Origin of the sequence: Amycolatopsis jejuensis (genome assembly GCF_000717335.1) — a bacterium.
Taxonomy (GTDB): Bacteria; Actinomycetota; Actinomycetes; order Mycobacteriales; family Pseudonocardiaceae; genus Amycolatopsis; species Amycolatopsis jejuensis.
The window spans coordinates 56,864-98,786 of the sequence record NZ_JNYZ01000033.1 but is presented as its reverse complement, the minus strand read 5'-3'; the positions used below and the strand labels follow the sequence as shown (position 1 = coordinate 98,786).

Annotated in this window: 39 protein-coding genes (1 of these 39 only partly in view); 21 read left to right on the top strand and 18 right to left on the bottom strand. The window is 68.6% G+C overall.

What is annotated here, in order from left to right; genetic code table 11:
* A partial coding sequence (locus tag OO71_RS36410) for a cytochrome P450 (RefSeq protein ID WP_156096743.1) occupies positions 1-1,057 on the top strand: 1,057 nt, incomplete at its 5' end.
* A gap of 40 nt (positions 1,058-1,097) precedes the next feature.
* Here OO71_RS36410 and OO71_RS36405 read toward each other — a convergent pair.
* Positions 1,098-1,871 (bottom strand): DUF2306 domain-containing protein, encoded by a 774-nt coding sequence (locus OO71_RS36405; protein ID WP_051792652.1) that lies wholly within the window; start codon positions 1,869-1,871, stop codon positions 1,098-1,100.
* A 164-nt stretch (positions 1,872-2,035) separates the two neighbouring features.
* Between OO71_RS36405 and OO71_RS36400 the strand changes: the two genes are divergently transcribed.
* Both OO71_RS36400 and OO71_RS47915 read left to right on the top strand, forming a co-directional pair.
* Entirely contained in the window at positions 2,036-2,722 is a 687-nt protein-coding gene (locus OO71_RS36400; RefSeq protein WP_051792651.1) for a TetR/AcrR family transcriptional regulator, read from the top strand.
* Positions 2,723-2,758: 36 nt separating this feature from the next.
* On the top strand, positions 2,759-3,460 hold the full coding sequence (locus tag OO71_RS47915; RefSeq protein ID WP_156096742.1) for a MarR family winged helix-turn-helix transcriptional regulator: 702 nt from the start codon (positions 2,759-2,761) through the stop codon (positions 3,458-3,460).
* A gap of 12 nt (positions 3,461-3,472) precedes the next feature.
* Here OO71_RS47915 and OO71_RS48320 read toward each other — a convergent pair whose 3' ends face one another.
* Both OO71_RS48320 and OO71_RS36385 read right to left on the bottom strand, forming a co-directional pair.
* The gene (locus tag OO71_RS48320; RefSeq protein ID WP_281178507.1) at positions 3,473-4,567 is read right to left on the bottom strand and encodes a flavin reductase; all 1,095 of its coding nucleotides are present in this window, start codon (positions 4,565-4,567) and stop codon (positions 3,473-3,475) included.
* Between the two features lie 85 nt (positions 4,568-4,652).
* The gene (locus OO71_RS36385) at positions 4,653-5,951 is read right to left on the bottom strand and encodes an acyl-CoA dehydrogenase family protein (RefSeq protein ID WP_245633896.1); all 1,299 of its coding nucleotides are present in this window, start codon (positions 5,949-5,951) and stop codon (positions 4,653-4,655) included.
* A 116-nt stretch (positions 5,952-6,067) separates the two neighbouring features.
* Between OO71_RS36385 and OO71_RS36380 the strand changes: the two genes are divergently transcribed.
* Positions 6,068-7,084, top strand: coding sequence for an amidohydrolase family protein (locus OO71_RS36380; protein WP_033294543.1), 1,017 nt, complete (start codon positions 6,068-6,070; stop codon positions 7,082-7,084).
* Positions 7,085-7,159: 75 nt separating this feature from the next.
* On the opposite strand, the gene OO71_RS36375 is transcribed toward OO71_RS36380, so the two are convergent.
* Positions 7,160-7,882: an alpha/beta hydrolase gene (locus tag OO71_RS36375; protein ID WP_033294542.1), complete on the bottom strand. Its 723-nt coding sequence runs from the start codon at positions 7,880-7,882 to the stop codon at positions 7,160-7,162.
* A 172-nt stretch (positions 7,883-8,054) separates the two neighbouring features.
* Between OO71_RS36375 and OO71_RS36370 the strand changes: the two genes are divergently transcribed.
* Genes OO71_RS36370 through OO71_RS36350 form a run of 5 tightly spaced genes read left to right on the top strand, consistent with a single transcriptional unit; the run spans position 8,055 to position 13,252 of the window.
* Positions 8,055-9,116, top strand: a complete 1,062-nt coding sequence (locus tag OO71_RS36370) for a cupin domain-containing protein (protein WP_033294541.1) — start codon at positions 8,055-8,057, stop codon at positions 9,114-9,116.
* Entirely contained in the window at positions 9,113-10,342 is a 1,230-nt protein-coding gene (locus OO71_RS36365) for an FAD-dependent monooxygenase (protein WP_033294540.1), read from the top strand. Before OO71_RS36370 ends, OO71_RS36365 begins: the two co-directional genes overlap by 4 nt.
* A 15-nt stretch (positions 10,343-10,357) precedes the next feature.
* Positions 10,358-11,263, top strand: a complete 906-nt coding sequence (locus tag OO71_RS36360; RefSeq protein WP_033294539.1) for a fumarylacetoacetate hydrolase family protein — start codon at positions 10,358-10,360, stop codon at positions 11,261-11,263.
* Positions 11,264-11,267: 4 nt separating this feature from the next.
* A complete protein-coding gene (locus OO71_RS36355; RefSeq protein WP_051792649.1) occupies positions 11,268-11,915 on the top strand; it encodes a nuclear transport factor 2 family protein in 648 nt (215 codons plus the stop codon).
* Entirely contained in the window at positions 11,912-13,252 is a 1,341-nt protein-coding gene (locus OO71_RS36350; protein ID WP_051792648.1) for a CapA family protein, read from the top strand. Before OO71_RS36355 ends, OO71_RS36350 begins: the two co-directional genes overlap by 4 nt.
* A 2-nt stretch (positions 13,253-13,254) precedes the next feature.
* Here OO71_RS36350 and OO71_RS47905 read toward each other — a convergent pair whose 3' ends face one another.
* The 3 genes from OO71_RS47905 to OO71_RS36335 form a co-directional block, all read right to left on the bottom strand.
* Positions 13,255-14,187 (bottom strand): MarR family winged helix-turn-helix transcriptional regulator, encoded by a 933-nt coding sequence (locus tag OO71_RS47905; RefSeq protein WP_162186159.1) that lies wholly within the window; start codon positions 14,185-14,187, stop codon positions 13,255-13,257.
* Positions 14,188-14,256: 69 nt separating this feature from the next.
* The gene (locus tag OO71_RS36340; RefSeq protein WP_051792646.1) at positions 14,257-14,712 is read right to left on the bottom strand and encodes a nitroreductase/quinone reductase family protein; all 456 of its coding nucleotides are present in this window, start codon (positions 14,710-14,712) and stop codon (positions 14,257-14,259) included.
* Positions 14,709-16,070 (bottom strand): MFS transporter, encoded by a 1,362-nt coding sequence (locus OO71_RS36335; protein WP_033294538.1) that lies wholly within the window; start codon positions 16,068-16,070, stop codon positions 14,709-14,711. The genes OO71_RS36340 and OO71_RS36335 overlap by 4 nt, the downstream gene beginning before the upstream one ends.
* 185 nt (positions 16,071-16,255) lie before the next feature.
* Between OO71_RS36335 and OO71_RS36330 the strand changes: the two genes are divergently transcribed.
* From OO71_RS36330 to mhpA, 3 genes are all read left to right on the top strand, one after another.
* On the top strand, positions 16,256-17,506 hold the full coding sequence (locus OO71_RS36330) for a M24 family metallopeptidase (protein WP_033294537.1): 1,251 nt from the start codon (positions 16,256-16,258) through the stop codon (positions 17,504-17,506).
* 12 nt (positions 17,507-17,518) lie between these two features.
* Positions 17,519-18,247, top strand: a complete 729-nt coding sequence (locus OO71_RS36325) for a dienelactone hydrolase family protein (RefSeq protein ID WP_033294536.1) — start codon at positions 17,519-17,521, stop codon at positions 18,245-18,247.
* Between the two features lie 263 nt (positions 18,248-18,510).
* Positions 18,511-20,082: a bifunctional 3-(3-hydroxy-phenyl)propionate/3-hydroxycinnamic acid hydroxylase MhpA gene (gene mhpA, locus OO71_RS36320; RefSeq protein ID WP_051792645.1), complete on the top strand. Its 1,572-nt coding sequence runs from the start codon at positions 18,511-18,513 to the stop codon at positions 20,080-20,082.
* 363 nt (positions 20,083-20,445) lie between these two features.
* Here the strand turns inward: mhpA and OO71_RS52620 are convergent, their stop codons facing one another.
* Positions 20,446-21,294: a TetR/AcrR family transcriptional regulator gene (locus OO71_RS52620; RefSeq protein WP_051792644.1), complete on the bottom strand. Its 849-nt coding sequence runs from the start codon at positions 21,292-21,294 to the stop codon at positions 20,446-20,448.
* 224 nt (positions 21,295-21,518) lie between these two features.
* A complete protein-coding gene (locus tag OO71_RS36310) occupies positions 21,519-22,580 on the bottom strand; it encodes a helix-turn-helix transcriptional regulator (RefSeq protein ID WP_245633895.1) in 1,062 nt (353 codons plus the stop codon).
* 110 nt (positions 22,581-22,690) lie between these two features.
* Here OO71_RS36310 and OO71_RS36305 point away from each other — a divergent pair, with 110 nt between their 5' ends.
* On the top strand, positions 22,691-22,984 hold the full coding sequence (locus tag OO71_RS36305) for a hypothetical protein (RefSeq protein WP_033294535.1): 294 nt from the start codon (positions 22,691-22,693) through the stop codon (positions 22,982-22,984).
* Positions 22,981-23,430 carry a hypothetical protein gene (locus tag OO71_RS36300; RefSeq protein ID WP_033294534.1) on the top strand — a complete coding sequence of 150 codons (450 nt, stop codon included), beginning with the start codon at positions 22,981-22,983 and terminating at the stop codon, positions 23,428-23,430. The genes OO71_RS36305 and OO71_RS36300 overlap by 4 nt, the downstream gene beginning before the upstream one ends.
* Positions 23,431-23,437: 7 nt before the next feature.
* On the opposite strand, the gene OO71_RS36295 is transcribed toward OO71_RS36300, so the two are convergent.
* Positions 23,438-24,829, bottom strand: coding sequence for an ATP-binding protein (locus OO71_RS36295; protein ID WP_033294533.1), 1,392 nt, complete (start codon positions 24,827-24,829; stop codon positions 23,438-23,440).
* A gap of 107 nt (positions 24,830-24,936) precedes the next feature.
* Here OO71_RS36295 and OO71_RS36290 point away from each other — a divergent pair, with 107 nt between their 5' ends.
* From OO71_RS36290 to OO71_RS36275, 4 genes are all read left to right on the top strand, one after another.
* Entirely contained in the window at positions 24,937-25,377 is a 441-nt protein-coding gene (locus OO71_RS36290; protein WP_033294532.1) for a hypothetical protein, read from the top strand.
* A gap of 37 nt (positions 25,378-25,414) precedes the next feature.
* Positions 25,415-27,604, top strand: a complete 2,190-nt coding sequence (locus OO71_RS36285) for a hypothetical protein (protein WP_156096740.1) — start codon at positions 25,415-25,417, stop codon at positions 27,602-27,604.
* A 1,074-nt stretch (positions 27,605-28,678) separates the two neighbouring features.
* Positions 28,679-29,014, top strand: a complete 336-nt coding sequence (locus OO71_RS36280) for a hypothetical protein (protein ID WP_156096739.1) — start codon at positions 28,679-28,681, stop codon at positions 29,012-29,014.
* Between the two features lie 25 nt (positions 29,015-29,039).
* Complete coding sequence (locus OO71_RS36275; protein ID WP_211260784.1) at positions 29,040-30,260, top strand: SNIPE associated domain-containing protein; 1,221 nt, start codon at positions 29,040-29,042, stop codon at positions 30,258-30,260.
* A 111-nt stretch (positions 30,261-30,371) separates the two neighbouring features.
* Here the strand turns inward: OO71_RS36275 and OO71_RS36270 are convergent, their stop codons facing one another.
* Genes OO71_RS36270 through OO71_RS36255 form a run of 4 tightly spaced genes read right to left on the bottom strand, consistent with a single transcriptional unit; the run spans position 30,372 to position 35,275 of the window.
* Entirely contained in the window at positions 30,372-31,727 is a 1,356-nt protein-coding gene (locus tag OO71_RS36270; RefSeq protein WP_051792642.1) for an MFS transporter, read from the bottom strand.
* On the bottom strand, positions 31,724-32,485 hold the full coding sequence (locus OO71_RS36265; RefSeq protein WP_033294529.1) for an HpcH/HpaI aldolase family protein: 762 nt from the start codon (positions 32,483-32,485) through the stop codon (positions 31,724-31,726). Before OO71_RS36265 ends, OO71_RS36270 begins: the two co-directional genes overlap by 4 nt.
* Positions 32,486-32,518: 33 nt before the next feature.
* Positions 32,519-33,997 carry an aldehyde dehydrogenase gene (locus OO71_RS36260; protein WP_033294528.1) on the bottom strand — a complete coding sequence of 493 codons (1,479 nt, stop codon included), beginning with the start codon at positions 33,995-33,997 and terminating at the stop codon, positions 32,519-32,521.
* Positions 33,998-35,275 carry an NAD(P)/FAD-dependent oxidoreductase gene (locus tag OO71_RS36255; RefSeq protein ID WP_051792641.1) on the bottom strand — a complete coding sequence of 426 codons (1,278 nt, stop codon included), beginning with the start codon at positions 35,273-35,275 and terminating at the stop codon, positions 33,998-34,000.
* 153 nt (positions 35,276-35,428) lie between these two features.
* Between OO71_RS36255 and OO71_RS36250 the strand changes: the two genes are divergently transcribed.
* On the top strand, positions 35,429-36,937 hold the full coding sequence (locus OO71_RS36250) for an amidohydrolase family protein (protein ID WP_245633894.1): 1,509 nt from the start codon (positions 35,429-35,431) through the stop codon (positions 36,935-36,937).
* 47 nt (positions 36,938-36,984) lie between these two features.
* On the opposite strand, the gene OO71_RS36245 is transcribed toward OO71_RS36250, so the two are convergent.
* Genes OO71_RS36245 through OO71_RS36235 form a run of 3 tightly spaced genes read right to left on the bottom strand, consistent with a single transcriptional unit; the run spans position 36,985 to position 39,599 of the window.
* The gene (locus OO71_RS36245) at positions 36,985-37,752 is read right to left on the bottom strand and encodes an amino acid ABC transporter ATP-binding protein (protein ID WP_033294526.1); all 768 of its coding nucleotides are present in this window, start codon (positions 37,750-37,752) and stop codon (positions 36,985-36,987) included.
* Positions 37,749-38,669 (bottom strand): amino acid ABC transporter permease, encoded by a 921-nt coding sequence (locus OO71_RS36240; protein ID WP_051792640.1) that lies wholly within the window; start codon positions 38,667-38,669, stop codon positions 37,749-37,751. The genes OO71_RS36245 and OO71_RS36240 overlap by 4 nt, the downstream gene beginning before the upstream one ends.
* A gap of 48 nt (positions 38,670-38,717) precedes the next feature.
* Entirely contained in the window at positions 38,718-39,599 is an 882-nt protein-coding gene (locus OO71_RS36235; protein ID WP_033294525.1) for an ABC transporter substrate-binding protein, read from the bottom strand.
* A gap of 265 nt (positions 39,600-39,864) precedes the next feature.
* Here OO71_RS36235 and OO71_RS36230 point away from each other — a divergent pair, with 265 nt between their 5' ends.
* Together OO71_RS36230 and OO71_RS36225 are read left to right on the top strand one after the other, a co-directional pair.
* A complete protein-coding gene (locus OO71_RS36230; protein WP_033294559.1) occupies positions 39,865-41,022 on the top strand; it encodes a pyridoxal phosphate-dependent aminotransferase in 1,158 nt (385 codons plus the stop codon).
* A complete protein-coding gene (locus OO71_RS36225; protein WP_033294524.1) occupies positions 41,023-41,673 on the top strand; it encodes a DJ-1/PfpI family protein in 651 nt (216 codons plus the stop codon).
* A 48-nt stretch (positions 41,674-41,721) separates the two neighbouring features.
* Here the strand turns inward: OO71_RS36225 and OO71_RS36220 are convergent, their stop codons facing one another.
* Positions 41,722-41,923 carry the final stretch of a cysteine desulfurase-like protein gene (locus OO71_RS36220; RefSeq protein WP_033294558.1) on the bottom strand. The gene runs 1,037 nt beyond the window's last position, so only the last 202 of its 1,239 coding nucleotides appear in the window; its start codon lies beyond the right edge, outside the window; the stop codon is at positions 41,722-41,724.

Genomic DNA, 41,923 nt, shown 5'->3' with positions numbered 1-41,923 from the left:
CGAGACCACCGGATGCCCGTATCCGCATCCGCCGGTGATGCCCCAAGACGGCACCCCGTTCCAGCCCTCGCCGGAGTTCGCGAAGTGGCGGACAGAGGCACCCGCCACCCGGATCACCGCCGAAAACGGCACCATCGGCTGGTTCATCACCGGATACGAGCTGGCGCGGCAAGTGTTGCAGGACATCCGTTTCGGCAATTCCGACCAGCGGACCCCGCTCGGCCCGCGACCGCTCGTGCTCGGGACACCGATCGGCGAGGAGACGATGCATGCCCTGATGGTGGGCAACGTGCTCGGGCTCGACCCGCCGCAGCACACGAAGATCCGCCGGGCCGCGGTCGGCCGGTTCTCGGTGCGTGCGGTCCGCGGGCAGCGGGCGGCGATCGCCGAGTACATCGGGCAGCGGCTCGACGAGATCCTCGCCGCCGGGTCCACTGCCGACCTGTTCGAAGACCTCGCCCTCCCGGTGTCGGTGTTCGCGCATTGCCGGGTGCTCGGCATCCCGGACAGCAAATCCGGGGAGTTCGCCGCCATTTTCGCCACCGAGGACCTGAAGGTCGGCGACATCGCGTACATGATCGGGACGATCATGGTGTCGCTGCTGTCCGACCCCGCCCAGCTGGACCTCCTGCGACGCGAACCCGAGCGGATTCCCGCCGCCGTCGAGGAATTCGTGCGCTTCCACGCCATGTTCGTCTCGACGCATCCCCGCACGGTGACCGAGGACGTGACCCTGGAAGGGATCGAGTTCCGCAAGGGCGACCCAGTCTGGGTGTCCACAGTGGCCGCCAACCGCGATGGCGCGCGCTTCCCCGACCCGGACAAGTTCGACGTCACCCGGGAAGCGGCCGGGCACCTCGCCTTCGGCAACGGGATCCACGCCTGCATCGGGCAGCAGCTCGCCCGCGTCGTCATCGGCGAAGCCATCACCCAGCTACTGCAGCGGATACCGACGATGCAACTGGTCGAAGCAGAACAACTGGAGCCGATGGCCTTTGCCGGGGACCTGCCGACCTACGCGCCCGGAACTGTCCGCGTCACGTGGGACGGCGAGTGAGATCTGCCCGCTCCCCGAGTCGGCCGGGCGGCTGGCTTGATCACGCGGTGGCTGGGTTCTTCTGCCGTGGTTGCTGCGTTCGCTCGCTGCGGGACTCCTGGAAAGTGGACCGGCGCACGCCGGGCAGTCCGCGGCGGGCGATCAGGTATTCGGCCACCACGATGTTGATGAGCCAGCCGAGCCAGGGTGCGATGGTGTGGATGGCTGCGTCGAACAGGTGGGGGAATGCGGTGTCCGTGCTGAACGGGAGTTGCACGAGGATGAGCACGGGCAGGGCGGCGCGCAGGGTGACGGCTGCGTAGGTGAGGGCGAAGTTGCGGATCATCCAGGCTTGGTGTTCGTGAAGCCGTCGTTCGCGGATTGCCCGGTAGGCCTGCCACGCAGTTGCCGCCCAGAGGACGTCGAGGGTGAAGTAGCCGATCGCGCCTTGGATGCCAAGGGAATTCCACAGTGACGTGGTCGCTCCGGACACGGCTCCGGCCAGCACGGAAATGAGGTAGACGCGCCCGAGTACCCGATGCGCCCGGATACTGCGCGCGCGAAGCCGGCGTGAGAACTGGAAGGGGCCGGTGGCCAGCGCCAGACCGGCCGCGACGATGTGGGCGATGAACAGGAACCGGATGGGCCATGGCAGAGCGTCGAAGTGCGAGGCTGCGGTCACGTTCTGCGGGGTGCGGGCGGCGACGCCGGCCAGCCCTTCGACGTATTGGCCGCTGAACCAGCCGGCGACCGCGAGCGACGTCAGGACGACGAAGGTCCACGACCGGCGGCGCCCTCGCCGGGACGAGCGGGCCGGGCTGACGGTGTCGACCATGAGAACTCCTCGGAGACCGGAGAAAGGGGTGCGTTCGACCGGGAGATGCGCGAGCGGCCGAAGTCGCGGGAGCAGTTGACTGAACACCTGTATGTCAACAACTGTAACTTAGTGGCGGGCAGTGTCAAGGGCCGGTCGGCGAGAGGCGGTAAGCTCGGTACACGATGACGAGCGCGCGACGAACCACCGGCCGGCGGCGCAATCCGCGTGGCCAAGGCCAGGCGTTGCGCCACCACTTGATCGAGGCGGCGACGGAACTGCTGGCGCAACTCGGCAATGTCGAGTCGCTGACGCTACGAGCGGTCGCCCGGCAGGTCGGGGTGACACCGGCCAGCATCTACAACCACTTCGTCGATCTCGACGAGCTGGTCGCGCACGTGATGGCGGACCAGTACGAGGCGCTGCTCGGCTACACCGAGGACGTGATCTCCGCTGCGCCCGATCCACTGGGCCGGCTCGTGGGGCGGGGGTGGGCCTACGCGTCCTGGGGGACCGCCAACCCCGGTCACTACCGGGTCCTGTTCGGAGTAGGGGTGACCGATCCGGACGCCCACACCCCACCCGAGGGCAGGGTCGCGGGTATCCGGCTGCTCGACGGGTTGATCGCGGATCTGCGGGACACGCGGGAAGACCCCGGGGGGCGGGACGAGGAGCACCGACGTCGCGGGCTGCTGCTCTGGGCCGGACTGCACGGCGTCATCAGCCTGCACAACGACCGGCCGGACATCGGATGGCCGAACCTGGACGGGCTGCTCACCAGCGTCATCGCATTGCACGCCGGAGTCACGAAGGCACAGGTGACGGACCGCAAGCCCGCTCTGCCGCCACCCGGTCCCACTGGCCCGGCCTGAGTCGCATCGGCAGGTCGGGAATGCCGAAGGCGGCAGGTGCCCGGTGACGTCGAGGTGGAGGCGACCGCCGCCCGGCCGTGCCGCGAAGCTCTGGTCACGCCGACCGGCGGGGCGCGTGAGCTCACGGCGCGGTCGGCTCGACGCTTACCATGGCGGTGCCGACATCTGCGCAAGCCCCGACCACCATGCCGACTCAGGAGTGCCGTGACGAAGCCGACCGGAAGCCGTGCCGAGCAACGCGGGCGGATCGGCGCTCGAACACCCGGGCCGTCGAGCGATTCTGCTTACGATCTCGATGACAACGTCGTCCGGCTCCTGCTGCTTGGCTTCCGCGTCTCCGAGCGCCACCTGTTGAGCCGGGCGGCCGAGCACGGCTTCGACGACATCCGCATGACGCACCTCCCGATCATGCGAAGCATCAGTGCCGGCGTCGCACGCATGACCGAGATCGCCGAGATGACGAACATCACCAAGCAGACCGCCGGCGCCCTCGTGCTGGAGCTCGAGGAGATGGGCTACCTCGGACGAGTTCCCGACCCCCGGGACCGGCGGGCGAAAATCCTGCGCTTCACCCAGCGCGGAAAAGCCTTCATGAAACAGTTCCCGCCGATCCTCCGGAAGACCGAACGGGACTTGGCCGGGATTGTCGGTGCCGACGATCTCGACCACCTGGCGAGGATCCTGCGCGCGATCGTGCGCAGCACCGGCGGAGACACCCCCAGCACGGCAGCACCGTAGGGGGAGGCGCGATCAGCCCGCGGGGGACGCTCCGCGGATCGCCGCGGTCAGTTCCGTGCCGGCGGTGACCAGCTCCGCCCGGCACCGCTCGAGCCTCTCGCGATCCATGGCCGGAAGACGTTGCGCGGTCAGGGAAAGCGCGACCCGGCCGGTGTCGTCGAAGACCGGCACCGACAGTCCCCGCGGACGGGCGCTGGAGCGCGCGGCATACTCCTGCGCAAAGGCGGCGATCCGGGTGTCGAGCTCCCGGATGGCCTCCGGGAACGGGCCGCCGGTGGCGAGCCGGGCGATGCTCGACTCGATTTCCCGGAGCTTCCCGTGATCGGGGATCGCGGTCCAGCCCTGATCCCGGGCCCGGCCCAGGTCCTCGGACAACACCTCCCGCACCGTCGCGTCATGCCGGCCGAACCACTTGTCCCGCACAGATTCCGTCTCCCACGCAGCGAACACCAGGCCGAACGGTGCCACGAACGGAAGCCGCAATCCGACCAGAGCTGCGTCCTCGGCACCGACCCAGGCAAGCTGGATGACCTGCTCGCCGGCCAGTGCGCTGGCGGCAGCCTGTACGCCGAAATTCGCCGACATCCGCTCGAGATTCGGGCGGGCCAGCTCGGCCAGCCGCAAGCAGGCGGCCAGGTCGGCCTCCGCGACTGTGGACAAGGCCGAGAACCGGCCGTAGCCGCCCTGGAAGAACACCAGCGGCGGAGCCACCCGCTCCACGTCGAGGCTCTCCACTGACCCCACCACCACCAGGTGGTCTCCGACCTCGATCACCTTGTCGAGCCGGCAGTCGATCCAGGCCAGCACATCGGTCAGGAGCGGCGAGCCCAGAACGGACGCGCGCCAGCTCACGCCTCGGAACTTGTCGCTCTCGCGCGAGGCGAACCGTTGGCAGACGGCAACTTGGTCATCGGCCAGCACATTGACCGCGAACCGTTCGGCCTTCGCGATCGCGGCGAAGGCGCGAGAGTTCTTCGCCGGGAGAAAGGCAACCAGGGGCGGGTCGAGAGAGACCGACGTGAACGAACCGACCGTCATCCCGACCGGACGCCCAGCGGGGCCCATGGCCGTGACGATGCATACACCGGTCGGATACCGGCCCAACACGTGGCGAAAATGGCCGCTGCCGTACCCCGCTGAGGTAGCGAATTCGGACACGATTCCCTTCCTTGCACTCACGGATTCCCGGCAATCAGAGGAGCTTGGTGATGTTCTCGTCGACGGAGAACCCCAGCAGTGCCTTGCCGTAGATCTCCCGCGTTGCCGGGGGGACCAGGGTTCCGTGCCGGAGCGCGATGTTCGAGTCCCGCCACATCCGCTGGATCGGGCTCGACTCGGCGAAGCTGCCCGCGCCGTGCGCGGTGATGAGCAGGTCGAGCGCATCCTTGACGCAGGTCGCTGCCCTGGCGGCGTCGGAGCGGATGCGCGCCCGCAACGGATAGCTCGGGTACTTGCCGAGCCTCGCCGCTTCGTCGATGTCGGCGGCGGCACGGTACACGTGCAGATGCGCGGTGTCGATCAGCGCCGCGGCGTCGGCGATCTGGAGCTGGAACCCGACCGAATCGCGCTGCCGCGTATAGATCGTGTTGGCGATCGTTCGCTTGCCGGCGAGGTCGACGACGTGTTTCAAGGCCGCCCGGCCCATGCCGAGCTGGGCTCCGGTGAGCACCAGTGTGAAGGCCGGGTGGAATGCGGACCGGTAAAGCGTCTCGTCCTTGAACTCGGTCGGGAACTGCCCGTTGATGGCTCCGCCGACCGGAAGGATCCGACGGTCGGGGATGAAGACGTCATCGGCGGCGATCGCGTTGCTGCCCGATCCCCGCATCCCCGTGACGAACCAGGTGTCCTTCACCTCGTAATCGGTGTGCGGGATCAGTCCCAGTCCGAAGCCGGCCGGGTCGCCGTTGTCGTCGACGAGGGGGAACCCGACCATGACCCAGTCCGCGTGCAACGATCCCGAGCCGTAGAACCACTGTCCGCTGACGCGGAATCCGCCGTCGGCACGCCGGGACTCGCCGCGCGGGGCGAACACACCGGCGACTCGCGCTTCGGGATCGGCACCGAATACCTCGTCCTGGGCTTGCTCCGGCAACATGCCCACTGCGATCGCCACTGTGTTGATGAGCGTGACGACCCAGGCTGTCGACCCGCAGCTTTCCGCCAAGGTCGCGGCGACGTCGATGACGGTCCGGACATCGGCTTGGTGCCCGCCGTAGCGCTGCGGAACCGTGATCTTGAACAATCCGGCGGCGGCCAGCGCGTCGATGACCGGCTCGGGCACGCGGCGCGTCCGGTCCGCCTCCGCCGCGTTCTGTGCGAGGAGTTCCCGGAAGGATGCAGCCGTTGCCACCAAACGGTTCCGCTGCTCTTCGCCCTCCCGCGCGGCCGCGTAGGCCGGGACGCCGAACGTGAACGGATCGAACTCCGCCGCCGGTTGACCATTCCCGCCCACCGTCATCGACTGGTACACGTCACTGATGGCAACGCCCATTTCTCTGCTCCCGTCGGCACTTCCGGTGTGGATTGATAGTCAGCCTACCTGACTATATGCTGGGTGGCCAGGCCCGCCCCGGGCGAATTCCTTACCAGAGACAGAAAAGGACAGTCATGACCGATGAGGTGACCGGAGCCCGACGGGTGATCGGCGTCGAGGAACACGTGTGGACCGCGGAGCTGCGGGACGCGCTCCTGCGGTTCGGGGGCGACGACACCGTGAACATGCTCAGCAGCCGCGAACGGACCGACCGCCGTCTGCGTGAGGTCGGCCAGGAGCGGCTCGCACGCATGGACGCGGCCGGGGTCGACCTGCAGGTGCTGTCGATCACCACGCCGGGTACGCAGCCGTTGCCCGCCGCCGAAGCGGTGCCCTTGGCCCGAGACGCGAACGACTTCCTGGCCGGCGCCGTCAGCGCGCATCCCGGCCGCTTCGCCGCACTGGCCACGCTGCCCACCCCGGATCCCCAGGCTGCCGCGCGGGAACTGGAACGCAGCGTCACCGAACTCGGGCTGGTGGGCGCGCAACTGGTGCCGTTGACCGGCGAGCGCTACCTCGATCATGACTCGTTCCGTCCGGTGTTCGAGGTAGCCGCCGCGCTCGGGGTGCCGCTGTACCTCCATCCCGGCCAGCCGCTCCGCGTGGTGCGCGAAGCGATCTACGGCGGCTTCGACGACTGGACGAACCTCAATCTGGCCACCGGCGGGTGGGGCTGGCATGCCGACGCCGGTCTGGCCACGCTGCGGCTCATCCTGGCCGGCACTTTCGACCGGCACCCGGAGCTCCAGCTCATCCTCGGCCGGTGGGGAGAGATGCTCGTTCCGTTCGCCGATCGGGCCGACCTGCTGAGCGAGGACAACGTGCGGCTCGAGCGGAGGGTGCTCGACTACCTGACCGGCAACCTCAACGTCACGGCCGGTGGAGTACTCAGCCATCGCATGCTCACGGCGGCGATGGACGTCCTCGGGCCGGACCGGGTGATGTACGGCGACGACGATCCGTACCGCGGGATGAAGGGGCAGTTCGGTGGTGACAATGGCGCGCGGGACTTCGTCGCCACCGCCCCGATCGCCGAAGCGGACAAGGACAAACTCGGCCACCGCAATGCCGAGCGCCTGCTCGGGCTCTGACCCGAGTGGTCCGGTGAAACGAGAACTCGCCCACCGCCGACGTGGAGTCGGCGATGGGCGAGTCGCCGTGCTCGGTCAGCCGAGCTTCAGCAGCAACTCGGCGAGCTCACGCGGCATCGTGACCATGCAGTCGTGCCCGGTCGGTAGTTCCCACACCTGCGCGGGAGAACCGTTGGGCTGCGTCGCGGGGACGGGCCGCCGATCGAAACCGTCCGGCTTGACCGTGCAGTGGATGTGCGTGCGCGGGATCTCGTTCATGGCGGGGTTGTCGAGCGTGACCCGATCCTGGAGGCAGCGCAGCGGCTGATCCGACAGCATCCCTCGCAGCCACGCGGCGTCGGCGGGGTCGGTCACCCCGAAGAGCCCGATCGGCGGCGGCATCTCCGGGAGTGGCGGAACCCGCCAGCCGCTTTCGGACTTCAGTGCCGTGTCGACGAGCATCTGCGAGACGGGCATGACGTCGACCGCGTTTTCGCCGTCTGCCGGGACCATGGCATCGAGGTAGACCAGATGCGCGATCCGGTCCGGAATCCGGTTGGCGACGGCGGAAATCACCAGCCCGGCGTAGCTGTGCCCGACGAGGATCACCTCGCTGAGGTCCGCCCCGGCGATCAGCCGGACGACGTCGTCGACGTGCGTGTCGATCCCCACCTCGGGACTGAGCAGATGCGCCTTGTCGCCGTAACCGGTCAGCGTCGGGGATTCCACTCGATGTCCGGCCGAGGCCAGCAACGGGACCACCCGTTCCCAGCACTGTCCGGTGTGCCAGGCACCGTGCACCAGCAGATAGGTCGACATACCGCAATCTCCGTCCGCGCCGGTCAGATTAGTTCGTATACGGATTTAGTTGACCGTAGAACTTGCCGAGCATGGCGTCAACCACGATTTGCTTGGAACTACTACGTGCGGTAACGTGACCGAAGTAAGTGCTCCGTATACCTACTAATCAACCCGCTTGACCGGAGTGAAGATGACGACGACACTCTTCCACGCGGAGGACCCGGAACTGGACGTCCTCTACCGGCAGCTCTCCGCCGGAGACCTGCAACCGCTTTGGGAGCTGAAGGGCCTGCTGACCCCCGAGCCTGCCGTGCGGGGTGTCCCGCATCGCTGGTCGGGCAAGGAACTTCGGGAGCTGGGTACCCGCGCCGGAGATCTCGTTCCGGTGGATCGTGGGGGAGACCGGCGCGTGCTGGCGTGCGCCAACCCCGGTCTCGGCGGAGCGCCCTACGCGGTCTCCACGCTCTGGGCCGCCATCCAGTTCCTGAACGGCCGCGAAGTCGCGCCCGCACACCGCCACACGCCGGCCGCGCTGCGCTTCGTCATCGAAGGAAGCGGAGTGTTCACCCTCGTCGACGGCGACCCCCTGCACATGGCAGCAGGCGACCTCATCCTCACCCCGAGCTGGACTTTCCACGAGCACCACAACCCGGCCGACGAGCCGATGATCTGGATGGACGTGCTGGACCTGCCGGTCGTCGCCGCTCTCGACGCGGTGTTCTTCGAAGAAGGACCGTCGGAAGCAGCCGACACCTCGGTGGCCGCTCGGTCGGCATCGGAGCGCTGGTACGGCGCGGGTCCCGGCCTCGCTCCCGTCGACGGCCCGGCCCTGCCGGCGCATCGCTCGCCGCTGCTGGCCTACCGCTGGGCGGACACCGACCGGGCGCTCACCGCGCAACTCGTGGCGACCGGCGGGGCGCACGCGCGCATCCGCTACACCGACCCGGTCCGCGGGGGCGACGTCATGCCGACGATGCGGTGCGAGATCGAGCGGGTCCGGGCCGGCTCGCGGACCGGAACGGCCCGGCAGACGGGCGGCCGCGTCGCCACGGTGCTCCACGGAACCGGCCGGATGCGCGTCGGCGGCGAGACCTATCCCGTCGAACCGGGTGACATCCTCGCGATCCCGTCCTGGACCCCGTGGTCGGTCGAGGCGGAACAGGAGGTCGACCTGTTCAGTACGAGCGACGCACCCGTACTGGAAGCGCTCGGGCTGTTCCGTACCTCCGAAGTCGATGGAGCGGACCGGTGAGCACGACGCAAGTACCCACCCTGATCGTCGGCGGCGGCATCGGCGGCCTGGCGACGGCGCTCTCGATCGCGCGGGCGGGGCGTGGGGTGCATCTCCTCGAACGCGCCGGGGACTTCACCGAGATCGGCGCGGGACTCCAGTTCGGCCCCAACGCGAGCCGGGCACTGGACGCGCTGGGGGTACTCGACGACATCCTGCCGCTGGCGGTGCAGCCGGCCAAGGCGGTGATGATGGACGCGCGCGCCGGAACGCCACTGACCACCCTGGAACTGGGCGAGAAGTTCCGTCGCCGGTTCGGTTACCCGTATCTCGTGCTCCACCGAAGCGACCTGCTCGAGGTCCTGCTGGCGCACTGCCGTGCCCATGACCTGATCACGCTGGAGAACCGGCGGACCGTCGTCGAGGCGCAGGTGCGGCCGAACGGCGCCGCCGTCGTCTGCGCGGACGGATCCCGCTATGAGACGCCTGCCCTGATCGCGGCCGACGGGCTGCATTCCACCCTGCGGCGGCACGTCGTCGACGACACGGCGAGGTGCAGCGGATACGCCGCATACCGCGGGACCATGCCGATGGAGCAGGTCTCGCACGCCATCGCGCCGGACGACGTCGTGCTGTGGGTCGGTCCCGGGGTGCATCTCATGCAGTACCCGGTGCGGCGCGGCGAACTGTACAACCAGGTCGCGGTCTTCCGCAGCGAAAAATTCCACTCCGGACACACCGGAGCGGGCGAGTGGGGCGGTCCCGAGGAGCTCGACGCCGCGTTCGCCGGCTCGTGCGGGCCGGTGCGGGACGCGGTCGCGCGGATCGGTCGGGATCGCTTCTGGGCGATGTTCGACCGGAGTCCGGCAGGCACCTGGATCACCGGGCGGCTGGTGCTGACCGGGGACGCGGCGCATCCCATGTTGCAGTATCTGGGCCAGGGCGCCTGCCAGGCCCTCGAGGACGCCGTCGAGATCGGGTACCGGCTCGAACGCCACGACACCGACATCGACGCCGCCTACCGGGAATTCGAGGCCGCCCGGCTGCCCCGTACCGCCCGGTGCCAGACGAGCGCGCGGCCGTGGGGAGAGCTGTGGCACACCGCCGATCCGTTACTGCTCGCCGTGCGCAACCGGCTGTTCGCCGTGCGGGCGGCGGACGACTACAGCGAGGTCGACTGGCTCTACGCACCAGCGGAACCCGGAACCGCTTCACCAGGACTCACCGCCGTCGCCGCCACCGTCTGACCACAGGAGATCGCCATGCGTTATCTGAGCTTCCGCGACGCGGCCGGTACGATCCGAGCCGGGGTGCTCGACCCGGACGCACCCGCCAAGGTCCATGACGTCACCGGCCTGCTGCCGCCCGGCGAGGGGTCGCCGATGCGCCGGCTCATCGCAGCCGGTCCGGACCTCGAAGAGGTCCTTGGCCGCGCGGAGGTCCTCGATTTCGGTGATCTCAGCGTGATCGCACCGGTACCGGATCCGACGAAGGTCGTCGCGGCGCCGGTCAACTATCGCCATCACCAGAGCGAGATGCAGCAGTCGAGCCACATCGACTCGCTCGGGGTGTTCCTCAAGGCACCGTCCTCGGTCGCCGGCCCCGGCGCGGTGGTCACCCTGCCGTATCACGACCGCCGGTTCGACCAGGAGGGCGAATTCGCCGCCGTGATCGGGAAAACCGCGCGCCGGGTCGCGGAGGCCGACGCGCTCGATCACGTCTTCGGCTACACCTGCCTGCTGGACATGACGATGCGCGGCGGCGAGGACCGTTCGGTCCGCAAGTCCTTCGACACGTTCACGCCGACCGGTCCCACGCTCGTCAGCCCGGCCGACCTCCCGCCGATCGGCGAACTGGAGCTGCACCTGTGGGTCAACGGAGTTCTGCGGCAGCGCGCGGATCTGAAGGACCTGATCTGGAGCCTGCCGAAACTGATCGCCTATGTGTCGTCCGTGATGACGCTCAATCCCGGTGACATCGTCACCACCGGAACCCCCGAAGGGGTCGGGGAGGTCCACGACGGGGACCGCATCGAGGTCGAGGTGACCGGGCTGGACCGGCTCTCCGTCACGGTGTCGGACGCGGGTGCGGTGGCCTGCCCGACGCTCGGTGCCGGCCGCGGGCCGAAGCCCCCGGCCGAGCTCACGCCGGTCTCCGAGCGCGGCTGAAACCATGTGCACGACAGCAGTTTTTGCCGACCCACGCCTCCCGGACCAGAACGGCCTGCAGGCGGAGGCAGCCGCGGTACGAACGGCTCTGCTCGCCGAACGAACCGCCAAAGACCTCGGGCAGTGGGACGTGATGGCGTCGGTGTTCGCCCCCCATGCGCGAGTCTCCGTGTCCTGGTTCCAAGGCAGCGGAACCGATTTCGCCGCCAGCGCCCGCGCCCGGAGCGCACGCGGCGGAAGCCCGTCGTTTCACGAGATCGGCGCGATCTCGGTCCTGGTCCGCGACGATCGCGCGCTGGCCGACGCGGGATGCGCGGTCCACGTCCGGGGCATGCTGGACGACGTGCCCGTGGACGTCGTCAGCCGCGGGCGGTTGTGCTGGCGGGCCGAACGGCTCGACGATCACTGGCTGATCGCGGGGATGGACATGATCTACTTCCGGGACAGCATCTCGACCGTCGAGCCGGGCGCCCCGCTGACCCTGCCGGTGCCCGGACAGCGCGCCAGCTACCGGCACCTGGCGCTCCTGTTGTCGGCCGCCGGTCATCCCATCGCGCCCGACCTGCCCGGCATCGACCGGCCCGACCTGATCGAAGCGCTGTTCTCCGAGCAGCGTGACTGGTTCTTCTCCGGAAACGAGGGCTCCGTATGACACCGTCCATCGCGACCAACGTCGATGACGATTTCACGCTGGCGGCCGCGGGCGACCTCCTCTCGCCGGGCGCGGTGTCGGTCCATGCGCGCAACCGGGACCTCGTCGGTGTGCTCCGGGCCGCCGACGTGACGATGGCCAATTTCGAAGGCCCGGCCATCGATCTGCGCGTGCCCGGACACGAACCGGTCGGCGGCGGCCCTGGCTGGCCGCTGGTCTCGGTACCGGTGGAACTGCCGCGGTTCCTGAAGGACTGGGGCTTCGACATGGTCGGGTTCGCGAACAACCACACGCTCGACTGGGGACCGAAGGGCGCCCGCGAAACGATCCGCCTGCTCGACGCTGCGGGGATCCGCTCCGCGGGTTTCGGGGAGACGCGGTCTGCCGCGCGGGCGCCGGCCTTCTTCGCGACGCCGAAGGGACGGGTCGCGCTCGTCGCGTTCACCGCGACCTTCCGCGAAAGCGATGCCGCGATGGACCCACTCGGCATCGCCCCGGCCGTGCCAGGGGTGAGCGCGCTGCACACCACGCCGATCGACATCGTCACCCGCGAGCAGTTCCAGGTCCTGCGGGAGATCGAAGCGCAGCACAGCGCGGGCGGGTACCGGTTCGGTGCGGCGCCGAGCGGTGACGAGCTGCGGTTCCGGGGGAACTGGTTCCGCGTCGGCGACGAACCCGGCACCGTCTTCACGATCAACCCCGATGACGAGATCGACATCGTGCGGAGCGTCCGCGAAGCCAAGCAGCGGGCCAACTTCGTGGTGGTTTCGGTGCACAACCACCAGGAGCCCAGTTCCCCGGATCCGATCCGCAGCGGCGAGGGGAGTGCGTGGCCGAGCCAGGAGCCGCCCGAGTTCCTGCGCACCATGGCCAAGCTTGCGATCGACAACGGCGCGGACGCCGTCGTCGGTCATGGTCCGCATGTGTTGCTGGGCATCGAAATCTACCGGGGCCGCCCGATCTTCTATTCGCTCGGCGACCTGTTCGGCGGTTTCGAGCAGGTGGACCTGCTGCCCGATGCCGCTCCCGAAGGCTTTGACCGCAAACGGCAAACCGCCGCCGAATACTGGGAACAGTGGTGGTCGTACTTCGCGAGTGACAGCACGGTCTGCCAGAGCGTGCTCACCGAATCCCGCTTCCGGGACAACCGCCTGGCCGAAGTCCGGCTCCATCCGGTGGATCTCGGGCAGCACCGCAGGCTGGCGGACCGCGGTTTCCCGGAAACGCCGTCGCCCGAAGAAGCGCTCGAGATCCTGCAGCGGCTGCAGCGGCTGTCGGCACCGTTCGGGACGGAGATTTCGATCGAGGGCGAGACCGGCGTGATCCGGCTCGCCTGACTTTACGTCGCCGCGGCCGGGGGTTTGCCCTGGAAGGCGATCCGCGCGAGGTCACGGACGAAACTCGCGCGGTCGTCCGGGCGCAGTACTTCGAGCAGGCGCTGCTGGACCAGGTCGGCTTTCGGATGGACGTCGTCGAGCCAGGTCGTCGCGTCACGGGTCAGGGTGAGGATGCGGCCGCGCCCGTCGTCCGGATCCTTCTCGCGGTTGAGCCACCCTTTTCCGGCGAGCCGGTTCACGATGTCCGTCGTGGTGGATCTGTCCAGCGCCGCGAGTTCCCCGAGCCGGCGCTGGTTGATCCCCGGCCACCGGCTGATCGCGTACAGGACCGCGTACTGCGGGCCGGTCAGCTGCCCGTCGAGGACCTCGGCCCAGTATGCGGTGTGCACCTGCTGTGCGCAGCGAATCAGGTGGCCGGGCACCGTCAATTCGAGAACCGGGTACGCCGTCTGCGGTCCGGACCGCAGCTCGCTTTCCGAGAAGCGGGCGACAGTGGCCAGCCGGTCCGCGAACGACGATCGCCGGGCCGGCGATACCGGGGCCAGCAGGGCCTCCTGCACCGCACTGACCTGCGGGGTGATCGACGACAAGGCGATCGCCGCGGCCGAGGTGAGCGACAGCAGGTAGCGGCGGCCGTCCTCGGGGTTGCGTTCGCGGTCGAGCCAGGCCTTGCGGACCAGCCGGGCCACGACGTCCGCCGCCGAGGATTTGTCCAGTGACGCCAGCTCGGCGACCTGCTGCTGATCGGAACGAGGGTACGCCGCGAGTACGGACAGCACGGCATACTGGGGCCCGGTCAGTTCCCCCGGCACCAGCTCGCCCCACAGCGTGTTGTGCACCGTCTGCGCACGCCGGATGAGATAGCCGGGAATCGCCGCAAGCGGCCTCGGAGTGAGCACCTCACGCTGTGGCCGGTCAAGACCTCGGGCCGTCACTGAAGCGCTCCTCTCCACCCTGCGTGCACTCCGAGTATATGCTCCGCATACCCACCACTGGCGACGACGTCAGCTCACCCTGCTGAGCCGCAGCAGCGGGATCGTCCGGCTGGTCTTCTTCTGGTAGCCGAGTACGGCGGGGATGATCGCCACGATGTCCGCCCACACGACGTCCCGCTGCTTCCCGGTGATTTCCTCCACCACAACGGAAAACCTCTCGGTACCCACCTCGACCTCGGTCCGCGGATTGGCCATCAGGTTGACGTACCAGGCGGGATTCGCGGCCGCTCCCCGGTTGGAGGCGACGACGACCATGCTCCCGTCCTCCTGCGGGAAGTACGACATCGGCGTCACGCGCGGGGCGCCGGTCTTCGCTCCCACGTGGTGCACGAGCATGATCCGGGAACCTTCGTAAGGCCCGCCGACCATTCCCTGGTTCGCTCTGAAGTCGGCGATGACCTGTTCGTTCAGGTCGGGCACGTGCACCAGGTCCCGGTGTTCTTTCACGTCGCGCAGGTTGGTCATGACACTCCTGACTTCTTCATGTTCTCTCGATCGGCCGGTGCAGCAGCGCGCCCGAGCCCCAGTGCGCGGGTCGGCACCCGGTAGGTCTCCGGACCGGCCAGCAGGGCGATACCGGCGGCGGCCAGCAGACCCGCGAACAGCAAGGCGACCGGGCCCCAGTTGCCGGGGTCGCCTTGGACGAAGGATTGGGCGATGGCGGGGAGGAGACCGGTGAGCACGATGCCCAGCATGAACCCGACCGCCGTCCCGGAGAACCGGAGGTGCGAGGGGAACATCTCCAGGAAGGTGGCAAGGATGATCGCGGTGGGCATGGCAAGGAAAATGTCCATGAGGGCGAACCCGGCGAGGAAGATCACCGTCCAGTTGCCCGCGTGGACCGCACCCAGCCACACCGGGATCAGTGCCATGCAGCCGATCAGCCCGATGAGGAACACCGGTTTGCGGCCGATCCGGTCGGACAGGATCGCGAAGAACGGGATCGTGATGCCCATGCCGAGCGCGGAACCCGCGACCAGGACCAGCATCGGCGACCTGCTCAGCCCGATCACGTTGGTGCCGTAGGACAAACCGAAGACGTAGACCAGGCCGGCCGGTGAGATGCACAACCCGCCCACCACCACGCGAAGCACCGCGCGCCAATGGTCCCGGAACACCTCGACGAGGGGGACCGTGGCGGTCGCGGCGTCCTGCCCCGGCCGCTTGCCGACCTCCGGCTCGGCGAGTTTGCGCCGCAGCACGAACGTCAAGGCGATGATCAGCGCGCTCAGCCAGAACGGGATCCGCCATCCCCAGGCGAGCATCGCTTCCTTCGGCAGCAGCACGGTGAGCGGCAGGAACACCACACTGGCCACGAAGTTCCCGAACTGCGACCCGCTCTGTGTCCAGCTGGTGTAGAAAGCACGCCGGCGATCCGGCGCGTGCTCGAAGGCGATCAGCGCCGACCCGGTCTGCTCGCCGCCCGCGGACAGCCCCTGGACGATGCGCAGCACCACGAGGAGCACCGGGGAGGCCGCGCCGATCGACGCATAGCCGGGAATGCAGCCCACCAGGAACGTGGCGACGCCCATCGTGAGCAGAATCGCGAGCAGGACCTTCTTGCGGCCGAACTTGTCCCCGAGATGGCCCCACATCACGGCACCGAACGGGCGGGCGACGTACGCGACGCCGAAGGTGCCCAGCGCCAGCAGGGTGCCCAGCGAAGGATCGGGGAAAAAGACCTTGCCGAAGAACAACGCGGCGGCGGTGCCGTAGATCAGAAAGTCGTAGTACTCGAGAGTGGTGCCGAAGAATCCCGAGGCGGCCGCTGTCCGCACGTTGCGTTTCTGCGCGACAGTCGTTGGCGCTGCAGTGCTGCCCATGACGAGCCCTTCCGGACTAACTAGTAGGTATACGGAGTAGCTGCTTTGCTTCACGGTACCCGACGTGAACATCGCAAACAATACTTGGTTGACCGGGTATGGAACGGAGGCTATGGTCGATCACGTCCGTATACGAACTAGTTTTTCGTCAAGGAAGCGTCGCGTTCGTCAAGGAGACCGACCGGATGCAAGGAATACGCGGAGTCCAGGGAATCCTCGGGATTCCGGCGCCGATCAACGAGCCGATGTTCTCGCGGGAAGAGCGCGATCGGCGGTGGGCACGGCTGCGGGAGCTGATGGACTCCGACGGCATCGAGCTGCTCATCGTCCTGCCTGAATCGATCACGTCCGACTCGCTCTACATCGCGGACACCGCCGGGGTGACGATCTTCCCGCGCGACGGCGAGCCGATCCTCGTTCTCGGGGGTGAGTCGAGCAATTTCGCCACCCGGCAGCCGCTCTGGATCGAAGACAGCATCAGCGCGACGGAACGCGGCTCCAGCGCCGTCGAGTACGGCCGGACGACCGCGGACGTGCTGCGCCGCCGCGGTCTGACCGGCCGGCGTACGGCGATCGCGGGACTGCGCGGCGACGGGCTGTCGTCCGTGCGGCAGCCCGACGGTTATGCCGTTTACACCACCGTCCGCACCATCGCCGAGGCGATCGGTCCCGAGCACGTCGTGGACGGAACCCGCTTGCTCGGCCGCGCCCGGTACGTCAAGGGAGACGAGGAGGTCGCCCGGCTGGCCGCCAGTGTCCGGCTGGGCGAGGCGTCGGTGGACGCGATGGCCGCCACCGCCGGGGTCGGCGTGCCACAGGCCGAGGTCTTCGGCCAGATGCTCTTGGCGCAGGTGCGGGCCGGTGCGGACGCGCTGCAGGTGGCGTGGGCACCGGGATCGTGGGGCGAGGCGCGGCACCGCTACGTCACGACTCCGCCGGGAGTATTGCAGCGTGGCACCTACGTCTCCACCGAACTGATGCCCGAGATCCGCGGTTACCAGGCGCAGGTCGCGCAACCCATGGTGATCGGCAAGCCCGGTGCGAGGGCGCAGGAGATCTTCGACCGCAACGCGGCCGCCTTCGACGCGGCACTGGCCGTGTTGCGGCCGGGCATTTCGTGGGGCGACGTCCTCGCCGCCGTGGAAACCGCCGCAGGGAAGGGCGATGGGACGATGTTCCCGCTCCTGCACGGACGCGGACTGGGCAACGACGGCCCGTTGTTCGTACCGGGACTGGACAAAGCGCACGTACCCGAGGAACCGATCGTCGCCAACACGACGTTCGTGCTGAAACCTTTCCTGCAAGTGCCCGAAGCACCGGTGGAGTTCGCGCGGCAATACGACGTCACCTGGGGCGACACCATCGTCGTCACCGAAACCGGCGCGCGGCGGCTCGGCACCCGCAAACGGGAACTGATCGTGATCGACGGGAACTGAAGGAAGACAACGATGACCGAAACCCAGACGAACCCCGCGGCCGAGTGGGGTCCGGTCGCGACGGCCGACGGTGCCATGAACGTCTACCGCGCGGGCGCCGGCGCGGACACGGCCGTGATCGTCCTGCAAGAGGCGTTCGGGGTGAACGACCACATCCAGGACGTCACCCGGCGCATCGCTGCCCGCGGTCATGTCGCGTGGGCGCCCGATCTCTTCCACCGCAACGGAATCGGTGTACTCGGCTACGAACAGCACGCCGAGGCGATGCCGCTGATCGGCGCCATCGGCGTCGACGCGATCGTCACCGACGTATCGGCCGTCGTGAAGGATCTCGCCGAGCGCGAGGGGATTCCCGCCGAGCGGGTAGCCGTGGTCGGTTTCTGTTTCGGCGGCCGGGCCGCGTTCACCGCCGCCACCGCGATCGACGGCCTGGCGGGCACGGTGGTCTTCTACGGTCCCGGCATCGCCGCCGGTCCACACGCCGTTCTCGACCGGTCCGGCCGGCTCGACGCGCCGGTCCTCCTGCACGTGGGAGCCGAGGACCCGACAATCCCGGCGGACCAGGTCGCCGCGATCGACGCCGCGCTCGCTCGCACCTCGGTCCACGCGGAACAGCACGTCTATCCCGGCGCCGGACACGCATTCGCCTGCGATGCCCGTCCCGCCAGGTACGACCCCGACGCTGCCGCCCTCGCGTGGGAGCGCACCTTCGCGTTCCTTGACCAGCACCTGCGCCGCTGATCAGCAGGTGCGCGATGGCGGTTTCGAAGGAGACCGGCCACCGCCTGCGCCTCCCAGTGCAGGTGTCGCCCGGCTACGAGCCGGTGAGCTGCGTGCGCGAGGTGCGTCACCGCAATGGTCGCCGGTCACTGAAAGCCTGCCCAGGAGGTAGCAATGTCGCTGCACAGAACGTCCTCGATCACGGTGGGCGTGCCCACCCTCGCCGGAACCAGCCGGCGGACCTCGCGGCCTTGCCGACCGGCACGCACCAGGCGGGATGAGCGATGACCGGGAAGACTTACGACGTCGCGATCGTCGGATTCGGGCCGGTCGGGCAGGTACTCGCACTGCTGCTGGGCAGGCTGGGCCATGACGTGCTGGTGCTGGAACGCTGGCCGCGACCCTATGCCAAGCCGCGGGCGGTGCATTTCGACCATGAGATCGGCCGCATCTTCCAAGCCGCCGGGATCGCCGCGGACATTGTGGCGATCACCGATCCCGTGCCCGACTTCTACGAATGGCGCACCAGCGCCGGGGAAGCACTGGTGCGCATCGACTGGAGCGGCACCGGCCCCAGCGGCTGGCCGACCGCGAACTTCTTCTCCCAGCCCGATCTGGAACGGGTACTGTCCGAACGGGTCGAGCTGCTGTCCACTGTGGACGTCAGACGTGGGCACGAGGTCATCGCGCTTGCCCAGGACGAGAAGGGCGTCGAGCTGACCACGGCCGGTGCCGCCGCGGAGCGGTTCCACGCCCGCTGGGTGATCGGCGCCGACGGCGCGAACAGTTTCGTCCGCGAGCAGCTGGCGACCACCGTCACCGACCTCGGGTTCTTTTTCGATTGGCTCATCGTGGACACCGTGCCGCTCGACGAGCGCGAATGGTCCCCGATGAACTGGCAGCTGTGCGATCCCGTGCGGCCCACGACCGTCGTCTCCGGTGGCCCCGGCAGGCGGCGGTGGGAGTTCATCCGGCTGCCCGGCGAGACCATCGAGGAGCTCAACACGCCGGAAACCGCGTGGCGCCTTCTCGAACCTTGGGGCCGCGACCCCGAAAACACCGTGCTCGAACGGCACACCGTGTACACCTTCCAAGCCCGCTGGGCCGACCAATGGCGCACCGGCCGGGTCCTGCTCGCCGGCGACGCGGCACACCAGATGCCGCCGTTCGCCGGGCAGGGCATGTGCTCGGGACTACGGGACGCGATCAACCTCGCCTGGAAACTCGACCTCGTCCTGCGCGGAAAAGCGCGCCCCGAGTTGCTCGACACCTACACCGGCGAACGGCGCACCCATGTCCAGCACGCGATCAGCATGTCCATTGCGCTCGGCGAAGTGATCTGCGTACTCGACAAGGCCAAGGCGGCCGAGCGCGACCGCCGCATGATCGCCGGCGGCGCCCAGCCAGAACGCGTACTGCCACCGATCCCGCCGGCGGTCCTCGGAGACGGCGTACTCCAGCTCGGCCCCGACGGGATGCGCCTGCCCACCGTCGGTCACCTCACCCCGCAACATCGCGTACGCCACGGCGACGCGAGCGGCCTGCTCGACGACGTCACCGGATTCGGGTTCACCATCCTCACTGACGGCCTGGCCCCGGAAGACGTACTCGACCAGAACCGGCGGTTGTTCCTGGCCGACATCGGCGCGACCGTCGTACCGCTGACGCCCGACACCGACCTCGACGGCGCCTACCTGCCCCACCTACGCGAACACGGCCACCTCGCCGCCATCATCCGCCCCGACTTCTACCTCTACGGAACTGCGGCGACAACCGGAGACCTCGCCGGTCTGATCGACCAGTTGCGTACCCAGCTGCACTGGAACCAGGAGTTCGGGTCCCTTTCGCGTCGGTGACGCGTGCGGGGTGCAGCCGTCCAGGGCCACGCGATGGTGTCGCCACCGGGTGGAAAGTTCCGGAGACCACGGTGGTCGAGGTGGTTACCGACGACATGCCGTTGCTGACTGCCGCCGGGCTCTGCGGGTCGGCGATCTCTCCGTCCGGGAGTGGTCGTCGAGTCGTCGATGCAGATCGAAATGGACGGCGCGACCCGTCCGCTGCCAGCTGACCTGGGAGAACCTGCCCGACAACCGTGAGGTAGCGGATGACGTCCTCATCCGGGCCAGGGAGATGTCCGGCGACGTCTTCGGTAGCGGTAGTTGCCTGGTCAGCAGGTCATAGTGCCGAATGCGCGTCCTGCTCCGACCGTGAGGTCGACATCATCTGCAGTGGCCGTGACCAGCGGAGGCGACGGCAAACGCCCTGTCCCCGCCGCCCTGCCGATGGTGCTGCCCGGCATCGACACCACCGGCAGGGGCAGGTCGCGCACTAGGCTTCGAGGGGCTCCTGATTCGAGTTTCCCGCGCGGCCGCCGGGGAAGTCGTCCTCGGCGGCGAGGAATCGAAGGGCGGGGTTGCCTTGAAACAGAAAAAGGCGGAAAGAGGCGGGATCACCGTCAGCGTCACGGGAAAGGTGCGGCTGACGACGACCCGGCTGGCGACAGTCTCGGTGCTGGTGCTGCTGGGCGTCCAAACCTGGTACCAGCGCTGACAGGTCACCGGCGGTGGGGCCGTTCGTACCGGGGCGGCCCCACCGGGTTCAGCGGTGCGGAAGGAGCTGTTGGGTTTGCCGCGCGCCAGGGAGTAGCTGACCTGGTGGGCGGCGTGGCGGGGGAGGTGCCGCCGGTCGGCGACGGCGAGCGATTTCATCAGCTGCCATCCGGAGAAGCTGGACACTCCGAGATATCGGATCTGGCCGGTGCGCACGAGATCGTCGAGGGTGGCCAGTACTTCGTCGATGGGGAGGCTGGTTTTGGTCGAGATGAGGACTTTTTCGCCCATGGCCCCTACCTCGGGCCGCGCGGTGGGTGCCGGTGGCGGGATCGGTGAGGGGAACCGGTCGGCGGCCCGGGCCATCACGTCGCGGACGAAGGCGTCCTTGGCGGTCCAGCGGCGGTAGAGCACGGAACGGCTGGTGCGTGCGCGCCGGGCGACCGCGTCGAAAGTGAGTGTGGCGTAACCGGATTCGGCGAGTTCGTCCCAGGCGGCGTCGAGCAGTACGGCTTCCACTCTTCCAAAATCGGGAAAGGGGACGCCATGAGTTCTGCGGCAGAGGTGTACTCGGATACGTCAGTGGAGATCGATGTCCGTACCGGGATGAGACCGTTCGACGAGTCGGTCGTCGACGCACCTGCAGGCCCCGGCACTCCGCTACGTGACGGCGGTCGCCGGTCCTCCTGCCTCGGGCGTCACCACTGCACGGTGATCGTTGCTTGATCGGGGAGCGGGGTGGGTCAGCCGGTGCCGGCGATGCGGGAGAGCAGTACTTGGCGGGTGGCGGAGCCGGTTTTCGCGAGAACAGCCTTCACGTGGTCGTTGACCGTGTGCTCGGAGACGATCAGGCGCTCGGCGAGGGTGCGGGTTCCGGCGCCGGTGGCGAGGTCGGTGAGGACTTGCCGTTCGCGGTTGCTGAGTCCGTGTGCCAGTGCGAACACTTCTAGCCGTTCTGATGGTGTGCTGGCTTCGAGGCTGACGGCGATGTCGCCTTCGCCGCTGCTCGGTGCGATTCGCGCGGCGCGCAAGGTCAGCCAGCGGCCGTGTCCGAAGTGGACTCGTGACCAGGGCGGTCCGACCGGGACGCCGTGTTCGGCGGCGAGGAGGGCGGCGGCCACGTTGTAGGCCGCGGCCGGTACGGCCGGGATCGGGTCGTCGGGCGGGTTGAGCCGGTGCAGTGCTTCGACTGCGGTCGGGGTCTGGGCGCGCACCTGCAGGTCGGGCGTCAGCATGAGCACGGCGGGGCCGGTGACGCCGTCCGCGGGGGTCTGGTCGGCGAACGTGCGGGCCTGCGCGCGGCGAAGGCCCGCGGTGACCGTGCCGGTGATCGTGGCGAGGACGGTTCGCTCGACCGCGGTGAACGGCGGCGCAGGTGCGTAGCGCCAGAGGTCGAGCCAGGCCCAGCAGCCGAAACGGTCCCAGAACACCGCGGTCAGGACGTCGATGACACCGAGCGCGCGCAAGGCTTCCCGCCACAGCGGCGAACGGGCGAGGTCGCCGCCGGTGGTGTCGTGCAGTGACGCCACCGGGGTCCGCGCGTCCATCAGGTCGGACCAGCGATTGACCCGGGTCAGGTAGCGCCACCGGCCGAGGTGCGGCAGCCGTGGCCAGGCCAGGCCGGGCACGTCGGCCAGCGGTGAGGTCCCGACCCGTGAGACCGGGTCGGTCAGCAGCCATACGTGGGCGTCGAACGGCAGCGCCGCGCGAAGCTCGGTCAGCACCTGCTCGCGCAACGCCTTCGCGCTGAGCGGGGCAGCGCACAGCCGCTCGATGCGGTCCGGCGCGGCCATCCGGATGGACACCGATCGAGTCTACGTCGGGCGCCCGGAAAATCCCCAGAATCCGGGATGGGCACCGCGAGCCCGGTGGCCGAGGCTCGACGCAGCGGAATTTCCGGCCCGAGGAGGACCCCATGCACACCCTGCACATCGGCAACAAGGTCGAGGACTACGAGCTCTGGAAGGCCGCGTTCGACAAGTTCGACCGCGTCCGCCGCGACGGCGGAGTGCTGGCCTACCGCATCACGCGGCCCGCGGAGGACCCGAGCCGGATCGACGTCGACCTGGACTTCACGACCCGCGACGAGGCACGAGGCTTCATCGAAGTGCTCGCGAAGATCTGGCGGACCCCGCAGTCGCAGGCCGTACTCGCGGACCACGGCACCCCGCAGGTCCACGACGTCCTCGAACAGCGATCGCTCCGATGATCGGCGTCGCACCGGCGGGCCCGGCGCTGCGCGGCTTGCTCCGTTTCGGCGCAGTCGCGGTCGCGGGTACCGCCGCGGCGGTCCTGTTCGGCCCGACCGGACCGCTCGGCGGGTTCTGGGCGCCCACGCCGGACATCCCGGCGCCGTCGGGAGCGGTCCTGGGCGGTCTCGTCGCCGAGCGCATGATCGAGAACCTGGCCTTCGGCGCCGGCCTGGCCATCCTGTTCACCGGCCGCCGCTGGTTCGGCGCCGCGGCCCACGCCGGTACCGCATGGCTGGCCAGCGTCTGGCTGCTCGCGTCGTGGATGCCGCACGGAGCCCTCCACGTGCACCACGGGATGCGGCCCGAAGGCTTGCTGGTCATCGAGTGGGTCTTCCATGTCGGCGTGATCGCCGCCGTTGTCGCGCTGCTGTGGGCATTACCGGTCCGGCGACGAGACATGTGACCACTGCTCAGGTCTCGAACACGCTCGTCCAGAGATTGTCGGCGATCAGCCGGTGGATTCCCTCGATGGTCACCCCGGCGGCTTGGACGATGTCCTTCCGGTGGAGGAAGTCGCGGAAGCTGGTGTGGTAGATGCTGTACCGCGGGTGGTCGTCGAGGCGGTCTTCGAGCAGGAACTGCAGCCACTCGTCGAGTACCTCCTGCACGTCGATCTCGTCTGCGCGGATCGCGGGGTCGGTGGCCAGCTCGGACAGCAGCCGGCGCGAAATGGGTTTACGTGCTTCACCGAGGAGGTAGATCAGCCGCAGCTTGACGCGCGGAAGCGGCTTGACCGCCATTCCCATCCGGACCCAGTGGTCTTCGTAATAACCTACCAGCCCGACCGGTAATTGTTCGATGGCCAGATCACGGTAGACCCCCGATTCGATTTCGGGAAGCACGTGGAACAGGTACATGAAATTGTTCTCGCTGAGTTCGGCGAGTGCCGCGATGAAATCGCTCTCGTCGAGGGATCTCGTCGACACCCAGGTCCGGAGACGCGGTCGCGTCAATGCTTTTCGCACGTACTGCCGGGTGTCGGACGTGTTCTCGTCCGGGTAGTCGCTGATGTCCAGCGTGCCGATGGGCGCCTGGGCGACCAGCGGGATGTCCGCGTCGCGGCGGGTCAGGACGAAGTACACCCCGTCCGGGAGAACTGGTGGCAGGAACAGGATGTTGGCGCCGTCCCGATCCGACGCGGTGGCCTCGTCGAGGGCGTCGACCGCGATGACCAGCCGCTCGTCGGCGCCGAGCCGGTGCCGCGCCTCTTCCAGGATCTTCAGCAGGAATGCGCCGTCGGCGGTGGCTCCGGCCGGCAATGCGGCGTACGGTAATCCGGCGTCGGCGATGATCTGTGCGGAAATGTTCTCGATGAACTGCGCCGCGCTCGTGACGCCCAATCCGCGGCTGTTGACGTGCGCCAGGCAACCGGAGCGGCGGACATATTCGGCGAGGAATGCGCTTTTACCCGCGCCAGGCGGGCCATGGACGACGAAATAGCCACTGGAATGCGTCCGGAAAAACTGATCGACGGCGCGGAAAATGTGCTCGCGGCCGACGAAACCGCGGGTTTTCTCGGCGAGAAGTGCCCCGAGCCGGTACTGCGAAGCGTCGATGCCGAACGACCGGCCGAGATCGGCCCGGAAGTCGATCAGTGCGGCAACCGCGCCCGGCGAAAGCTCGAACCTGTTGACCACCTGGCGGATGTTGCGGCCGATGGCGATTCCGGTGGCCTGCGAGATGTCGCCGACGGAGATCGCGTCCCCGAGATCACGCAGCAGGGTCCGGTCGGCCTCGGTGTCCGCCTCGGTGCACAGCCGGCGGATCTCGTCGGCGGCCTCGTGCCGGTCCACCGGCTCCATCGCATCGCTCCCTGTCTCGGTTCGCCAGGTTGTACCGGATGAAGCTTGCGCGGTGTTATGTTGGGGTTCCTGAGCGTTCACCGAGCGTAGGTCGTAGGAGTGCCCGGATGGAAGACGGTCGCGGCAACGGCGACAACATCACCGTCGGTGACATCACGTCGGCTCAGGGGGTGGCCGTCGGCCGCAATGCCTCGGCCAAGGTCACGGGAAACAACATCACCGGTGCCAGCGACGTCGACGCGGATGCGCTCCGCGCCGCGCTCAACGATCTCTACGACGCTTTGGCCGACGCGGATCTGAGCCGTGACCAGCGCATCGAGGCGCAGACGGCAACCGGGAACGCGCTGGGCGGTGTCACCGAAGAGACTGTCGACGGCCCGGCTGTGACCTCCGGCCTCGAAAAGGTCGGCGACACGTTGCGCAAGGCGAACGTGACGGTCGAGGAGGGGACGAAGCTGGCCCAGTCGATGGGCCGCATCGCCGCCGCGCTCGGTCCGCTGGTCGGCGGTGCCCAGGTCGTCGCCAACCTGCTGGGAATTCCGCTGTAACGACAGCCCACCATCGCTGCGACGAACTTCCGGGGTGGTGACTGTGCCGCTGCACGAGCGATTGGCGGCCCTGGACCCCGAGCGGGCCCGGTACCTGCTGGACTCCCTCGCGCCGCACCTCGCCGCCGCCGGTGACCACGACCGGCTGCGCCGGCTTTTCGCCGGCGACGAATGGATGCAGGCCCGGTTCGCGGCCGATCACCCCGGCTACGACGGCTACCTTGCCGACCTGTCCCTCGCCTGGGACATCGCCCAGCAGGCGGTCGAGGTGGCCCCGGACACCGCTCTCGCCGACTGCGTCCGGTACGCGCTCATCTGGACCAGCATCAACAGCCTGTCCCGCAATGTGGCGGTCGAGCTTGCGGTCCGGGCCATCGAGGACGGCGCGATGGGACCGTCGCAGGCGTTCAGCATCGCCCAGCGGGTCCCCGATCCCCGGCAACGGGTCCGTTTCGTCGCCCGTCTGCTCGCCGCCGGAGCGCTGGACCCGCAGCAGCAGAAGGCGGCGCGCAGGGTCGGCCTCGACGCCGTCCACGCCGTCGAACCCGCTCATCGGGCCGAAGCGCTGGACTTGCTTGCCTCGCACCTCGACGGGGAACTGGCCGCGGAGGCGCTCCAGGCGGCCAGAAGTGTTGACCTGCGTGGAAAAGCCCTCGCGCTGGTTGCGGTGGCACCGCTCCTGGACGATGGGCGGCAGCCGGTCGCGATCGAGGCGCTGCCCGCGATCGGCGCGTCGATCAGAAGCCGCAAGCTTGAACTCTGGTCCCGGGCCGTCGGCTGTCTCGACCGCGCGCACCTGGAGCAGGCGCTGCAGCACGCCCGCGCCACAACCGATCCGGAGGAACGCGGGTACGCGCTGATCGCCCTCGCCGAACGCGATGTCGAGCCGCAGCTGTTTACCGAGGCGCTGTCGGCCTTTCGCGCGCTCCGCAGCAACTACCACCTCGCCGAAGCCCTCGCCGCCACGATCGACCGGTTCAGCGAACCCATCCGGCAGGACGTCGCGACACTGACGCTCGAAACGGCGCTCGGTCTGGACGTGAACTACCACTACCCGGAAACCGACTTCGCTCAGCTCACCGCGTTGACCGCGGCGGTCCCGTTTCTCACCGGCGACGACCTTGACCGCGCCATTGAGACAGCGCGAGCCATCCCCGCCGTCGACAGCTACCGGGAAGCGCGGGCCAAGCTCTTCACCGCGCTGGCCCAACGCCTGACCGATGATCGCCGCGCTACTCTCCGGCAGATCGCACTGGAGACTGCTCGATCGACAGACGGTTCGTGGGAGCTGCCGTCGCTGCTTGTCGTGGCGCCGCTTCTCGACGAGGACGAGCGGGCAGCCGCCATGCGGGCTGCGCTGGACCGGGCGCTGAGCTCGCGTCCGGACATGGCCGACCTCGGCTGGCACCTCCCGCGGCTCAAGGAGCTCGGTGAGGTCACGCCGTACCTCGGCCGCGACCAGCTCGAAACCGCACTCGATTCCCTGCGCGTGATCGACGATCACGACGCACGTGCCATCGGCCTGGCTGCGCTGTCCCCGCTGCTCGGCGCGGAGGCACACCGGAAGGTGGCCGGGTTCGCGCTCAACGCCGTGAAAACTGTGCAGGACGAAAACACCCGGCAGCGCGCCTTCTCCGTGGTCGCCCCGACGCTGCCGGTGGAGTTCCGTCGCGAGGCAAGGCAGATCGCGAACGACATCGAGGACGTCGACCACCGCCGTTGGGCCTTGGCCGCGATCCCGTCGTGGTCGCCCGCTGTCGTGACCGCTCGTGCCGTGACGATGGTCGAAGGGCGCGGCAGACGGAAGCGCGTCGCCCCGCCCCTCTCGCCGGATTCAGTCGACGACGTGGCCTTCGATGCGGACCCGGCGCAGCTGCGCGCCACACTGCTCCCGCTGATGACCACGATGGTCGAGGAGGACCTCCGGAGCTGGACCATCCGCGGGGAAGACAGCTATGTGGTGACCTTTCTGTCGTCGGGGGTCGATCCGGAACTCGCGGAAAGCCGTCGCCGCCTCGGCACCCACCTGCCGCCCGACCCCGCGGGCACGGCCGAAGTCCGGCTCGCCGCGTCGGACTTCCTGAGGTGGACCCGGCAGCGCCAACGCGCGGACGTACTCCGTTCGCTGGCGCTGCCGGTGTTCGGCCCGCCGTTCGTGTCTCCGGAAATGGCCGACACCACAGCGAAGACAATCATGGAAATCTGCTGGGAATGGGATTGGCGGTAGCACCGGGGTGACACTGGGCAGCGATCTCGATGTCGCCGCCGGTCGCCCACTGCTGGATCGGGTCGGAAGCCTGCCGGATGTTTGAGAAGTACCGCGTCCCGCGCTGAGTCGGTAACCGGCCTGCTCGGTTGAGCAGCGGTGACCTCGCCGAGCCGCCGTTGCACCCGAAACCGGACAGGGGCGGCCTGGTTCAGCGTTGCCCTGCAACAACGGCCGGACCAACCCAGTCGACATATCTGCACCGAACCTCAGCACGAACTCGGTGCGCTTCAGCAGTTGACCTCTGGGTGAAACATTTCGTTATTCCCCTGCGAAACCCAGTAGCACTGAGATCGGGTGTCGCCGGGGGTTCTTCGCCGAGCTGCAGTACCAGGCGGCCAAAGTGCAGAAGGAACGGGTGCGGCAAGCTGCGGCCGCCGAACGGGAACGGGTGCGTCTCGAGAGGGAGATGCTTCGCACCCAGGCCGCCGTAGCAGCGGCGCGCGAGCGCATGGCCCGTGCGAACGCTCAGACGGCGGCACAAGCGGAGCGTGAGGCCAAGCAGCTTCACCTCGAAGCTCAGCTGTCAAAGGTCGAGTCGCTGAATGCGGACCTGAGGGAAGAGCTTGCGGCCATCGACGGTGTGCTCGAGTCGACACTGGCTGTCGATGATTTCGTCGACTTGGAAAAACTTCGCCGGGTCGCCCGGCATCCTCAGTTTCAATCAGCGCACGCGGTGGCGTTGCCCGCGCCCACGCCGATCTCAGCTCCTCCGGAGCCCCGTTTCCAGCCCCCGCCACCTCCTGCGGGCCTCTCAGCAGTCTTCGCCAAGAAGAAACACGCCGCGGCGAGAGGCGTTCGCGCAAATTCCGGGCCGGCAACTGGCCGCCGTGCAGAAGCATCAGGCCACCGAGGGCGAACGGTTGCGCCGGCTTGCCGTTGATCGACAGCGATACGACGCCGAATGCGAGGAGCGCCAACGGGTCGTCGATGCGGAGAATGAACGCCTCGACGATCTGATCAACCGGCTTGCGGCCGGCGAGCCCGAGGCAGTCGAAGAAGTCTTTCCGGTACGTCCGCAGTTCCGACGAGATCGTGGAAACCAAGCTGGCGCAGAAGGACATCACGACGAGGTACACCAATCTGATCAACAACATGACACTGCGGACCGTGCACGAGGTGTGGGAGTCGGACCGCACGGGGAAGATCGACAGCATTTCGCTGGCCGGCGGGGTCAACCATGTCGATCCCGCCGTGGGCAAGGACGTATTCGTGCAGCTCATCGCGATGGCCGTGGATCGCGCCGACTTCCTGGACATCGATCTGTCCCGGATCACTCCGTCCGAAACGGTGAAGCACCTTCGAGCCGTCGTGTCGAAGTCACCGCATCGCCCGACCCCGATCGACGACAAGAAGGGTGTGCGTGGATGACCTCCTTCCCCGGCGGAGCAAGCCGGTGAGCACATTCCGGTTCGTCACGCCTCCGGGGTGGCCGCTCCCGGAGCCCGGATGGGCGCCGCCGCAGGGATGGCAGCCACCTCGTTCATGGCCGCCTGCGCCCCCGGATTGGCAGTTCTGGGTCCCTGACACCTCCGACGAGCGGGAAGAACCCGACGCTGCGGGCTCGTCGGCCGAGACTCATTCGCCCACGGCGGAACCCGGTGTTGCGGCCCGGACAGAGCTGCAGGCGATCCGCGAGCAGATCGACCAGGCAAAGCGTGAGCTCGTCGAGCTCGACGACGCGATCCTGCTCCAGCAGGTCGGGATCTACGAGTACCACCATCCCCTGGAGAACGCCGAGCAGTACAAGGAAGCATTGGCCGAGGTCCGCCTGGCGGCGAAGCAGTTCGTCAAGAACGGCACCGCGATCCTCGCGAGCGAACGGTTCGCCTACAACAACTCGCTGGCGCAGGGCAGGAAGATGACCTCCGACTTCTCGAAGCTGATGCTGCGGGCTTACAACTCGGAAGCCGACAACTGCGTCCGATCCGTACGGGCGGGCACAGTGGCCTCGGCGAAGCAGCGCCTCGACAGGTCGGTCGAGGCGATCGCGAAGCTCGGCAAGATGATGGAAATGCGCGTCGCTCCCGAGTACCACCAGCTCCGCCTCCGTGAGATCGAGATGACCGGTGACTACCAGATCAAGATGCAGGAGGAACGCGAAGCAGCCAGGGCCGAACGCGAACGGCTGCGTGAAGAGAAACGTGCCGAGGCGGAGTTGCAGGCCGAACGCGAACGGCTGGAAAAGGAACTCGGCCACTACACCAATGCATTGGCGAAACTGACGGCGGACGGCCAGCAGGAGCAAGCTGAGGAGCTGCGTGAACGCCTGTCCACCATCAAGGACGCGATAGCCCAGAACGACTACCGAATCGCCAATATCCGAGCGGGCTACGTGTACGTCATCAGCAATATCGGCGCCTTCGGCGAGAACGTGGTGAAGATCGGGATGACCCGGCGTCTCGAACCCCGCGACCGGATCCTGGAACTCGGTGACGCCTCGGTGCCGTTCCCTTTCGACACCCACCTGTTGCATTTTTCGAAGGATGCAGTCGCACTCGAAAATGATCTGCACAAGATGTTCGCCGACCGCCGGCTGAACCGGGTCAACCTGCGCCGCTCGGCGTGGCCAGAGCCGGAACGAGCTGATGCTCCGGTCGGCCTACCTCACCGCTGATGGTGCGGACAGGCGAATGATGGGTCGCGCTCGGCAGACCAGACCGGTCGGAATCGCTGCGCGGCTTCATGTTTGCGTCCTTCATCTGCATCGCTCCCGTGCCGACATCGGTTAATCCGCCGCAAGCACCGTCCCTTTCTCACTGCGCACCGCACCGAATGCGTCGTGGGGGAGGTGGAGGTCGCGGTCGGCGGTTTCCGGGGCCAGGCGGGTCGCCAGGATGCTGATCAGCATGATGAGCATCATGTACGCGGCCACCGGGATCCACGATCCCGCGAAGACGCCGACCAGGAACGAGCAGATGAGGGGCGCGAATCCGCCGCCCAGTAGTGAGCCGATTTCCCGGGAGATCGTGCATCCTGCGTAGCGGTAGCGGCTGCCGAAGAGTTCCGGCAGGTAGCTCGCCTGTACCGCGGGGGCGCCCACGACCGGGAACAGCGCGCTGAAGATGGAGATCACCGCAATCAGCACCGCTTGCCCGAGGGTTGCCAGCAGGAACGCGGGGGCGCTCATGACCAGTGAGCCGACCAGGATGAAGGTGTACACGCGCCGTCTGCCCCAGCGGTCGGACAGGCGCCCGGCCAGGAAGGCGGCGAAGAAGCCGAACAGCGGGCCGATCAGCAGGAGCGCCGGTACGAGCTTCGGGGACATGTGCACCTGCTGGATCAGGAATGACGGGAAGAACACCAGATATACGTAGGAATGGGACATCGGGCCGATGCACATCGCCGTGGCCAGCAGTACTGAGCGTTTACCGGTGCGCATCGTCTCGAGCACCGGTGCGGAGGCGGTGCCGTGGGCGATCTCCTCGAAGACGGTGCTTTCCCGCAGCTTCCGCCGCAGCACGAACGCCAAGGCGGTGACGGCGATGCTGGCCAGGAACACCAGCCGCCAGCCCCACGACAGCAGGGCGTCCCGGGAGATCGACTGGGCGGCGAGCCATACCCCCGACGACAGCGCCACTCCCAGCGAACCGCCTGCCATCACTGCGGCCGCGGAACGTCCCCGACGGCCCGGCGGTGCCGATTCGGTGAGCAGGGTCGCGCCGCCGGACTGCTCGGCTCCGGCGCCGAAACCCTGCAGGAACCGCAGGACCACCAGCAGAGCCGGCGCGGCGATGCCGATCTGTGCGTAGCCGGGGAGCAGCCCGATTGCGAAGGTCGCCGTGCCCATCAGCATCAGGGTGGCGACCAGGACCCACTTGCGGCCGTAACGATCCCCGAAGCGGGAAAAGAACAGCCCGCCCACCGGACGTGCGACGAATCCGGTTGCGTAGGCGCCGAAACTGGCCAGTACGCCGGTCGCCGGGGAAGCGTTCGGGAAGAAGACGGCGGGGAAGGCGAGCGCCGAAGCCAGGCCGTAGACACCGAAGTCGTACCCTTCGAGCATCGTCCCGATGAGCGCACCCCGCTGTGCCCGCCGGAGCCGTTGGCGTGCTTCCCGTCCGTCGTCGGCTGAGCCGGTCATCGGCGCTCTTTTCGCAGGTGGGCAATTGCTTCGGCATCGGCGGCGACACCCGCGGCCACGTGCCCGAGATCGGAGCTGAAGAGCACGAAATCCGCGCCGTGCGCGACCATGCGCCGGGCGATCGCCTGGTCGGCGACGAACGATCCGTAGTGCTTGCCGTGGCGTTTGCAGGCATCGCCGACGATTTCGAAGGCCTCCCACACTTTCTCGTCCTTCGCACCGATCTGTGGCGCCACGCCCACGTTCATCGCCATGTCACCGGGTCCGAACACGATCCCGTCGATCCCGTGGACGGACAGGATCGCCTCGATGTTCGAAACCCCTGCCGGTGTCTCGATCATCAGCATTACCACCACGTCCTCGTTCGCCTCGGCGGGAGATCCGTGGTGCCGCGGGATGCCCCACGACCGCTCGCCCAGCGGCGGGAAACGGGTGTTGACCCGGACCAGCTCGGCCTGTTCGGGCGTGTTCACCATCGGCGCGACAATGCCGCGGGCACCGAGGTCGAGTGCGCGCTGGATGCCGATCGGATCGTTCTCGCCGACCCGGACGAACGGTGTCGTACCACCGAGTTCCAGCGCGTGCAGGAGCGGGAGAGTCTCCTCTTGGGACACGTAGGCGTGCTGCTGTTCGATGACGACCCAGTCGTAGCCTGCCCCGCCGAGTGCGTAGGCCGAAGAAACCGCGGGAATGCCAAGGAGCGTACCGAAGGCGACCTCGTGGCCGGTCCATCGCTCGCGAACCAGATTCGTTGTCATGACTTCCTTTCCGGGCAGTGCTGCCGATGGGGGTCAGTCGCGGCCGAGCCGGTCGGCGCTCGCGTAGATGGCTTTCCATTCGAAGTAGGCCGAGAGGGCCTGCGGGCCGAGCTCGCGGCCGATCCCGCTGTCCTTGAACCCGCCGAAGGGGGCATGCATGTCGAGAATCCAGTAGTTGACCCCGACGTTTCCGGCCCGGATGCGCCGCGAGTACTCGAGGCCCTTGTCCTCGTCGGCCGTCCACACCGAGCCGCCGAGGCCGTAGTTGCTGACGTTCGCCAGTTCGATGGCCTCCTCCTCGGTGTCGTACGGGGTGATCCCCATTACCGGGCCGAAGACCTCTTCGTGGAACAACCGGTCGTCCGGGGCGACGTCGGCGAATACGGTCGGGGCCACGAACCAGCCGTCGTCGAGACCTTTCGGCCGTCCGCCCCCGGTGATCAACCGGGCACCGCTGTGGTCCCGGGCGTCGTCGATGTAGCCCTGTACCCGCTGCAGGTGCCGTTCGCTGGCCATCGGCCCGAGCGTGGTGCTGCGGTCCAGCGGGTCGCCGACGACCATCGCTTCCGCGTAGCCCGCGACCGCGTCGACGATCTCCCCGTACCGCGACCGGGGCGCGAGCAGGCGCATCTGGGCGGCGCAGTTCTGGCCGTTGTTCATGAACGACGACGTGGCGAGCCCGGCCAGCAACGTCTCCACGTCACCGTCCTCGCAGAACAGCGCCGCGGACTTCCCGCCGAGTTCCAGCGTGCACCGGCGGACCAGCCGCCCGCATTCGGCACCGATCACCCGCCCGGCGGCGGTGGACCCGGTGAACGCGATCTTGTCCACGCCCGGATGCGACACCAGCGCCGCGCCCGCGTCGCGATCGCCGAGCACGATGTTGAGCACGCCCGGCGGCAGGCCCGCTTCGGTTGCGGCGTCGGCGATCACGTAGGAATCCAGCGCGGTGTCCGGCGCGTGCTTCAGCACCACTGTGCATCCGGCGGCCAGCGCCGGGGCGATCTTCATGATCGCGATGGACTGCGGGAAGTTCCACGGCGTGATGGCACCGACCACGCCGACCGGCTCGCGGCGGACGATCGTCGAACCCGCGGGGCTGGGCTGCGCCCGTTCCAGCGGCTCGGTCTCGACCTGGCCGGCATACATTTCCAGCAGCGCTGCGGGGGCTTCGCCGTTGAAGGATTCGGACAAGGTGATCGGCATGCCGTTCTCGCGGCTGACGAGCCGGCTCGTCGCTTCGCCCCGGGACCGCAGTGCGGCCGCGAACCGCCGCATGACCGCAACCCGTTCGGCCACTGTCGAACGGCCCCACGGGCCCCGGTCCAGCGCATGCCGAGCGGCACTCACGGCTGCGTCGATGTCGGCCGCCGACCCGAGCGCAGCGACCCCCAACGGCACGCCGGTGGCCGCTTCGCGCGCGGTGACCGTCTCGGCTCCCCGCGGGGCCACCCATTTGCCGTCGATGAAGAACTGCAACCGGTCTCCGGTGCGTTCCGTGCTGCTGGTCATTCAGGCACCTCGTTTCTGTCGTTCACTACCGGACGTGCTTCGCCATGGCTTGCGCAACGGGTCGAGCGGAGCCAGTTCCGGCACGGGTTCGCCGGTCATGACCTGTTCCGCGAGCAGCCGTCCGGTGACCGGCCCGAGCGTCAGGCCCCACATGCCGTGCCCGCCCGCGACGTGGATTCCGGGTATCGCGGTGGCGCCGACGACCGGGAGGCCGTCCGCGGTGAGCGGGCGCGGGCCGACCCACGGGTCGTGGACCTCGTCCCAGCACGCGCCGTCGAGCAGCGGGCGCACCGAACGGAGGACGGCGTCCAGCCGGGCTTGCCGGAACGGCGCGTCGTGGTGGGCGATTTCCATCGTGCCGGCAAGGCGGGCACCACCGCGGTACGGCGTGATGGCCACGCGGACCCCCGGGAGGTACAGCGGCGTGGCAAGAGGTTCCCGGAGCGGGACGGTGCACGAGTAGCCCCGTCCGGCTTGCATCGGCACGCGGACCCCGAGTGGCCGGGCGAGTTCGGGCAGCCACGCACCGGTGGCGAGGACGACGGCGTCCGTCGCATGTGGACGGCCGGTCCAGGTGTCCACGCGCAGACCGTCCGGCCCGAATCCGGTCGCCGTCACGTTGGCGCCCTCGACGATCTCGCCGCCTGCCGTGCGGATCGCATCGGCGAGCGCGGCGAGGACCTCGCCCGGATCGACGTAGCGTTGCCCGCGCAGCACCATCATGCACCTGATACGGGAGGAAAAGGGCGGTTCTGGTGGCGCATCGGCGTAGTCCACCGGTTGTCCGGCCGCGCGCACCGCGTCGAATTCGTGCCGGAGCCCTGCTGCTTCCCCCGGCTGTTCGAGCCCGATCCGGATGACGGATTCGTGCGTGGAGAACTTCACGCCGCCGTCGATCAGCTCGTCGAAAGCGGCGACGCTGTCCCGGCTCAGTCCGCTGAGCCCGGCCAATCCCCGGTGCCAGCGCCTGGTGGTCGCATTGCGGGCGAATCCGGCCAGGAAAGCGGCAGTGTGCGCGGACGGGCGCCGGTCGAGGGCAAGCGGCGAGTCGGGGTACGCGAGGCCGCGCAGGCCATCGCGGAGCAAACCGGGTTCCGGGAGTGGCACCGCCATGGCCGGTGTCAGGTACCCGGCGTTGCCCCACGACGCCCCTGCGCCGACGCCGGAGCGGTCCAGGACGGTCACCTCGGCGCCACGCCGGAGCAGATGCCAGGCGCAGCACAGGCCGACGACCCCGGCGCCGACGACCACGACTCGGCCGGGCGGATGCGGACTCACTGGATTGCCCCCTCGGTACCTCGGGATTCGGGTTCCCCGAAGCTAAGCAAGCGGCCAGTACCCGGGCACTGTCCGATCCGCACGAAACCCCGCCGGGAAATCTGCCGATCCGACAAACGGCAGGTACGGTCGGAGCAGGCACCATTTCCCGAGGTGCCGGGCGGGGAATCCGTTGCCGGGGAAGGGAGTCTCGTCAGCGTGTACGACGTGGTGATCCGAGGTGGCCGGGTGGTCGACCCCGCCACCGGCGTCGACGAGGTCCGGGAGGTGGGCATCACCGGTGGCACCATCGGTGCGTTGTCTCCGGGCGAGCTCGAAGGCCGGACCGTGCTCGACGCCCGCGGCCACGTGGTCGCGCCCGGATTCGTCGACCTGCACAGCCATTGCGACGACATTCCCGGGATGCGCCTGCAGGTGCTCGACGGCGTGACCACCGCGCTGGAGCTGGAGATCGGCCGGTACCCGGTCGCGGCAGCGTACGCGCGGGCGGCGATCGACGGGCGGCCGGTCAACTACGGCTTCGCGACCAGCTGGGGTGCGGCCCGTTTCGAAGTGCTCGCCGGAGTGCGCGGGACCGGACGCCTGCAGGACGTGTTCGCGGCCATGAACGTCGAGGTGTGGCAACAGGAAACGACCCCGGCGCGGGTCGAGCGGATCGTCGCGAGGGTCGAGGGGGACCTCGCGGCCGGTGCGCTCGGTGTGGGTATTCCCATCGGCTACGCCCCGGCAGTCGCTCCGGCGGAATACGTCGCGCTCGCCGCGGCTGCCGTGCGCGCGGGCCGCCCGGCCTACACCCACGCGCGCGATCTCGTCGAACAGGATCCCGGCGTACTGATCGACGGCGCGGAGGAGATCGTCCGCACGGCCGGCGAGACCGGGGCGCACATGCACTACTGCCACGTCAACAGCACCTCGGGCAGGCACCTCGATCGGGTGCATGCGACCATCACCCGCGCGCAGGCCGCCGGGTCCCGGGTCACGACCGAGGCGTACCCGTACGGCAGCGGCATGACCGGGATCGGTGCGTCGTTCCTCGCTCCCGAACTGTTGCACCGCAGGGGATTGACCCCGTCGTCGATCCAGCATGTGGCCAGCGGCCGCCGGATGGCCGATGCCGCCGAGCTGCGCCGGATGCGCGGCGAACACGGCAGCGACCTGGCCTTCGTCCACTTCCTCGACGAATCCGAGGCCACCGCACGGGAACTGCTCGATCGGGCGATTCTCTTCGGCGACACGGCGGTCGCTTCCGATGCGATGGAACCCGTGTGGCGGACCACCTCGCGCAACTCGCTGGCCTGGCCGCTACCCGGCGATGTATCGGGCCATCCCCGCACCGCTGGCACCTACGGCCGCACCCTGCGGACCCTCGTCCGGGAAACCGGTGCGATGAGCCTGCCCGAGGCGATCCGGCGCTGCAGCACGGTTCCGGCTCGCATCGCCGCCACCGGAGTGCCCGCGCTGGCCCGGAAGGGCAGCTTGCGGCCCGGCGCGGACGCAGATGTCGTCGTCTTCGACCCGGAAACGGTCACCGACAACGCAACCTATCGCGAGACCACCCGGCCGTCGACCGGCTTCGTCCACGTGCTCGTCAACGGAATCCCGGTGGTGCGCGACGGAGTGCTCGACCCCACGGTGCTGCCGGGACGCCCGGTACGCGCTTGAGGGCGGCCCGCTCCGACGCACAATGGCGGGAGCGGGCCGCCAACAGTTCACCAGACTTTGGACAGGAATGCCTGCGTCCGTTCGTGCCGGGGTGCGTCGATGACCTCCGCCGGGGTGCCTTCCTCGACGATCACCCCGCCGTCCATGAACACCACCCGGTCGGCGACCTCGCGGGCGAAGCCGATCTCGTGCGTGACCACGATCATGGTCATCCCGTCCCGCGCGAGCGCCCGCATGACGTCGAGGACCTCGCCGACCAGCTCCGGGTCCAGCGCGGACGTCGGTTCGTCGAACAGCATCAGTTTCGGTTTCATGGCAAGGGCACGGGCGATCGCGACGCGCTGCTGCTGTCCGCCGGAAAGCTCGGCGGGGTAGCTGCCGCCGCGGTCGCCGAGGCCGACGTCCGCGAGCAGTTTCCCCGCCTGCTCGAATGCCGGTGCACGCCCGGTACCGCGCACGAGCAACGGTCCCGCGGCGACGTTCTCCAGTGCCGTCAGGTGGGCGAACAGGTTGAACCGCTGGAACACCATGCCGATGTCCGCCCGTTCGGCACACACGTCTCTCGGTTTCAGCTCACAGAGCTTGCCCCTGGCCTCCCGGTACCCGACCAGCTCGCCGTCCACCGACAGGCGGCCGCCGTCGATGCGCTCGAGATGGTTGACGCACCGCAGGAACGTCGACTTCCCCGAACCGGACGGGCCGAGCAGGCAGACCACCTCCCCGCGGGCCACCTCGAGGTCGATCCCGCGCAGGACCTCCAGCTGCTCGAACCGTTTGCACACGCCGTCGGCGTGGACCATGGGCGGATGGGTCATTTTCGTCCTCCGTACCTCGGTGCCCGCCTGCGTTGCCTGCTCGTGCGTGACTGGCCGCGGCTGAACCGCCGTTCGAGCCTGCTCTGGGCGAACGAGAGCAGCGTCGTGCCGAGCAGGTACCAGAAACACACGACGATGAGCAGCGGGACCTGCTCGAAGTTCGACGCGTAGATCAGCTGCGCGGCGTACAGGAGATCGGCGTAGGCGATGACCGACACGAGCGAGGTGGTCTTGAGCATGGAGATCGTCTCGTTGCCGGTCGGCGGGATGATGACCCGCATCGCCTGCGGCAGCACGATCCGCCGCATGATCTGCAGCGGGCGCATGCCGATCGCCAGTGCGGCCTCCGTTTGACCTTCGTCCACCGATTTGATCCCGGCGCGGACGATCTCGGCCATGTACGCCGCCTCGTTGAGGCCGAGACCCAGTATCGCCGCCGTCATGGGAGTGACGAGGGAGTTCGCATCCCCGTGCAGCAGCACGGGCCCGCCGAACGGCACGCCGATCGACAGCACCGGGTACACCGCGGCCAGGAAGCTCCAGAACAGCAACTGGACCAGTACCGGGGTCCCGCGGAAGAACCAGATGTAGGCGCGGGCGGCCCCGGCGACGACCAGATTTTCCGACCTGCGCATGACCGCCAGCACGACGCCGAGCACGATGCCCATCGCCATCGCGATGACGGTCAGCTTCAGCGTCACGAGGATGCCGTCGAGGATTTCCGGGGCGAAGAGGAACCGGCCGACCAGCGGCCACTTGAACCGCGGGTTGGTCACGGCCGAGTAGATCAGGGCCGCGGCGATCACGAGCACGACCGCGGCGGCGATCCAGCGGCCGGGATGCCGGAGGGGGACGGCCCGTACCGGTTCTTGGCCGATCGGCGGTGCGTCCGGCAGTTCAGCCCTGGTGGTGTGCATGGCGGGTCTCCTGCCCGGTCTCGGTGGCCGCCGGCGGCACGCGCGGGGTCATCGCGTGCCACCGTTGACGGTCGGCTTGTCCACGGCGATCTGCTCGACGTTCCACTTCCGCAGGACCTGCCGGTAGGTACCGTCGGCCATCAGCTTTTCCAGCGCCGCGCGGACCGGTTCGGCCAGTCCGGAATCCTTCGCCACGGCAATGCCTTCCAGCGCTTTGTTATAGGGCTCGCCGAGCAGCGCAAGCTGTCCCGAGGACGCGCTGACGAGATGGGCGGCCACCGTGGTGTCGGTGTCGGAGACTTCGGAGCGGCCGCTGGTGATGTCGAGATTGGCGGCGTTCTGGTCCGGGTAGACCGAGATCTTCACCGGGGGCTTGCCTTCCCGCGTGCACTTGGCCGCCTGCTCGGTCACGTCCGGCACCTGCGCGGTTGCCCGGGCGACGGCCACCGAATGCCCGCAGAGGTCGGCGAGCGACTTGATCTTGCCGACCTTGTCCGGGGTCCCGAACAGGGACGAACCGACGTCGAGGTAGTCCACGAAATCCACCACCTGCTGCCGCTGTTTCGTGTCGGTGAAGCCCGACATGCCGAGGTCCGCGCGGCCCGCGGCGAGCGCGGGAAGGATGCTGTCGAACGGCATCGGCCGGACCACCACCTTCTTGCCCAGCACAGCGGCCAGCGCGCGGCCGAGGTCGGGGTCGACGCCTTGCGGCTCCTTGGCTCCCGGCGGCACGAACGACTGGGGCGGAACCGCGCCGACCACGCCGATGACGAGCGTGTCCTTGTCGTGGTAGCGCGCGGGCAGGGCGATCGCCGATCCGGACGGCGCGGCACCGGGGCCGTCCCCGGCCGCCGTGCCGCCACAGCCGGTGGCTGTCACGGCGAGCACGCCGGCGGCAAGCGCGGCCAGGTACGGGGTGAATCGGGGCATCGCGGTTCTCCCTTGAATCGTCGATGGGCACCCGCCGCGGTCCGGCGGCAGCGTGCTCCCAACCTGGCAGGCCCGGGCGGCGATTCCCCTGTGTGCTCCTGAAAACCGCGGGGCAGGCGTTTGGCCGGGGCGACAAACGGGCGCTCTTGGCCGGGCCCACAGCAAAGCCCGTTTCGCTTGTCGGATTCGGCCAACCGACCGAGCCCGCTCCGGAGCTACCGTTGCCGCACGAGTACCGGTGTGCGACAACGAGAAAGTGGTGGGTATGGCAGTCCCGGCACCACGGATCAGCGCCATGAAGCGGTCCGGCATCCGTGAGATCATGGATCTCGCGAACCGGCGGCCCGACACGATCAGGCTCGAGGTGGGGGAGCCCGACTTCGCCACCCCGGCGCACGTCGTCGAAGCCGCTTGTGCTGCGGCCCGGGGTGGTTACACGCATTACACCGCGAGCAGGGGGCTGCCCGAGGTACGCGAGGTCATCGCGGCGAAACTCAAGGCGGAGAACGGGATCGCCGCCGCGCCGGACGACATCCTGGTGACCTGTGGTGCCGTGAACGCGCTTTTCGAAACCCTCGCCGCGCTGGTGTCGCCGGGGGAGAAGATCCTGGTGCCGGACCCGGGCTGGCCGAACTACGAGATGATGGCCGCGACCCTGAGCGCGCGGGTCGAGCGTTATCCGCTGCTGCCCGGCAACGGCTTCCTTCCCGATCTCGAACGGCTCGACCGTCTCGCGGCGGACCCGGACGTGAAAGTCCTCGTCGTCAATTCACCGGGCAATCCCACCGGCGCGGTGTTCCCTCGGCCGGTGCTCGAGCGGCTGGTCGAGATCGCGCAGCGGCACGACCTTTTCCTCGTTTCCGACGAGTGTTACGAGCAGATCGTCTTCGAGGGCGAGCACGTCAGTCCCGCAACGCTGGCCGACGACGGCCGGGTGCTCAGCGTGTTCAGCATGTCCAAGAGCTACGCGATGACCGGCTGGCGGATGGGATACGTGACCGGCGATAGCGCACTGATCGAGCTCATCGCGAAGACTCAGGAGCCGGTGATCGCGTGCGCGACCGCGGTGGCGCAGAAAGCGGGACAGGCCGCACTGAGCGGCGACCAGTCCTATGTACGGGAAATGGTGGCGTCGTACCGTTCGCGGCGCGACATGGCGGTCGACCTGCTGCGTGCCGGTGGTGCGCTGATCAACGAACCGCGGGGCGCATTCTATGTGCTCGCCGACATTTCGTCCTGCGGCATGGATTCCGTCGCCTTCGCCCGTAGGCTCGTGACGGAGAAGCAGGTGGCGGTGGTCCCGGGTTCGACCTTCGGACCGGCCGGGTCGGCGATGGTGCGGCTCTCGCTTGCGACGGACCGGGAGCACCTGAGGATCGGTACGCAACGCCTGCTCGAGGCGCGGGAAGAATGGAGTCGGTGAATGCAGATCGCTGTCGTCTTGTACGACCGCTTCACGGCGCTCGACCTGGTCGGGCCCTACGAGGTACTGGCCGGGCTGCCCGGTGCCGAGGTGGTGACCGTGGCGGAGAAGCCGGGTCTCGTCACCGATGACGCCGGCACCCTTGCCATCCACGCGGCAGCCGGGCTGGACGAGGTGCCGCGCCCGGACGTCGTGCTCGTGCCGGGCGGGGTCGGCTCGCATTACCAGATGGCGGAAGGAAAACTGCACGAGTGGCTCCGCCGGGCCGACCGGACCAGCACCTGGACGGTGTCGGTGTGCACCGGATCGCTGATCCTCGCCGCGGCCGGTTTGCTGACCGGCCGCCGGGCCACGAGCCACTGGCTCGCCAAGGACCAGCTGGCGCTATACGGCGCGACGCCGGTGGACGAGCGAGTCGTCCTCGACGGGCACTACCTGACGGCCGCGGGGGTGTCCGCCGGGATCGACATGGGGCTGATCCTGGCGGGGAAGATCGCGGGTGAGGATGCGGCGCAGACGCGGCAGCTGATGATGGAGTACGCGCCGGAGCCGCCGTTTCGGGCGGGTTCTCCGGGGTCTGCGCCGGAGCGGGTGGTGGGTCCGGTTTTGGCTCGGCGTGAGGCGTTGTTGACCGGGACCGAGGCGGGCTGACGAGCGGGGGCGGGCTTCGGTCGGAAGCCCGCCCCCGCCCTGCCGGGATCAAGGGTGTCCGGCGATTTCGGTGATGGCGTCGCAAAACCGGTCGACCTCGGAGCGGGTCGTGTAGTGCAGGAAACCTGCGCGGGTCCAGCCACCGGCTTCCTCCCGGCCGTAGGCCAGGGAAGCGTTGAACGCATAGAGATTGCCCGCCGAAGTGAAGATACCCTGTTCGCCTAGCTGTTCTGCCACCTGCGCCGGTGAG

What these genes read in the sequence shown, in the direction of transcription:
- OO71_RS36405 (WP_051792652.1), bottom strand. Translation starts at nt 1,871, where the DNA reads ATGGTCGACACCGTCAGCCCGGCCCGCTCGTCCCGGCGAGGGCGCCGC.
- OO71_RS36400 (WP_051792651.1), top strand. Translation starts at nt 2,036, where the DNA reads ATGACGAGCGCGCGACGAACCACCGGCCGGCGGCGCAATCCGCGTGGC.
- OO71_RS36385 (WP_245633896.1), bottom strand. Translation starts at nt 5,951, where the DNA reads ATGGGCGTTGCCATCAGTGACGTGTACCAGTCGATGACGGTGGGCGGG.
- OO71_RS36380 (WP_033294543.1), top strand. Translation starts at nt 6,068, where the DNA reads ATGACCGATGAGGTGACCGGAGCCCGACGGGTGATCGGCGTCGAGGAA.
- OO71_RS36375 (WP_033294542.1), bottom strand. Translation starts at nt 7,882, where the DNA reads ATGTCGACCTATCTGCTGGTGCACGGTGCCTGGCACACCGGACAGTGC.
- OO71_RS36370 (WP_033294541.1), top strand. Translation starts at nt 8,055, where the DNA reads ATGACGACGACACTCTTCCACGCGGAGGACCCGGAACTGGACGTCCTC.
- OO71_RS36360 (WP_033294539.1), top strand. Translation starts at nt 10,358, where the DNA reads ATGCGTTATCTGAGCTTCCGCGACGCGGCCGGTACGATCCGAGCCGGG.
- OO71_RS36355 (WP_051792649.1), top strand. Translation starts at nt 11,268, where the DNA reads ATGTGCACGACAGCAGTTTTTGCCGACCCACGCCTCCCGGACCAGAAC.
- OO71_RS36350 (WP_051792648.1), top strand. Translation starts at nt 11,912, where the DNA reads ATGACACCGTCCATCGCGACCAACGTCGATGACGATTTCACGCTGGCG.
- OO71_RS36340 (WP_051792646.1), bottom strand. Translation starts at nt 14,712, where the DNA reads ATGACCAACCTGCGCGACGTGAAAGAACACCGGGACCTGGTGCACGTG.
- OO71_RS36335 (WP_033294538.1), bottom strand. Translation starts at nt 16,070, where the DNA reads ATGGGCAGCACTGCAGCGCCAACGACTGTCGCGCAGAAACGCAACGTG.
- OO71_RS36330 (WP_033294537.1), top strand. Translation starts at nt 16,256, where the DNA reads ATGCAAGGAATACGCGGAGTCCAGGGAATCCTCGGGATTCCGGCGCCG.
- OO71_RS36325 (WP_033294536.1), top strand. Translation starts at nt 17,519, where the DNA reads ATGACCGAAACCCAGACGAACCCCGCGGCCGAGTGGGGTCCGGTCGCG.
- mhpA (WP_051792645.1), top strand. Translation starts at nt 18,511, where the DNA reads ATGACCGGGAAGACTTACGACGTCGCGATCGTCGGATTCGGGCCGGTC.
- OO71_RS36305 (WP_033294535.1), top strand. Translation starts at nt 22,691, where the DNA reads ATGCACACCCTGCACATCGGCAACAAGGTCGAGGACTACGAGCTCTGG.
- OO71_RS36300 (WP_033294534.1), top strand. Translation starts at nt 22,981, where the DNA reads ATGATCGGCGTCGCACCGGCGGGCCCGGCGCTGCGCGGCTTGCTCCGT.
- OO71_RS36295 (WP_033294533.1), bottom strand. Translation starts at nt 24,829, where the DNA reads ATGGAGCCGGTGGACCGGCACGAGGCCGCCGACGAGATCCGCCGGCTG.
- OO71_RS36290 (WP_033294532.1), top strand. Translation starts at nt 24,937, where the DNA reads ATGGAAGACGGTCGCGGCAACGGCGACAACATCACCGTCGGTGACATC.
- OO71_RS36270 (WP_051792642.1), bottom strand. Translation starts at nt 31,727, where the DNA reads ATGACCGGCTCAGCCGACGACGGACGGGAAGCACGCCAACGGCTCCGG.
- OO71_RS36265 (WP_033294529.1), bottom strand. Translation starts at nt 32,485, where the DNA reads ATGACAACGAATCTGGTTCGCGAGCGATGGACCGGCCACGAGGTCGCC.
- OO71_RS36260 (WP_033294528.1), bottom strand. Translation starts at nt 33,997, where the DNA reads ATGACCAGCAGCACGGAACGCACCGGAGACCGGTTGCAGTTCTTCATC.
- OO71_RS36245 (WP_033294526.1), bottom strand. Translation starts at nt 37,752, where the DNA reads ATGACCCATCCGCCCATGGTCCACGCCGACGGCGTGTGCAAACGGTTC.
- OO71_RS36240 (WP_051792640.1), bottom strand. Translation starts at nt 38,669, where the DNA reads ATGCACACCACCAGGGCTGAACTGCCGGACGCACCGCCGATCGGCCAA.
- OO71_RS36235 (WP_033294525.1), bottom strand. Translation starts at nt 39,599, where the DNA reads ATGCCCCGATTCACCCCGTACCTGGCCGCGCTTGCCGCCGGCGTGCTC.
- OO71_RS36230 (WP_033294559.1), top strand. Translation starts at nt 39,865, where the DNA reads ATGGCAGTCCCGGCACCACGGATCAGCGCCATGAAGCGGTCCGGCATC.
- OO71_RS36225 (WP_033294524.1), top strand. Translation starts at nt 41,023, where the DNA reads ATGCAGATCGCTGTCGTCTTGTACGACCGCTTCACGGCGCTCGACCTG.